We start from the raw sequence: 40,899 nt of genomic DNA, 5'->3' as shown, positions 1-40,899 counted from the left end.
AGCGGCGCGGGGGGCCTGGTCGGCGCCGCCCTGGAACACCACGGCGAAGGAGGGCGGCGGCAATTCATCCGGCGGCCGGCGGCGCGGATCGAGGTCGAGCAGGATCGCCACCACCAGCGCCACATGCAGCGCCGCGGAGATCAGCGCCGTCCAGCGCAGCGCACGGCGGGCCTTGCGCCGCGGCGCCAAGGGGCCGGGCGGTTCGGGCACCGACATGGCGGCCGGCGCGGGCGGCGGCCGGCGGTCTCGCGGGGACAGGCGCATCGGGTGGTCGGGCAACCCCTGGCAGATTGGGTGGCGGACCCGCCGAATCGAGGATCCGGACGGGTTGCCGCGTGGAAGGGCTCTGCTACACCAAGGCGGCGCGCCGGGTTAGCACAGTGGTAGTGCAGCGGTTTTGTAAACCGAAGGTCGGGGGTTCGAATCCCTCACCCGGCATGGGTGCCCCGGAAATGCTAGGCAGCGCCTCAAGTCCAGGGGAAATCTAGCTTCCAAGCCGTCCCATGGGTACACAACGGCTTGGCGACGCTCGGAATGGCTTCCCCTTGATGGAGCACAGGGAACACAAACCCCGGCCCGTCCATCGTGACCGCGCTGGTGCAGAACCCGATCGCTGAGGCGCTGTTCGGATCGCAGCGTGCCTCGGCCTCCTCCAGTTCCCTTAGTCGTTGCGCCGTCAGGGTCTTACCTCGGGGCGTCAGGTAGTAACGCTTGGCCTGAAGGACGATGAGGGCCGCAATGTACTTGCTAGGCACCACCGAGTTCGTGTGTCCTTTGGTTTCCGGGAAACGCAGAAGCGGTTGTCAATGGCGAACCCATGGCACGACCAATGGCGGCGACGTCTGGAACGACTGAACGCCGGGTTGCCACCAGAACCACTTGCAGAGACACCGACCCAACAGCCCGCCGCGCACAAATCGACAAGACCATCAGTGCTGGAAGGCCTAGGCGTCTTCTTCCTGCTGGGAATTGTGGTCATCGGACTGATCGCCGCCTTCCCGCTGGCTTGGGAGCGCAAGGCAGATCCATGCTCGGCCCTGGAAAGCGTCGTGGCCCGGCAAGTCTATGGCTGGGTTCCCGCCGCGAACAGCACCCGTCCCGCCCTCGTTCTGACACCGAATGCCGAACTTCCACGATGGTTCCGCTGCTACCTGGCCTACTGGCGGCACCTGGAGGTTCGGCCCGTCAATGTCGCCCGCATACGCGGGATGGTTGAGACGATGGAGACGTCGATTGCCGCGTACTTTATCGGTGGAGGCTTCCTTGTTGGCCTCCTGGCATTCCTCGTGATGAGGCGTCGTCGACGGCGTCTCAGTGGCAAAGAGGATGATGCCTTCGCCGTTCTTGGCATAGACCCGAAGACTGCCAAGGACCGTGCCGCACCGCCTCCCGTGGACCTGTCGAAGCCAATCACCGGGGAAGCAGCGTGGAGGGCTGTGCGGTCCTATGCGAAGGACACAGCGTATCAGAGGGCCGTGGAGACGGTGCGCCTTCGGTACCAGTTGATCGGAAACCAGATGCTCCTGCCGAACACTCTCGCAGAAGCCATGGGGCGCTCAGGCCTGGGCTTCCGTGAGGCCATGCTCCGTGTCGCAGAGGACGATGCCATCGGAGGGCGACGGTAGCCGCAGCGCCGTCCTTGCGGATCGCCGGGAGAACCTCCCGGATCACCCAAGCCTGGAACGCCCCGGCTTCGGCCTTGTCGCTGCGGAGGGCCAGTTTGTGGAGGCCCCTCTCGGAGATCAGCGTGATCGATGGGGCCTGGTTGCCCAGGAACAGGGTGGGCGGGATCCAGCCTGATGCCCTGGTCGCGGGCTCCTTCTCATTGGTGGCGAGGTGCCTGAGATACTGAGCGGTACTGCCGTGACCGTAGCCCGCCGGCATGTCCTGGCGCCGTCTGCTCCGGCCGCCACCGCGCGAACACATTGCGCGATCGCGCCGATCGCAAGGTGCAGCCTGACATTCGCGAAGGGTCGGCTTGGCCGCCATCGTATTGACCCCGGCCTCAGCACCAGCGCAGCGGTTCCCCTCGCTGCCGCAACGGCGATCAACACGATCACGAGGCGGATGGCTGGCCCGGCCTATGCCCCAGCCAGGCTTTAGCTCGGTTCGATGCCCGCCGCGCGGATCAGCGGCTGCCACTTCGCGGCATCGGCCGCCAGCTGTGCGGCCATCGCCTCCGGGGCCGTCGGCCAGGCATCGAGGCCACGCTGGCGGAAGGCCGCGATCAGGGCAGCATCCGCCAGCGCCGCACGTACGGCATCCCCGATGCGGGCGCGGATCGGGGCCGGCGTTCCGCGCGGCAGGATGATGCCGTCCCAGTTCAGCACCTCGAAATCCGGCAGGCCGGCCTCGATCATGGTCGGCACATCCGGCAGATCGGCGGTGGCGCGCGCCTTGGTCGCCACGCCGAGCGCGCGGATCGTGCCCGCCTGCACGTGAGTCAGCACCGTGCCCATGGGCGAGAAGCCGAAATCATGCTCGCCCGCGACCAGTGCCAGCATCTGTGGCCCGCCACCGCGATAGGGCACCGGCACCGTCCGCGTGCCCGCGATGTGGTCGAACAGGATCCCGCAGAGATGCCCGGGCGAGCCGACGCCGCCGGTGCCGTAGCTGATCGTCTCGGGCCGCGCCTTCGCGGCGGCGACGATGTCGGCGACGGACCGGAACGGCCTGTTGGCGGGACAGACCAGCACGTTGACGGCATTGAACAGCATCGAGACCGGCAGCAGATCCGCGACCGGGTCGAAGCCCATGTTGCGGACCAGCGCGGGGTTCACCGCCAGCGTGCCCATGTTGGCGGACCCGATCGTGTGCCCGTCCGGCGCCGCGCGCGCCACTTCCAGCGCGCCGAGGTTCCCGCCGGCGCCGGGCCGGTTGTCGATCACGACGCTCTGGCCGAGCGATTGCTGCAGCACGGGCTGGATGATGCGAACGGCGGCGTCCGAGGCTCCGCCCGGCGGGAAGCCGAGCACCAGCCGGATCGGGCGGGTGGGCGCCCAGGCCTGCGAAAAGGCCGGACGGGCGAAGGAGATGCCGGCAAGCCCGGCAAGGAGGGATCGGCGCTGCATGGCCCCATCCTAGGCAGGGTCGGCACCGGATTGTTCCAGATTGTTGGGGCCTGCTTTCGGTGGATCACCCGGGCCATCGGGTTCGTGCTTGCTCGGCCTGCCATCAGGCGCGCCTAGGCCCGGCATCGCGCGAACGAGCCGCTGCTGCATTCCGTCGCGTTCAGCGCCGCGCAGCAATCGGGCTCGCGGACACCACGCCGCGCCCGTCCCCCAATCCCAGCGGCAGCACCACCGCGAAGCATGCGCCCTCCCCGCCGGGCACAAGCTCGATGCTGCCTCCGGCGGCTTCCGCCAGACCCCGCGCGATCGCCAGCCCCAAGCCAGTCCCGCCGCTCTCGCGCGCCGTGGTGAAAAAGCGATCGAACACCCGCGCCGCATTCGCCGCCGAGATGCCGCGCCCGTCGTCTCTGACCACGATGCGCACCGCCCCCTTGGCAACACCCCAGCCGACGCGGCATCGCGCCCCCTGCCCGGCATGCTGGCGCACATTCTCGAACAGGATGGCGAGGATGCTGGACAGCGCCTCCGGCGCAATCGCCGCCGCGATGCCTTGCGGCCCTTCGAGCGTGGTCTCCGGCCCGGTCCCCGCGTGCGCCGCCGCGGCCTCCCGCGCCGTCGCCGCGACATCGGCCTCTCCGGCTCCATGCGCGCGCGGTGCCTCCGCTCGCGCGAGGTCCAGCAGTCGCCGCACCAGCAGATCGAGCCGCTGCACATCCGCCGCCGCCTGCGCCACGAAGGCGTCGCGGTCCGCCGGCGTCATCGTCGCCGCATGGTCCTGCAGCAGCTCCAGCGCCCCGCGGAGTGCTGCGATCGGCGTCTTGAACTCATGGCTCACCGCCGTCGCGAACTGGCCGATGTAATCCGCCCGCCGTTCCAGCGTCCGCGCCATGCTGCCGATCGCAGCGGCGAGTTCATCTGCCTCCCGCACCGCGCTGCGGCGGACGCGGCGCACCTCCACCCGCGCGCCGGAGGCCACCGCCCGCGCCTGGTCGGCCACCGCGCGGATCGGCCGGCTGACGGTATAGGCGGTGAAGCCCGCCAGCAGCGCCGCCACCGCCAGAAGTGCGACGGTCAGCCCCGCCAGTTCCCACCGCTTGCCATGCAGCGCCTGACGGATCGAGGACGGCGTGCGCGACAGCAGCACCGCACCGACGACGTGATCCCCCTCCCGCACCGGCAGGGCGACGAAAACGCGGAACGAGGCGGCACGGCTGATCGATGCGGAATCCGCAACCGCCACCGGCTCCCGCCGCGCCCGGACCCGCGATGCCGGCTCACCGGCCAGCGCGGCCGCGACCTCCTCCAACGCGAGAAGGGATTGTCCCCGCTCGCCCCCGGTGGTCGCGACGACGGTACCGGCCGCATCCGTCACGCGCATCGCCGCGAGGGTGACGCGTTGCGCCTCCGCCAGCACCGGCGCCAACGCCACCCCGGCGGCCTCGGCGATGGCGTCGGCCGGCCGGGGTGGCGGCGCGGCGTCGGGCGGTGGCGGCAGCACGGGATCGCGCGCGAGGTCCAGGGTCGCATAGCGCGGGGCCCAGCCCTCGGCGCGCGGCACCACCGGCAGGCGGGACAGGCGCGAAGGTGCCTCCGCCCCCGCCTCGCGCAGCCAGCCGGCGCGATAGGCCGCGCCGATCACCGCCGCCTGGGCGACCAGCTCCGTCTCGGTATGGCGGACCAGCGCGCTTTCATACAGCCGCAGCATCCACAGCCCGCCGAGCGGCAGCGCCAGCAGCACCAGGTTGACCAGCAGCAATACTGTGCGGATGCGCGGCTTGCCGCGCCGCGGCGGCGGGTCCACGCGCTCAGCCATCCTCCTGATACCGGTAGCCGAGGCCATGCACCGTGCCGATCGGGCTCGCCCCCAGTGCCGCCAGTTTCGCGCGCAGGTGTCGCACATGGCTGTCGATGGTGCGGTCGCTGACGATGCGCTGGTCGGCATGGGCGGCGGCCATCAGCACCTCCCGCGTGAAGACGCGGCCGGGGTGGGCGGCGAGCGCCTGCAGCAGGCGGAATTCCGTCACCGTCAGGGGGAGGGGCTGGTCCGACCAGCGCGCCTCGAAGCGTTCCGCATCGAGGCTGAGGGCACCGCGCCGCAGCGGCCCCGCCGCCGGTGCCGCCGCGGTCACGCGCCCGTCGCGGCGGCGCAGCAGGGCACGCACCCGGGCCACCAGCTCGCGCGGGCTGAACGGCTTGGTCATGTAGTCGTCGCCGCCGAGTTCGAGACCCAGGATGCGGTCGAATTCCTCGTCGCGCGAGGAGAGGAAGATGATCGGCACGTCGCTGTCGCGGCGGATGCGCCGGCACAGCTCCGTCCCGTCCATCTCCGGCATCATGACGTCGAGGATCAGCAGGTCCGGCGCCTCGCGGGCCAGCAGGCCGAGCGCGGCGGCGCCGTCCCCGGCCTCCACCGTGGCGTGACCGTCCCGCGCCAGGGCGAAGCGGATGACGTTGCGGATATGCGGGTCGTCGTCGGCGATCAGGATCTTCGGCACGCGGGCGCTCGGCCTTCTCTGCACGACATTTGCACCAAACATCCCCGGCCCCTGCAAGGGCGCGACATCCGGCCTGCATGTCATCGCGCCAGGCTGGCCGGACCGCACAAGAGCAGGGACCCTCCCGCATGTCCGACACGCCTGCCCCGGCAGCCCCGCCCGATCCTTCCGACACCGTCGTCGACATGACGCGCGTGCTCGGTGCCACGGGGATGAAACTGGCCGCGATCGGCGCGCTCGTGATGGGCCTGCTGATGCCGCAATACTTCGTCGCCGGGCTGATCGCCGAACGCGAATCCCGGCAGGAGGAGGTGCGCGCCGAGGTGGCCCGCGCCTGGGGGCAGGCGCAGACGGTGCTCGGCCCGCTGCTGGTGGTCCCGCTTCAACCCGGCGTCGGGCCGGATGGCAAGCCGACGCCGGCCCAGGCCGTCGCGATCCCCGCCGCGGAACTGTCGATCGCCGCGACGGTGCAGCCGGAACGCCGCCGCCGCGGCCTGTTCGAGGCCATCGTCTACACAGCGCATCTCGAGATCGCCGGCCGCTTCGGCAATGTCGCGGCCGCCCTGCCGACGGATGCCGAGCCCGATTGGGCCGGCGCCTATCTGCTGACCGGGGCGAGCGACCTGCGCCCGGCGACCGACGCCCCGGCACTGCGCTGGGGGGAACGGCCGCTGACGGTCACCGGCGATCCGGCCGGCCGCTGCGGCACGGTCGAGGCGATACGCTGGCCGCTCGGCCTCGACGGGCCGCCACCATCCGGTGCGGAGTTCGCCGGCAGCATGGAACTGCGCGGCACCGGCAGCCTCGGCTTCCTGCCGGCGGCGCGGCGCGCGCGGTTCACCGTCCGGGGGCCGTGGGAGACGCCGAGTTACACCGGTGCCGCCCTGCCGCTGCGCGCCGAGACCGACGAAAGCGGCTTCTCCGCCGAATGGAGCGCGGGCATGGCCGCCCAGGCGATCCGCATGCCCCAGGGTCATTGCGCCAATACCGCCCTGCCCGGGGCGATGGGCGTCGCGCTGCTGGAACCGGTGCCGACCTACCGCATGGTGAACCGCACCGCGAAATACGCGACGCTGTTCGTGCTGCTGGCGGTGATGACCTACTGGCTGTTCGAGACGGTCGCCCGGCTGCGCATCCACCTCGTGCAATACGGGCTGCTCGGCCTGTCGATGGTGCTGTTCCCGCTGCTGCTCCTGGCGATCGCCGAGCCGCTCGGTTTCGTCGCGGCCTATGCGATCAGCGCAGCAATGGTGATGGGCCAGGCGAGCCTGTATACGGCGGCGGTGACCGGGCGGGCCAGGCTGGTGGCGATCTTCGCCGGCGTGCTCGCCGCGCTGTTCGGCTTTCTCTACGTCGTGCTGCAGTCGGAAAGCATGGCGCTGCTGGCTGGCGCGCTCGGGCTCTTCGCGGTGCTGTCGGCCGTCATGGCGGCAACGCGCCGCATGGCGTCGCAGCAGGCGTGAAGGGCGGATGCATGCCCCCGCGCATCGCGACCGACCGGCCCCGACAACCCCAGGCTACGCGGAAGAGGGCGCTACCGCCCTTCCGCAGCCAGCCTGGCCCGAAGCCCGTCAGCGCGGCAGGGCGCGCAGCAGGCTCGAGAGGTTGCCGAGCACCCGGACCGCATCGAGCGCGCCTTGTTCATGCGCCCGGGCGAGGATGGCGTCGATCGCCCGGGCGGCGTCGGCGAGAACCGCCGTGTCGCGCTCCGGGGCGCACATCGCCTCGGAATGCGAGACAGGAACCACCAAACCGATCGGTGCCTTGATGTGACGCACGGTCTGAGACATGGGAACCTCCCGAAAACTTGAGTCCACACTGCGAACTATGGCTTTCGGGGCGCTCTCGTCCACTCAACAATGGCCTCTCGGCCCCAGAAGCGTTATCTGAGACTAACGGTACAATGATTTGAAATAACGTGATTTTGGCCTCTGGCTAACGGGCCTTTGACGACGAATTCGCACGCCGCAGCCGCCATGAAAGCAGCTTAGCGGGGTCCAACGACCCTCGCCCAGTGTCGAAAATCACGTTCACTCACAATAGACAGACCATTGACGATGCGGCGGGACAGCGCGCTTGCAGTGATCTTCATGCCGAGGAAATGATGCGCCGGGCGATCGGACCCCCCACGCCCTTGTCCATGTCCCGAGTGAGCCCGTGCTTGCCGATACCCTGCATTGTCGCGTGCTGACCACGGCCTTCGCCCAGGCGTTGCGCGACCACATCGCGGACCACGACCGGCCGCTGGCGGCGCTTGGCTCGGCGGCGCGCTCGATCGGCGAGTTGCTCGCCGAGGCCCGGGAGCAGGCGGCGGCGATCGCCGCGCCGCGCTATGACGAACTCGCCATGGCCCTGCGCGAGGCCGTCGAGGCGCTGTGGGTCGAATATGGCGGGGACCCTCGCCAGGCGCCCAAGGCTCCCCTCGCGAAGAACTAGAGCAGATCCCGATCAGGTGGAATCACGTGATCGGATGAAGATGCTCGCGAAAACAAAAGCCTAGAGACATTACCGTGAGCCTGGGCGAACGGAAACGGCCCCAGGCCGCTATCCCGGCGGAGGCAGCGCGCGGTCCGCGCGGCAGCGGGCGAGCGGCAGCGGTTCCGCCGCCAGCACCCGCACCACGCGCCTGTCCGGCGCCGTCTCCAGCGTCAGGCAGGCGCAGCCATGGCCGTAGGACCCGTTGGTCGCGACCCAGCCCCGGGTGGTCATGTCGGGCACCGAGTCCATCCCGGCCACCGGCTCGCGCCCCTGCACCGAGAGCACCCATTCGCCGTCCCGGTCGCGCAGCCACCAATTGGCCGGGGTCGGGTTGACCAGCCAACCGCAGCGGCGTTCCAGCGCCGCCTGGGCGGAGCCGGCGCCGAGCAGCGTTCCGATCGCGACGATGACGGCGGCAGCACGCATGGCGGAACCCTCCGGCGCCATCCTGCCATGTCGCGCCGGCGGCGCCAGACGGCACCCGCCTGACAGCAGCCGATGGCGGGTCTATAGCGGCCGCCTTCAGCACGGGATGCCTGCCTTGCGTCATTTCGCCCTCGCGCTTGCCCTTTCCAGCGCACTTGCCCTGCCCGCCGCCGCGCAGACGCTGCGCATCGGCATGGCCGCCGAAACGACGGCGGCGGATCCGCACAACTACGCCGCCGCGCCGAACTCCACCTTCCGCGACCATGTCTTCGAAGGCCTGACCGCGCTGGACGCAAGGCTGCGGCCGACACCGGCGCTCGCCACGGCCTGGTCGCGGCGCGACGACCTGACCTGGGTGTTCGAACTGCGCGAGGGCGTGACCTTCCACGACGGCCAGGCCTTCACGGCCGATGACGTCGTCTTCTCCTACTGCCGCGTGCTGAACAACGAGACGGAGGTGGTTGGCTCCTTCTCCCGCGAGGTCCGCCGCATCGCGGCGATGGCAGTGGAGACGCCGCACCGGCTGGTGATCCGCACGGCCGAGCCGGAACCGCTGCTGGTCTCGGACCTCGCCTCGGTTGCCATCATCCCGCGCGGGTCGCGCAGCGGCCTGACCTACACGCCCGAGGGCTGCGGCCGCCAGGGCCCCTGGCCGGGCGTCGCCGAGTTCAACGAGGGCCGGGCGGCGATCGGCACCGGCCCGTTCCGCCTGCGCTCCTACGACCGCAGCAGCGGCATCGTGCTGACGCGCAACGACACCTATTGGGGCAACAAGCCGCATTGGGCCGAGGTGCGGCTGCGCCCGGTCACGGCCGCGGGACCGCGCCTCGCGGGGCTGCTGGCGGGTGACCTTGACGTGGTGGAAGCACCGGCCACCGCGGACGTGCCGCGCATCCGGCAGAACCCGGCCTTCGCCCTGGCCGTCTCCCCCACCACGCGCTTGATCTTCCTGCAGATGGACCAGCGCGAGAACGCGCCCTTCGTGCAGGGGCCGGGCGGGGCCAACCCGCTGCGCGACGTGCGGGTGCGCCAGGCGCTGTCGCTGGCGATCGACCGCCGCGTCATCGCCGAGCGCGTGATGGACGGTCTGGCGACGCCGGCCGGGCAGCTGCTGCCCGAGGGCATGCGCGGCACCGTGCGCGACGCCGGCATGCTGCCCTATGACCCCGCCCGCGCCCGCGCGCTGCTGGCCGAGGCCGGGGTGACCAGCGGCCTGTCCTTCACGCTGCACGCCACCAACAACCGCTACGTCAACGATGCCCGCGTGGCGTAGGCGCTGGCGCAGTATTTCCAGCGCATCGGCGTGACCGTGACGGTGGATGCGATGCCGTCCAACGTCTTCTTCGCACGGCGCGGGCGGAAGGAATTCTCGGTGCCGATGGGCGGCTGGGCGGCCTCGGCCGAGGAGACGCAGCTGTTCTTCCGTGCCTGGATCACCACCACCGATCGCGAGCGGGGCTTCGGCATGAGCAACTACGGCGAATTCTCCGACCCCGAGATCGACCGGCTGGCGCGCGCCGCCTTCGCGACGATGGATGAGGGCGAGCGCGAGCGGCTGATGGAGCAGGCGAGCCGCCTCGCCATCGAGCGACTGCCCGTGCTGCCGATCCATTTCGAGAACGCCGCCTGGGCCTTCCGCCGCGGGCTGGTGTTCGAGGGACGCATGGACCAGACGACGCCCGCCCAGGCGATCCGGCCCGCGTCATGATCGACACCACCCTGATCGCCCGCGCGCTGGCCGCGCCGGGCCGCAGCGCCACGACGCTGACCGACCCGCTGCACGGCAAGCCCGTGGTTCTGCAGGCCTATCGCGCCGCAGGCGTCACGCCGGATTCGCCGGTGGTCGTCGTGCAGCACGGCATGGGCCGCAACGGCGACGAATACCGCGACTTCTGGATCGAGGCGGCGGACCGGCACGGGCTGCTGATCCTCGCCCCGACCTTCGCGGCGGAGACGCATCCCGGGGCTGAGCCCTACAACAATGGTGGCGTGCTCGATGCCGCGGGCGGCGTCACGCCGCGCGAGGGCTGGGCGTATCACCTGCCTGCGCGGATCTTCGCCGCGGTGCAGGCGGCGGGGGTGACGCGGCGGCGCCAGGCCTTCCTGTTCGGCCATTCGGCAGGGTCACAGTTCGCGCACCGCATGGCCTCGCTGACCGACCGCGCGCCCTTCTGCGCCATCGGCTGCGGCAATGCGGGGTGGTATTCGCTGCCGGTGCTGGACCGGACCTTCCCGGCGGGGCTGGGCGGGCTGGCGCTGGCGGATGCGGATGTGGAGGCGTGGCTCGCCTACCCGCTGCTGATCCTGGCCGGGGATGCGGATGTGGAGACGTCAGGACCGTCCCTGCCCGCGAATCCGGAAGCCGTGGCCCAGGGCCCGCATCGCTTCGGCCGGGCGCATAATTTCCTGCGCGTGGCGCGGGAGGAAGCCGCCCGTCGCGGCGTGCCCTGCCATTGGCGGATCGAGGTGGTGCCGGGCATCGGCCATGACGGCAACGCCATGTCGAAGGTCTGCGCGGCGATCTGGTTCGAGGGCCGGCAGCCTGACGCGGCGCGGATGGCGGCGCTGGCAGGCAAGGTGGCGCTGTAGCGCCTTGCCGCACCCGGCCGGACGGCCGGGTGCGGCGAAGTCAGGCGCATCAGCCGCGCGGCGCGCCGACCGGGACGTGAACGACGGACTGGTTCTCGCCCGAACCCACGACGATCGCGATGTAGCCCGGGGCCTGCGGAACCGGCGCATCGATATGCTGCACCGAGACGTTCTCCCCGGTGCCGGTTACGACCGCGCGGGGCTGGACGGAGCCGACCGGCACCCCGCCCTCATAGGCGACCGACTGGTTCTCGCCGGAACCGGCGACAAAGGCCTGGGGCGTGCCGACGGCCAGCGCGGTGCCGGCGTTGGCCAGGCCGATGACAACGGCCGCGACCCGGATGATGGTGCTGTTCATGGTGGTGGATCCTCTCTGAAGGGAGGCAGGACGATCCCTGCCGTGCAGGAGGAACCTCGCCCCGCCGCGCTTCATGACGATGTCGCACCGCACCAAATATGGTTTCGCCAGTGGCGCCTGCGGCATGTGTCGCGAAACGCATGACATGATCCGCGGCGCCACCGGCGGTAGCGTTTCGACCCTGACGCGCCCATCTTTGCCGCATGAACCTGATCGCCCCCGGCCCCGTCCTGTTCATCCCCGAGAAGCGCCCCGCCCCGCCGGCGGAGCGCCCGCTCAAGGTCGTCTCCCCCTTCGAGCCGAATGGCGACCAGCCCGCCGCGATCCGTGAATTGTCAGCCGGGCTCGGGCAGGGTGAGCGCGACCAGGTGCTGCTGGGCGTGACCGGCTCCGGCAAGACCTTCACCATGGCGAAGGTGATCGAGCATCTGCAGCGGCCCGCGCTGGTGCTCGCGCCCAACAAGACGCTGGCGGCGCAGCTCTATGGGGAGATGAAGTCCTTCTTCCCCGACAACGCGGTGGAGTACTTCGTTTCCTACTACGACTACTTCCAACCGGAAGCCTATGTCCCGCGCACGGACACCTATATCGAGAAGGATTCCCAGATCAACGAGCAGATCGACCGCATGCGGCATTCCGCGACGCAGGCGCTGCTCGAACGCTCGGACGTAGTGATCGTCGCCTCGGTCTCCTGCATCTACGGCATCGGCTCGGTCGAGACGTACAGCCGCATGGTGGTGAAGCTCGAACGCGGCGGGCGGATCGATCGCGACGCGCTGGTGAAGGGCCTGGTTGAGCAGCAATACCGCCGCAACGACGCCTTCTTCGCCCGCGGCACCTTCCGTGTGCGCGGGGAGAGCGTGGACATCTGGCCGTCGCACCTGGATGACCGCGCCTGGCGTGTCTCCCTGTTCGGGGACGAGATCGACGGCATCCGCGAATTCGACCCGCTGACCGGCGAGATCACCGGCGAGATGGAACGCATCGCCGTCTACGCCAACAGCCACTACGTCACGCCGCGTCCGACGCTCACCCAGGCGATCTCCCAGATCAAGGTCGAGCTGAAGGAACGCCTCGCCGAGTTGGAGGCCGAGGGCAAGTTGCTGGAACGCCAGCGGCTGGAACAGCGCACGATCTTCGACATCGAGATGATGGAGACGACCGGCTCCTGCAAAGGGATCGAGAATTACTCCCGCTACCTGACCGGCCGCCGCCCGGGCGACCCGCCGCCGACGCTGTTCGAATACCTGCCGGAAAACGCGGTGCTGATCGTCGATGAGAGCCACGTCACCGTGCCGCAGATCGGCGGCATGTATCGCGGCGACTACGCGCGCAAGGCGATCCTGTCCGAATTCGGCTTCCGCCTGCCCTCCTGCACCGACAACCGGCCCTTGAAGTTCGAGGAGTGGGAGACCTATCGCCCGCAGACCGTCTTCGTGTCCGCCACCCCCGGCCCGTGGGAGATGGAACGCACCCAGGGCGCCTTCGCCGAGCAGGTGATCCGCCCGACCGGCCTCGTCGACCCCGTCTGTGAGATCCGTCCGGTGGAAGGCCAGGTGGACGACCTGCTCGCCGAATGCCGCGACGTCGCGACCAAGGGCGGGCGCGTGCTGGTCACCACACTGACCAAGCGCATGGCCGAAGACCTCACCGAATACATGACCGAGGCCGGCATCCGCGTGCGCTACCTGCATTCGGACGTGGACACGCTGGAGCGCATCGAGATCATCCGCGACCTGCGCAAGGGCGTCTTCGACGTGCTGGTCGGCATCAACCTGCTGCGCGAGGGGCTGGACATTCCCGAATGCGCGCTGGTCGCCATCCTCGATGCGGACAAGGAAGGCTTCCTGCGGTCGGCCACCTCGCTGATCCAGACCATCGGCCGCGCCGCGCGCAACGCCGAAGGGCGCGTGCTGCTCTACGCCGACACCATGACGAACAGCCTGAAGCGCGCCTTGGAGGAAACCGAACGCCGCCGCGCCAAGCAAATCGCCTGGAACACCGAGCACGGCATCACGCCGACCTCGATCAAGCGCGAGATCGCCGATGTGCTGCGCGACGTGTCGCAGGGTGACTACATCACCGTGGACGCGGTGGAAGGCGAGGAAGACCAGAACTTCGTCGGCAAGGACCTCCAGGCGGCGATCGCCGAGCTGGAGCGCAAGATGCGCGCCGCCGCCGCCGAACTGGAATTCGAAACCGCCGCCCGGCTGCGCGACGAGATCAAGCGGCTGGAAGCCCTCGACCTCGGGCTGGAGCCAAACCTCGCCGGGCGGTCGCTGCGGGAGGCGACGCCACGCGCCGACTGGAAGCCCAAGCCGATGGGCCCGGGCGGTGGCGGCTACGACCCGAAGAAGGTGAAGGGCGGCGCACGCAAGCGTCGCGGCCCCTGACGGGATCGTGAAATCGGGGGCAGGGTCTGCCCCATTTCCGCCGGCCGGTCGCCACACGTCAGGATTGTGGTGTCCCCATCGACCACTACCGATGGAGTCCCACAGAATGACGACCTCCCGACTGCGCATGATGGCCGCAGCACTCCTCGCCCTCGGCCTCGTGGCATGTTCCGACCCAGTCGGGCAGCGCGCGCTGATCGGCGGTGGTCTTGGCGCCGCGGGCGGCGCGGGCATTGCCGCGTTGACCGGCGGGTCGCCGCTTGCCGGTGCGGCGATCGGCGGCGCCGGCGGTGCCGCGGTCGGCGCGCTGACCGCGCCGCGCCAGCGCCGCGGCTACTACTGACGCGGCAATCCCTCGCGAACCCGTTCCAGCAGATAAGCGAAGAACGGGTTCCAGGTGATGCGCGCGAAGTGGTTCGCGTCCATCACCAGCACGCCGCGTTCCCCGCGCACCGCGAGGGCGCCGAGCGCGACGCCCATCGCATCCGCCGGGTCCGGCTCCCCGCCGTAAAGCCCATCCCCGATCGGGAAGGGCAACGCGACATGAGACACCGAATAGACGCTGCGCGGCCAATCGAGCCCGAGCGGATGCACCTCCTCCGTCGTGCCGCCGGCCGGCACGCGCCGCGCCACCGCCGCCAGCGCCTCGCCGTCATTGCCCACGACCGTCACCGCATGACGCCGCACGGCGGGGGGCAGGATGCGCTCCAGCGCGCCGTCAGCGCCGGCCGAGAACAACGGCCCGAACTTCACGCTGCGGTTCAGGTCGAACAGCACTACCTCGCTGCCATTGTCCGGCAGCAGGGTATAAAGCCGGGACAGCACCGCAGGCGTAGACACCGTCGCATCCACCACGGATTGGAAGGTCAGCACCGGCGGCAACCCAGCCAACCGCCCGGCCTGCGACAGGCGATCCAGCTGCGCCTGCAAGGCCGCGGTCAGCCGGTGCGTCTGCCGCGCGGCGTTGACCGGGAAGGAATTGAACTTGAACGGGTTGAACTCCGGCAGGATGTCGAGCCAGGCGGCCTTGGCGAAGCGCGGCAGGAAGGCCGGCAGCCCCGCGAGGCCGGCGAAGCGCGCGAAGGCCGTGACGCCGACCATCGGCGACAGCAGCACCAGGCGATCGGCCTGCGGCAGGCGCGCGTCCTCGATCGCATCCAACGCATGCTTCAGTGCCAGCGCCCCGCCATTGGAATAGCCCACCAGATGCAACGGCCCGCGCGGCACCCGCGCCCGCGCGGCGCGCACGGCAAGCCGCGTCGCCGCCATCCAATCCTCCCACACCGCCTCGGTCAGCCCGCCGGGCACCATGCCGTGCCCGGGCATACGGATGGCGATGGCGAGGAAACCCTGCGCGCGATAAGCCTCCGCCAGATGCCGCAGGCTGTACGGCGCGTCGGTCAGCCCATGCAGGAACACCGCGACACCTGCGGGCGGGCCTGACGGCTCCAGCACGAAGGATCGGTTCCAGTCCCGCGCGAAGTGGGCGGGGTTCACCGGGCTGCCGGCGAACCAGCGATTGAGCGGGATACGATCGGCCGCCGCCAGCCGGTCCGTCACCGCGGCGCGCGTGGCGACGAAGGCAGCGTCCTCCGCCGCCATCCAGCGCGCCCAGTCGGCGGCGTCCAGCGCGGCGACAGACAGTTCCGGCGGCACGAATTCGTGCCAGGGGCCAAGCGGTGGGCCGCTGCGCACATCCCATGCGCGGACCACCACGATAAGCAGCACGATCGCGGCCAGCGCCAGCGCGACGCGCCGCAGGCTGCGGGACAGGAAACCGGCCATGACAACTCCGTGCAGCCCTTGCGCCCTGCATCGCCCCGATGGAGGGTGGCGCGCAACCTCCGATGCGATGCCCCCACCCGAATGATCCCTGACAGCGCACTTCGTACCCTGGCCGGGATCTGCACGGCCATCCTCGCCGCGGCGGCGTTGTCGCTGGCGCAATCGGTGCTGGCCCCGGTCGCCTTCGCGCTGTTCCTGGTCGCGCTGGCCTGGCCGCTGCAACGCGGCCTGGAGCCACGCCTCGGTGGCGCGGTCGCGATGATCGTCACCCTGCTCGTCACGCTGACGGTGGTCGCGGTGATGGTGTTCCTCGCCGCCTGGGGCTTCGGACGGGTCGGCCGCTGGGTCATCGCCAATGCCGCCATGTTGCAGGAGCTGTATCTGCGCAAGCTGGAATGGGCGGCGGCGCAGGGCGTCGAGATCGCACCCATCCTCGCCGAGCAGCTCAACATGCGGTCCCTGGTGCGCCTGGCGCAGGAGGTGCTGAGCCAGCTCCAGGGCCTGCTGACCTTCGTCGCGGTGACGCTGGTCTTCATGATCCTCGGCCTGCTCGAGACCGGCGGGACGGCGCGGCGGATGCACGCGATGGGCGGCACGGCCGAGGCATTGCTGGGCGGCCTCGCCGAGACGGCTTCGAAGCTGCGCACCTACATGGCCGTGCGCACGGTGATGAGCGCGCTGACCGGCCTTGCCGTCTTCGCCTTCGCCTATGCCATGGGACTGGAGCTCGCGGCGGAATGGGGCGTGATCGCCTTCGTGCTGAACTACATCCCCTTCATCGGGTCGTTCCTCGCCACGCTGTTTCCGACCGTCTTCGCCATCCTGCAATTCGGGTCCTGGCAGTCGGCGATTACCGTCTTCGCATCCCTGCAGGTGATCCAGTTCCTCTCGGGCAGCTACATCGAACCGCGGCTGGCGGGTGCGCGGCTGGCGATCTCGCCCTTCATGGTGCTGGTGGCGGTGTTCCTCGGCGCCTTCATCTGGGGTGTGCCGGGGGCCTTCATTGGCGTGCCGGCGCTGATCGCCGCGCTGACGATCTGCGAACGCTTCGAGGGCAGTCGCTGGGTCGCGGCCCTGCTGTCGGGCAAATAGGGAAGGAGGATGCGGCCGTGGTGACACGCCCTGCGCGGTGCCTGCCTGCCGGCCTCGTCGCGCTGCTGCTGGCGCTGTTCGCGCTCGTGGGCTGCGGCAGCATCAATCGCCTCGATCCGCCGCCGCTTGCGGCGACGCCGTCGCTGCCCATCCTCGGCATCGACAATGCGCGCTTCTGGCCCGATGCGGAAACCGCGCCGCTGCTGCGCGAGGTCAGGCAGCTGAATGAGCGCCAGGCGGCAGCGGCCGGGCCGCGCCAGGTGCCTGCGGCACGCAACTTCCTCGCCTTGTCCGGCGGCGGCGACAACGGTGCCTTCGGCGCCGGGCTGCTGGTGGGCTGGACGGCGTCCGGGCGGCGGCCCGTCTTCGATGTTGTCACCGGCATCTCGGCCGGCGCGCTGATCGCGCCCTTCGCCTTCCTCGGCCCCGACTACGACCCGCAGCTGCGCGCGGTCTTCACCGAGGTCGCGCCACACGACGTGCTGCGGATGGGCAACCTGCTTCGGGCCGTGCTGTTCGGTGAGGCGCTGGCCGATACCTCCCCGCTGTATCGCCTGATCGAACGGCACGTGAACGAAGCGATGCTGTCCGCCATCGCGACCGAATATGGCCGCGGCCGGCTGCTGCTGATCGGCACCACCAATCTCGATCTCGGCCGGCCGGTGCTGTGGAACATCGGCGCCATCGCCGCGAGCGGTCATCCGCAGGCGCTCGAACTGTTCCGCCGCATCCTGCTCGCCTCGGCCTCGATCCCCGGCGCCTTCCCACCCGTGCTGGTGGATGTGGACCTCGATGGCCGCGCCTATCAGGAAATGCATGTCGATGGTGGTGCTGCGATCCAGATGTTTCTCTACCCGCCCACGGTCAGCCTGGCGGCGTCGCGCGGCCGGCGCCCGCAGGCGGAGCGCACCGCCTGGGTGGTTCGCAACGGGCGGCTCGATACGGAGTGGTCATCGACCAACCGGTCGATCCTCGGCATCGCCTCGCGCTCGGCCTCCACGCTGCTGCATTTCAGCGCGGTGAACGACATCACGCGCATCTTCCTGACCACGCAGCGCGACGGGGTGCAGTTCCGCCTCGCCTATATCGGGCCGGAATTCGACGCGCCACGGGCGGAACCCTTCGACACGGCCTTCATGCGTGCGCTGTTCGACTATGGCTACCGGCAGGGGCTCGAAGGAAATCGCTGGCGCGATTCGCTGCGGCCCATCAGCTCGATCGACCGGACCGCGGCGACGCAGTAGCCGGCGTCATTCCAGCCGCAGCGCCGCGCGCATCTCCGCCGCCCCCGCCGGGTCCGACAAGGCAGCGAGGCGCCCGGCCGCCAGCATCGCCATGCGCTGCATCAGCGCCCGCCGGCGCGCCGGCGCGAGGCGATGGTCCGGTGCCTCGCGCAGCAGCGCCGCCTCGCGATCCTCGGCGACGACAAGCCCGACATCGGCGGGCAGCAGGTCCTGCGGGAAATCGAGATCCACGGCGAAATACAGCCTGTCGCACCAGGCGCGATAGTCCTGCCACTTGGCGTCGCACAGGAAGTCCCGCGCGCAGGACTTCACCTCCAGGATGACGAAGTCGCCATCCGGCCGCAGCGCGAGGATGTCGGCGCGACGGCCATCGGGCAGCGGCACCTGTTCGACCGGCGCCCAGCCGCGCAGGGCGCAGAAGCGCGCGGCGGCGCGAGTGACGGACAGGGTGCGGGCGGCGGGGTCCATGCCGCCGATGTTCCCTCTTCGTTCATCTCGGCGCAAGGGCGCCGGCAATGCTCCCGCGCTACCGCGCCATGCCGGAGGGCTTCGGCGTCGCGCCGACATTGCCAGCCGAGCGCCCCGCATCGACCGGCAGCGTCACGCCCGTGATCCAGCGCGCAGCGGGGGAGGCGAGGAAGCACGCTGCCTCCGCCACGTCCCAGGCCGAACCCTCGACCTTCAACATACCTGCCGTCGCGCGCTGTTCGCGCAGTTCGTCCGGCATGCCGCGCGACGCGACCATCGGCGTATAGACATAACCGGGTGCCACGGCGTTCACGCGGATCAGGTCGCCGCCATGATGCGCAGCCATGGCCCGCGTCATCTGAACGATCGCCCCTTTCGTCGTGGCATAGAGCAGCCCGGGATGCCCGCCCTGCAGCCCAGCGACGGAAGCGAGGTTCACGATCGCCCCACCGCCCTGCTTGCGCATCTCCGGCACCGCGTACTTCGCCATCAGCATCATGGACTTCACATTCACCTGCATGCCGTGGTCCCAGGCTTCCGGGTCCACCACCGTCGCATCGCCTGGCGGGCCGCTGATGCCGACATTGTTCACGAGTATGTCCACGCGGCCCCACAGCCGCACCGCTTCGGCCACCGCCGCCGCGCAGCCCGATGCCTTCGATACGTCGCAGACCGCGCTGGCGCTGATTCCGCCCTCGGCGTGGATCATGTCCCCGGTGCCCTTCAGCCAACCGAGTTCCACATCCAGCAGCAGCACCTTCGCACCGCGCCGCGCCAGCAGTGCCGAGATGGCGCGGCCATTGCCGATGGTGGTGGTGCCGGTGCCAGGGTCGCGCGACCCCGCACCGGTGACGATGGCCACACGGCCGTCGAAACGCGTGTTGTCCTGCATGCTTCGCTTCCTCCTGTTGCCGCGAAGCCTGCACCGTGACGCGCGGGCTGGAAAGGTTGCGCGCCCGCGAAAGCGGGGCCACGTGCCACGCATGATCCGCCGCGCCCTGCTTGCCCTTGCCCTCGCCGCCACGCCTGCCGTCGCGCAGGACGGGCCGATCGCCTCGCAACGCGCGACCTTTCGCGTCACGACCTTCGCGAGCGGGCTCGAACATCCCTGGGGCGCGACCTTCCTGCCGGACGGATCGCTGCTGGTCACCGAACGGCCCGGGCGCCTGCGCCGCGTGACACCGGATGGTCGCGTGTCGGCGCCGCTCGCCGGCGTGCCGCAGGTGGAGGTGGGCGGCCAGGGCGGGTTGCTGGACATCGCACTCGCGCCGGATTTCGCGCGCACGCGGGACGTCTTCTTCTGCCAGGCGGCGGCGGTCGAAGGCGGGGCGCTGACGCGCCTTGTCACCGCGCGGTTGGCGCCGGGCAATGACGGGCTGACGGGCGTGCGCCGCGTCCTCGACGCGACGCCCGCGCAATCGAGCGGCCGCCTGCACTATGGCTGCCGCATCGTCTTCGGCCGCGACGGGCATCTCTATCTCTCGACCGGAGAGAGGAACGAACGCGCCCGCGCGCAGCGCCTGGACGACCTCGCCGGCAAGGTGATCCGCCTGACGCGCGACGGCCGCGTGCCCGCCGACAATCCCTTCACCGGCCGTGCCGATGCGCGCGCCGAGATCTGGTCCTACGGCCATCGCCATCCACAGGGTCTCGCGGTGAATCCCTGGACCGGCAGCCTGTGGGAAGCCGAGTTCGGCCCGCGCGGCGGGGACGAGATCAACGTCATCCGTCGCGGAGCGAATTACGGCTGGCCGGTGGTCAGCCACGGGCGGGAATACTGGGGGCCGCGCATTTCCCGTGAAGCCTCGGCGCCGGGGATCGAGGACCCGATCCATGTCTGGGTGCCCTCGGTCAGCCCCTCCGGCATCGCCTTCTATGACGGCACGGCGTTTCCCGGCTGGCAGCGCAGCCTGTTCGTCGCGGCGCAGGCCGAACCCGGGCTGGTGCGCCTGTCCACCGAGGGCGACCGCGTGACCGGAGAGGAACGCCTGCTCTGGGGCCGGGCGCGCATCCGCCAGGTGGTGGTGGGGCCGGATGGGCGCGTCTATCTGCTGACCGATGCGTCGGACGGGGTGATCCTGCGGCTTGATCCCGCCTGACGGCCGGCGATCAGGGCAGGTTCAGCATCACGCGGTGCGCCGCACCCGGCGTGCCCTGCGGCAGTCGCACCCGCAACCGCGCGGAGAGCAGATGCACGCCGGGATGGCCCTTCGCCTCCGGCAGTTCGGCATTCGCCTCGGCGAGCGGCCCATCCTCCCCGACGAAGCCCTGCAGCCAGGCGTTCAGCGCCCGCGTTGCCGCCGCCGCGCCATGGCCGCGATGCAACTCCCGCGCCCCGCGCAAGGCGAGGGCCTGCACGAAGCGCCCGGTCCCCAGCACCCAGGGCAACCGAGCCGCCAGCGCGGCATCCGATGTCGCCGCCGGAGCATGGAAGCGTGGCGGCTTGTGCACGCTCGACGCCAGCAGCACCGCGGCGCGATCCGACCCGCGCGGGATCAGCAGTGTCAGGCCCAGCGTGGCGAGCATCGCCTCCTGACCATCGGACGGATCGCATTCGGTCGGCACGCTGCCCATCGGCGGCAGGCCGGCCTCGGTGCCGTCGTCGCGGCCTTCGATGCCAGCGGCCCAGCCGTCGCGGCGGAAGGCGGCGGCGATGCGCGCGGCGAGCACCCAGCCGCCGCCCGTCCAGCGCGGCGCCCCCTCCCCGCCGCGCGCCAGCACGCGCGGGCCGACGAGGGTGAGGAAGCGCGCCTCCTCGCTGTCGCGCAACGCGCGCCAGGCGATGTGGCGCGGGCCTTCATGGACGCGCGCCATGTCGCGCTTGCCCGGCAATGCCGCCCAATCCGGCAGGTCGAGCAGCCCCGGCGCGGCATGCACGACGACGGGCACGAAGGCACCCGCGCCGGCGGCGGCGAGCCCGCGCAGCGCCAGCACGTCCTCTGGCTCGGCGGTGAAATCATCGTCCATCAGCAGCAGGCCGAAGGGTTCCTCGGCGCCGAGGCCCTCATCCCACAGCAGCGCAGCGATCTCGCTGTCGGCGAGGTCCTGCACGCTGCGCACGTCGCGCACGATCTCGCGCTTGGTCAGCGGCATCACCTTGACGATGGCCGGCGCGTCCTGCTGTGCCTCGACCAGCCGGTGCAGGGACCGCCACGCGGCCTCAAGCGCCACGAAGCGCGGGTGGTTGCGGATCGCGGCCTGCATCAGCGCGATCATTCCCTCGACCTTCGCGATCGCGCGGTCCTGCGATCCGCCGGCGATGGCCATGGTGGGACGCGCCGCCTCGGTCGCGGCAAGCACCAGGGCGAGCGGATCCTGCGCGTCATCCGGCGTTTCGGGCATCGCAACCTCCGCATTGGCCAGGGGGCAGGGTAGCGCGGCAGGCGCGGGCTGTCCCGGCATGGCTTGACGGCTTGGCCTGTGGGTCGGATGCATGGTCGGGCTTGCGCGCCGATCTCGCCCTCCTCCCCCTTCTCGCCGCTGCCGGCTTCGCCGCCGGGGGCGGCATGCGGCTGATGGATCCGCTGCTGCCGCTGCTCGCTGCCGATTTCGGCGTGGGCGTGGCGGCGGTGGCGCCGGTCGTCGCCGGCTTCACGCTCGCCTATGGCGCGGGGCAGCTGGTGACCGGGCCGCTCGGCGACCGCTACGGCAAGGTGCGCGTCGCGACCTTCGCGCTGCTGCTCTACGGGATCGGCCTCGCCGCTTCGGCGCTGGCCTGGGACCTCGGCTCGATGATGGTGCTGCGCACCGCGACGGGGCTGGTCGCCGGCGCGGTGATCCCGCTCGCCATCGCCTGGATCGGCGATGCCGTGCCCTATGAGGACCGCCAGGCGACGATCGGGCGCTTCCTGACCGGCATGGTGATGGCGCAGCTGCTGATCGGGCCGCTATCAGGCATGGCCGCCGAGTTCCTCGGCTGGCGGGCATCCTTCCTGATGCTCGCGGTGCTCGCGCTGGTGGTGGGGGGCCTGATGGCGCGGCGGCTTGGCCCGGCGATGCTGGAAGGTGCCACGGGCCAGGCGCGCGGTTTCGGCTTCGACCAGTATCTGCGACTGTTCCGCGCGCCCGCCGGGCGGCGATTGATGGGTGCCGCCGCGATCGACGGCGCGGCGCTGTTCGGCGGCGCCTTCCCCTTCACCGGCGCCTATCTGATCGAGCATTTCGGCCTGTCCCCCGGCCAGGCCGGGCTGGTGGTGGCGGGCTTCGGCCTCGGGTCCTTCATCTACACGCGGCTGGCGAAGCGGCTGGTGGCGCTGCTCGGCGAACAGGGGCTGATCGCCACGGGCGGCACGGGGCTGGCGATCGCCCTGGCGGGCGTGGCGGCGTCGCCGAACTGGTGGGTCGTGGCGGCGCTGCAGGTGCCGATGGGCATGGCCTTCTACATGTTCCATGGCGTGCTGCAGGCTCGTGCGACCGAGGCCCTGCCGGACGCGCGGGCGACCGCCGTGTCCGCCTTCGCCATGGCGCTGTTCCTCGGGCAGAGCGTGGGCGCGCTCGCCTTCGGTGCGGTGCTGCATGCGGCCGGATATGGCGCGGTCTTCGCGGGGGCCGCGGCGGTGACGGCGGGGCTCGCCGCCTGGGTGGCGCTGACGCCCGCACGATAGGATGCGCGGCGCGGCTCCTGGCAGCGCCGCCGACGGTGGCAGTGCGTGTCGCGATAAGCGGGACACCGCGTCGATCCATCGCGTTTTCGATCCACGGATCGGGCATGCGACGCCCTGCGATGATAACCCTTCGTGCACCAACGTGTCCCGGCAGATCATCAGCATCTGGCAGCGTGCATTGCCGCTGGACAATGCCCGCATGACCCAGGCATCTGCTGCGAATACGACGTGGCGGCGCGACTAGGCCGCATTGCCGCGGACACAGCAGGGTTTCCAGCGCTGATGAGCCGTATCGTGAAGGTCGCGCATCTGACGCCGACCTATTTTTCGGACAGCTCCGTCGTGGGCGGGGGTGAGCGCTACGTCCACAATCTGGTGCGCGCCCTGTCCACAACGGAGGGCTTCGAGCAGACCGTATTGTCGGTCGGCGCCACCGAAACCACGGGCATCCATGACGGCACCACGTTGCGCATCCTGCGCAACGATTCACCCCGGCCCGAGGCGATGAACGCCTTCTCCGCCTCGCTCGCCGAGGTGATCCCCGACTACGACCTGGTCCACATCCATCAGTGCCTGACGGGTTTCGGCGCCTATTGCACGGCCGTCGCGCGGTCCACCGGCGTCGCGACGGTCGGCACCGACCTCGGCGGCGGTACCGACGAGCTGATGATGCGCCACGGCGGGATCGAATTGCTCGATCGCGTGGTGTCGATCTCGGCCTTCGCGCAGCGTCTGCTTGCCGGCGCCTACACCGGTCCCGCGGACATCCTGATCGGGCCGGTGGATACCGATGCCTTCGCACCCGCGCCGGGCCGGGCGCGCGATCCGCGCATGGTGCTCTGCGTCGGCCGCATCCTGCCGCACAAGGGCGTCGACCGGATCATCGCAGCGCTGCCGGCCGGCCTGCGCCTTGTCGTGGTCGGCCGCATCTACGATCAGCGCTACCACGTCCTGCTGCTCGACATGGCGCAGGGCAAGGACGTGGACTTCATCCATGACGCCGACGATGCGCGGCTCATCGATCTCTATCGCAGCGCAGCCGTGCTGGTGCAGGCCTCCACGGCACGCGACATCTTCGGCAACGTCATCGAGAAGCCGGAACTGATGGGCCTGACGACGCTCGAGGCGATGGCCTGCGGGCTGCCGGCGCTGGTTTCGGACGCCGGGTCGCTTCCGGAACTCGTTCCCGATGCGCGCTTCGGACGTGTCTTCTCGACGCATGACGATCTCGCCGCCCTGCTGGCGGAGGTCGCGTCCGGTCGCTGGCCCGGGCCGGAAGCCGCGCAGCAGGCGCGCGAGCACGTCGTCGCGACGCATGGCATGGCAGCGATCGGCCAGCGGCTCGCCGCTGCATACCGCGCCGCATGTGTCGAACGGCGGTGGAGGGGCTGATGCGCATCCTCCTGGTCAGCAATCTGTTCCCGCCGATCCATCTCGGTGGCTACGAGCTCGCCTGCGCGAATGTCGCGGAAGGGCTGCGCAACCGCGGCCATGACATCCGCATCCTGACGAGCTGGAACCCGTTGCCCTGCGTGGCGCCCGACCCGCCCGAAGTGGCACGCCGGCTCGACATGGCCTGGTACCTGCCGCACCTGCCGGCGGAAGCGGGCGCGCGCGCCGCCGGCACCCATGCGGCGCTGTGCTCCAGCTTCAACAACACGATGGCCCTGCTGCAGGAAATCCAGGGCTTCCGGCCCGACATCGTCTATCTGTGGAACCTGATCGGCGTCGGCGGTGCGGCGCTCATCGACCTGCTGAACGCCGCACGGCAGCCCTGGGTGCAGCACCTGATGGACCGCGGGCCGGCGGATATCGTCACGAACCTGCCGCCGGGGGTGCTCGGCCTCTACGGGACCGGCACCGCCGCCTATCGCCAGGGCCGCCTGATCGCGATGAGCGAGCATCTGGTGCAGGAGATCGAATCGCAGATCGGCGAGGGGTTCGCGCAGCCGCCCGATATCGTGCCGGGCTGGGCGGATGTCGGCGCGACGCTGCCGCACCAGCCCTATCTGCGCGGCGGCGTGGCGCGCTTCGTCGCGGCGGGCACCGTCGCCGCCGCCAAGGGCACCGACCTGATCCTCGAGGCGAGCGCCCTGCTGAAGGCGGAAGGACTCGATTTCACCGTGGACATCTACGGTGCGGGGGAGGTACCGCGCTGCGTCGGGCGGACGCACGCGCTGCAGCTCGACGACCGCGTCCGCTTCCTCGGCCCGCGTATGCAGGCGGAGCTGATCGCGCTCTATGCCGGCTACGACGCCTTCCTGTTCCCGACCATCGAGCGCGAGCCCTTCGGCTTCGCGCCCATCGAGGCGGCGGCCTGCGCGACGCCGCCGATCATGACGGCGAATTGCGGCGCGAGCGAACGCCTGGTCGATGAGGTCCACTGCCTCAAGATCTTCCGCGCGACCGAGGATCTTGCCTCGGCCATGCGACGCGCGGCGACCGAACCCGTGGCGCTTGCACGCATTGGGCGTGCCGCGCAGCGCCTGGTCTCCACCGACCTGACCTTCACGCGATGCCTGGGGCGCATCGAGGCGATCCTGCTGGCGGCGGCGGCGCGGACGGGTCCCCCGCCTCCGGACGATCGCGGACTCGCGGCTTTGGCCTTTTTGAAACATAACATTTCTGTGCGCCTTCAATTCGGCTGAAGGCGCGAGGGGCGCTCAATGGACAAGCACGAACTGCGCGCGCGCGGGCTTTCCCCGACGCTTCGCGGAAGGATCACCAATCCGCTGCGCCGGCTGCTCTGGCCCCTGCACGCGCCCTATTTCGACGGTGTGCTGGAGGAGATGGCCGAACTCCGGCGCAGCGTCGAGCAGGCGTCGGCGGCAAACGCCAGCAGCACCGCGGTGCCCGACAGTGACTTGGAGGCGGAAGCGAAGGCCGGCGCCCAACGCCGCTACGACGCGCTGAGGAATGACCTCACCGCGATCAGTGCCACGGAGGCCAAGGCGAGAGCGGAAGCGAAGGCCGACGCCCAACGCCGCTACGACGCGCTGAAGAAGGACCTGACCGCGATCGCGCACCGGCTGGCCTCGCTGGAGGATCAGGCGGAGGCCTCCGGCCGGCCGGCCGAAGTGGCCACCGCCAGCGTCCCGGCCGGCGCCGAGCCGCCGCGCCCATCCTTCTCGCAATGCGGCGAGGACCGGATCGTGGACTACCTGCTGCGCATCTGCGGCGGGCCGGCGACGATCCGGTATCTCGACATCGGCGCCGCATTTCCATCGGGTGACAGCAACACCTTCCTCTTCTACCAGCAGGGCGGCTCCGGCGTGCTGGTCGAGGCCGATCCCGGATACCTTCCCGCCTATCGCGCCGTGCGCCCGCGCGATGCCGTCGAATCAGCCGCTCTCGTGCCTGCCGCCATGAAGCCGGCCAGCGGCATGATGGAACTGCTGGTCGGGGAGAATCCGGGCTGGACCACGATCCTGCCGGAACGCGCGGCGGAAGCGGCACGGCTCGGCAAGGGTGGCGTGCGGCAGCGGCTCAGCGTCCCGACCATAACGATCGGCGAGGTGCTGGAACGCCATTTCGCGACCGGCGAGCTGCACCTGATCTCGATCGATGCGGAAGGCATCGATGACGCCGTCGTCCGCGACATCGACTTCGAACGCTTCAGGCCGTGGGTGCTGGTGGTCGAGACCATGGGCGCGGAGGGGCCGGCCGATCTGCTCGCGCAGCGCGGCTACGCCACCTATGCGAGCACCCATGTCAACCGGATCTTCGTCCGGCAGGACGTGCTGGCACGCGCGGTGTTCTAGGTGCTTGATCCCAGGGATTGACGGCGCAATCCGTTCGCTGGGATGGAAGGACGCCGTATGGGTCAGGTCCGTCACGGGAACGGCCTTGCGGCAGGGGCGGCACATGTCGCGATCCGGCATGGTCGAGCGATCCGCTGGTTCGCCCGCCATTGAGGAGTACCCGATGTCCTCGTCCGTCGTGGCGCCTGAGTGGCGCATCAGCGAGTGGTTCAACACCGCGGCACCGATCACCTTGGCTGCGCTGCGGGGCCGAACGGTGATGGTTTGCGCGTTCCAGATGCTCTGCCCGGGCTGCGTCAGCCATGGATTGCCGCAGGCCCAGCGTGTCGCGGATTTGTTCAAGCCGACGGACGTCGCGGTCATCGGCCTGCATTGCGTCTTCGAGCATCACGACGCCATGGGGCCGAATGCGCTGCGGGCTTTCCTGCACGAGTATCGCATCCGCTTCCCCGTCGGTATCGATGAGCCGGACGGCCTGGGGCAGCCCCACACGATGCGCAGCTACGGGTTGGAGGGAACGCCCACCACGCTTCTGATTGATCGCGAGGGGCGCTTGCGGCGCCAAACCCTTGGGCATATTCCGGACTTGCAACTCGGCGCCGAGATCATGGCGCTGGTCGGCGAAGGACGCGTGGCGGCGGTCGTGAGGCAGCCTGATCCCATGGCGGTCTGCAGGCCCGGCGAATGCACCTGAAGGCACGGGAGCCGAGGATGGACCTTGCGGCTGGCACCGAAACCGCCCTGTCGGACGCGGATATCGAGCGCTTCGGTCCCGATCCGCAAGGCGCGTTCCAGGCCAATCTCGCGGCGGTCGAGGACCGGATCGTGACCGCCTGTGCCCGCGCGGGCCGCGAGCGGGCCTCGGTCCGCCTGCTGCCGATCACCAAGACCGTCCCCGCCCACATCCTGCGCCTGGCCTACGCGGCCGGCATCCATGCCTTCGGCGAGAACAAGATCCAGGAAGCGTCCTCGAAGCGAGAGAGTCTTGCCGACCTTCCCATCGACTGGAGCATCGTGGGCCACCTGCAGACCAACAAGGTGAAGTACCTGGCCCGCTTCGCCCGCGAGTTCCACGCGCTCGACAGCCTGCGCCTGGCGGAGCTTCTCAACACGCGCCTCGAGCAGGAGGAGCGGGATCTCGACGTCTATGTCCAGGTGAACACCTCGAAGGAGGAGAGCAAGTACGGCCTGGAACCGGACGCGCTGTTGCCCTTCATCAAGGAGCTGCCGCGCTTCCCTCGGCTGAAGCCGCGGGGCCTGATGACGCTGGCCGTCTTCAGCACCGACATGGCGAAGGTCCGCCCCTGCTTCGCGCTGCTGCGGCGCCTGCGGGATGAGGCGATGGTGATCGACCCTGCCGTGACCGAGCTCTCCATGGGCATGTCGGGAGATTTCGAGGAAGCGATCGCCGAAGGCGCCGACGTCGTCCGCGTCGGCCAGGCCATCTTCGGCAAGCGGCCGACGCCAGATGGCCATTACTGGCCGGGCTTCGCCGGACCGCCGGTCCAGGGATAGGCCGCGCCGCCTGCATGAGGCGCGCAGCGTTCGCGGCGCCTCGCGGCGCCGACTCCAGGCTCAGGAAAGCCCCTCACGCCCTTGCCTGAGGGCGCATCGTCACCCGGTCAGGCCGGCACCGCCTCCCGTAGCATCAGCGCCAACGGCCGGACGTGCTCGGCATAGCGAATCGTCCGCCCATAGACGCCACGCGCGGCCCGTTCGGCGCCGATCCGCTCATAGGCCGGCACGGCCGAGGCCGGCCAGCCATGGGCGTCAGGCAGGATGCGTTCCTCGGCCAGCGCGTCCGGCTGCGCGCGCAGCATGGTCGCGGCTTCCTCGGCCAGGGGCGTATAGGCCAGGACGGCCTCGCGCTTGCGCGCCAGGCAGGCCGCATTGAGGCGCAGCACCTCCCCGCCGTCCCGCGCGGCCATCAACGGATAGGTCAGTCGTACCCCGCCGGTGCGCGCCGCCACGGCATCCGCCACGGCCGCGGCAAGGTCGTGCATCGGGTTGTAGCCCTCGACCGGGTCGGCGATCACCGGTGCGCCAGGGGTGGCGGCCGCGGCAATCGCCGCGACCGCCGCGACGAAGGGCGCGGCGTCGCCATTGAGGATCGCCGCATACCAGGCGCGGTCGGGCATGACGCCGAAGGCAGGCCCGCATGCGGCGCCGCAGGCGCGCGCCAGCGCCGCGGAATACCGGGTGCGGGCGGGGGCGACGCTGCCCGAGCCGTCGGTCAGGATGCACAGCAGCGGCCGTTCCCGTTCCATCCATGCGAACAGGCGCAACTCGTGGCCGGGATGCGCGACGATCAGCAACGGGCGTGTCATACGGGCAGGGTAATGCCCCCGTCGATTCCGGACAAAACGCGCGCCCCGCGCGCGATCCTGCTGACCAACATCATGCTGACCCGGCGCAGCGGCACCGAGGTGGTGACGGATCAGCTGGCCGACGGGCTGCGCCGGCGCGGCCATGACGTGATGGTCTTCACATCGCAAGCTGGGGCGCTTGCGACGCGCATGCGCGCGCGCGGGCACGTGGTGGTGACCGATCCCGGCGCGCTACCGCGACGTCCTGACATCATCCACGCGCATCATACCGGCCCCGCCATGGCCGCCCTCGCGGCGCATCCCGGCGTGCCGGGCATCTTCGTCAGCCACGATGCCACCGCGCCGTTCGACGCGGCGCCACCACATCCGGCGATCCGGCGCATCTTCGGGGTCGATGAACGGTGCCGCGCGCGCCTGATCGCCGACGGCGTGCCAGCGGAGGCGGTCGGGCTGCTGCCAAATGCCGTGGACCTGTCGCGCATCCCGCCGCGCACCATGGCGCTGCCCGCGCGGCCCAGCCGGGCCGTCGTGCTGACCAAGCAGGGCGCGCACCTGCCCGCCATCCGCGCCGCCTGCGCGGCGGCGGGCATCGCGATCGAGGAATTCGGCCTCGGGCCCGGCCGCATGACGGACACACCCGAGGCGCTGTTTGCCACCACCGACCTGGTCTTCGCCACCGCGCGCACGGCGCTGGAGGCCGCCGCCGCCGGGGCCGGCGTCGTGGTCTGCGATGCGCGCGGCTGCGCCGGCTTCCTGACCCGTGCGCGGGCGGAGGCTTGGCTGCCCTGGAACCTCGGCGCCGGCGTGCTGACCAGCCCGGCCGCCCCCGGCCCGATCGCCGCGGCCATCGCCGAATGGTCCGCCACGGAAGCCGCGGCGGCATCGGCGCTGGTGCGGTCGGAACGCGACTTCGAAGCGCTGCTCGACCACATCGAGGCGATCCACGCCGAGGTGCTGGCCGAGGATGAGGTCGCGGACCCGGCACAGGCCGCCGCGGCGGTCGGCGCCTTCATTGCCGGCTGGGTGCCGAGCTTCGACCTTCAGGCGCCGTGGCGGCCGCTTTCCATCTCGGTCGGCGCGGGCTGGCCCCCAGCGCCATCCCCTATCGAGATTCTGCCGGGGCAGGTCGCCACCCTGCGCGAACAGGTCACCCAGCTCGCCGATCTCCAGGCAGCGATCACGCCGGCGCTGGAGGCGCTGCGCGGCGAGGCGTCGGCCATCGCGGCGCGTGGCGAGGCGATGGAGGCGCTGCTGCAGCACGACCCGCTGCGGCGGCTGCACCGTGGCGTGGCGGCGATATGGCGGGCGGTGGTGCCGCTGTCGATCCGCGCGCCATTGCATCGCTGGCGCCGCGGGGCGTCGCCGCCGACGCCCTAGGGCAGATCCCGATCAGGTGGAATCACTGATCGGATGAAGATGCTCGCAAAGGCACAAGGGCTGGAGTCGCTACCGTGCGCCAGGGCGAACGGCACCGCCTCTAGGCCGGGCGGGCCGGCTCAGCCGGCCGCGTCCTCCTCGCCTTCGATCATCGCGGCGTGCAGCTGCTCGGTCGTGATCAGCAGGATGCGGCGGGCGTCGAGGATCTGCGGCGCCTGGTGCTGCAGGTCCTCCCACCGCTCCTCCACCGCGTCGAGAGCGGCATCGAGATCGGCGAAGGTCTCGGTTTCCGGCGCGGCACCGGCGGAACGCCAGCGCAGGTGGACAGGGCCTTGGGTGGTCATGGGGCAGCACCGCGGATCATGGTGGAGGCTGCGCCGGCCGGCGCCGGCGATCGCAGCACATAGGCGCGAACCGGGCGGCTTGGCCAGGGGGCGGCACCTCGCCGGGTGAAGCGGGGCACGGTAAGCAGGCCGGACCATTGGCGAGGATTCACGACATGACCCAGCAGCGCAGGACGGCCCTCATCACCGGGGCGGGACGCAGTATCGGGCGCGCGGTCGCACTCGGCCTGGCCGAGGACGGCTTCAACGTGGTGGTGAACGGGTCGTCCGACCGCGCGGCCTGCGAGGCGGTGGCGACGGCGGCGCGCGGCTTCGGGGTCGAGGCCGTGGTGGTGATGGGCGATGTCGGCAGCGCGGCGGAATGCGCCCGCATCGCCGCCGAGGCCATCGCCCGCTTCGGCGCCGTGGACGTGCTGGTGAACAACGCCGCGCTCCGCCCCGCCAAGCCGTTCCTGGAGATGGAGGATGCCGAATGGCGACGGGTCATCGCGGTGGACATGGATGCCGCGGTGTGGCTGTCGCGCGCCTGCCTGCCGGGCATGCTGGCGCGCGGCTGGGGGCGCATCGTCAACTTCACCGGCATGAATGCAATGCACGGCTATGCCGGACGGCCTGCGGTCAGCGTGGCCAAGCATGGCGTCTGGGGCCTGACCAAGGCGCTCGGCAAGGAATTCGGGCCGAAGGGGATCACGGTGAACGCCATCTCGCCCGGCCCGATCGCCGCCGATGGCGAGGGCGACGCACCGATGACGGCCTATCGCGCAGCGGCAGTGGCGAAGGTGCCGCTGGGGCGGGAGGGCACGCCGGCGGAAGTCGCCGCGGTGGCGCGGATGCTGGTCTCGGATGGCGGCGCCTATGTCAACGCGCAAATGCTGCAGGTGAATGGCGGGGCGCAGACCTAGAGCAGATCCCGACCGCCCGGGGCCGCGCGATCCACCGCGGTCCGGGCGGCAGCGCAGCCGTATATGCCGATTTCGAAACGAAATCTCGTATCTGCGTGACGAGATGCGATAGCGTCCGGCCGCCGGGACACAACACGGGAGGAAACTCATGTTGCGTCGCACCCTCGCGCTGGCGATTCCCGGCGGAATCTTCGGCCATATCGCCTTGGCGCAAGCCCAGACAGGCGACCATCGACAGGCCATCGACACCCTCTTCCGGAACTTCACCGAAGCCTATGGCCGCAACGACGCCGACGGAATCGGGGCCTGCTTCACCGAGGACGCCATCCTCATCGGCCCGGCGCCGATCGTCATCGGCCGGCAGGCGATCGCCGAGAACTACAAGGGGCGGTTCAACCAGGGTTTCGGCAACATCCGCTTCCAGTTTCAGCACTTCGATCCGGGCGGGGCCTGGGCGGCCGGAACCTATACTGTCAGCCTCCCGCAGGGGGCAGGCGACCGCCAGGGCAACGTCACCAGCATCTTCCGCCAGCAGGCGAACACGCTGCTGATCCACGTCCACACCTTCAACTTCCGCGGATAGCCACATGGGCGGCGCATGAGGGGATGCGCCGCCCAATGCATCCTCACGCCGCGCCGCTGAGCTCCTCGGGCGTCACCATCCTGTCGCTGACCTCGGCACGCGCGATCAGCAGATCGACCACCTTCTCCTCCAGCAACGGGGCGCGCAGCCCGTCCAGCGCCTCGGCGTTGCCGCGGTAGAAGTCGAGCACCTGGCGTTCCTGCCCCGGATAGCGCGCCGCATCCTGGCGGATGGCACGCGCCATCTCCTCCTCCGAGACCGCCACATCATGGGCGCGCGCGAGTTCGGCCAGCATCAGGCGCAGGCGAATGCGTCGCGCGGCGACGGCGCGGTACTCGCCGCGCAGCGCCGCGTCATCCTTGCCGGCATCGGCGGCGTCGCTACGGCCAGCCTGCCGTTCCGCCTGCCGGCGCTGCCAGATCTGCTCGAACTCGGCATCCAGCAGGCAATCCGGGATCGGGAAGTCGGCGGTCGCGGCCAGGGCATCCAGCAGCGCGGCCTTCAGCCGCAGGCGGGACCGCGCATCGTATTCGCGCTGGAGCGATCGCATCATCGCGGCTTCCAGCGCGACGGAATCGGCCTGCCCGACCGCGCGCGCCAGCGCATCGCCCTGCGCCAACGGCCGGCGCCGCTTCAGCGCCCGCGCGGCCACGACATAACGCGCGCGGCGGTTCGCCAATTCGCTCACCGCGTGATCGGCGGACAGCAACACCTCGACCATCCGCGTCTGCCCGGGGGAGAGACCTTCCAGTTGCGCCGACAGGCCCGGCGCGCCGACCTCCATCGCCTGGCCGGTCAGGTCGCCGCCATTGAACAGCATGGCTTCGGGTTCCTCGGTCCCGGCGAAGACGCGGGCCGGGCCGATGCGCAGCGTCAGGTCCAGCTCGGCGCCGCGGCGGAAGGTGATCTCCAGCACCGGCCGCGCGAAGGCCAGCGCCGGATCGCCGACCATCGCGAGGGAGGCGCGCATCTCCTCCGCCCCGAGCACGGCGCGCTGTCGCTGGCTGCGCAGGAAGTCATCCTCTGAGCGTGCGTTGAAGCCGAGATGCGCCTCGCTGCCCTCCGGCAGGGTCCCGCCGATGAGGCGCGCGCGCATGCACAGGGTCAGCACCTGCCCGGCCACCGCGGGGAGTCCCTTGGGCCTCGCGGGGAAGACGCGCAGGAAGGCCCCCGCCGCGGCGCTGCCGCGCAGCCGGAGATCGAAGCAGGGCAGGCCATTCTCGATGTCCGTCGCGACGATCTCGGCGCGCAGCCCCGGCGAGGGGTCGATGGACCAATTGGCTGGCGGCAGCCCCGGGCTGCCCGCCCGCGCGCCGAGGCCGGTCCCGTTGGCCAGCAGGTCCGCCGGCAGCCCGCCCATGAGGTCGCAGACCAGGATGTCGCCGCGCTCGGCGGGCCGCGCCTCGACCTCCTCCACGGTGCCGTGGCGCGCCGCAAGCCGCGCCAGCGCCCGGCGCAGCTGCGCCTCCCCCGGATGTGCGCGCAGCCGCTCCAGCCGGAGGCCGGTGGCGTCGGGCAGCGGCACCTCGGGCAGGTCCTCGAGCGTGACGCGGATGACGAGGTCGCTGTCCTCGGCGAAGCTGGCCACCTCGACGGCCGGCGGCCGGGCGGGACGCAGGGCGCGGTCGGCGACGAGCCGGCGCACCGCCTCGGCGACCTCCTGTTCCAGCACCTCGCCAAGCACCGAGGCGCCGAAGCGCTGCAGGATGACGGCCCGGGGCGCCTCCCCCCGGCGGTATCCAGCCACCGGCACCGCGCGCGCGATCTCGTCGAGCCGGTTGTCGCGCAGGCCGGTCAGATGCGCCGCCGGCAGGGTGATGACGTAGCCGCGCTTCAGGCCGTCACGGAGCGTCTCGCTGACCTGCATCGGGCGGTATCCGTCGGTGGGCCTGGGGCATCCGGCCGGGCCTGGCGGATGGGCGCAATCATCGGCCGGTGTAGCGGAGGCATCGCGGCCTTCCAAGCAGGCGGCGGGGCGCAGGTCCGTGCCGACGGGCAGCCCGCGATGTCACGCCGCCAGCAGCGCCGCCCCGATCAGCAAGGCGCCGCAACGCCGCAGCGTCTCCGCGGCGCGTGCCTCGCCGAGGTAGCTCCGCGCGGCGATCGCGCCTTCGATGATCACCGAAAGCTGGTCGGCGAGCCCGGGCGCATCATGGGCGCCCGCCTGCTCGGCAAGGCTGCGGATGCGCTCATGACACCCGCGCTTGAAATCGGCGACGACCTGGTAGGTCGGGTGCTCCGGGTCGCGGAACTCGGCCTGGGCCAACAGCATCGGACAGCCACAGACGCCAGGCTCCGCCACCTCGGCCGCGGTCGCCTCGATCAGCGCGCGCAAACGGCCTGCGGCGTCCTTCTCCTGCGCCAGCGATTCCTCGACCCAGGCGTCGTGCTCGGCGGCATCCTCGGCCAGGATCGCCGCCACCAACGCATCCTTGCTGGGATAGGCGCGGTAGAGGCTCATCTTCGTGGCACCCGCGACGCGGCAGACCTCCTCGACGCCTGTGGCGCGGATGCCCTGGCGCTCGAACAGCTCGCGCGCGGCGTCCTGGATCCGCTCGGCGGCCTTGGGCCTGGCGGCGACATCGCCCTGCATGGTGACCAACCTCCTCTGTGCAACCGTTGCGATGCACAAAAAAATGCCTTGATGATACCGACCGGTAACTCTACTTAGCGCCGAGACGAACCGGTCGGTAACATCACTCTGGAGATAGGCCATGCCCTCCCCCTCGCGCAAGGCTCCTGAACAGGCGGAAAGCCTTTGGATGTCATGGCTGGCCCGCTTCCAGGGCGCGGCCGTCGGCGCCGCCCTGACCGCCACCGCGCCCGTCGCCCTGGCCCAGCCCGCGCCGCCGCCAGTCACTGTCGCCGCGCCGCTCGCCCGGCCGGTGACCGAGTGGCAGGAACACACCGGGCGCGTCGAACCCTCTGCCCGCGTCGAGATCCGCGCCCGGGTTTCCGGCCAGGTGGATGCGGTGCATTTCACCGATGGTGCGATCGTGCGGGCGGGCGACCCGCTTTTCACGATCGACCAGCGCCCCTTCCGCATCGCGCTCGACACCGCGCGGGCCGAGGTGGCGCGCAACGAGGCGCGGCTGCTGCTCGCCGAACAGCAGGTCGCCCGTTATGAGCCGCTCGCGGCCAGCCGCATCGCGCCGCAGGCGGAACTCGATTCCCGCCGCTCCGCGCTGCGCGAGGCGCAGGCCGGCCTCGCCTCCGCCCGGGCCGCCGAGCAGCAGGCGGCACTCGACCTCGACTTCACCGAGGTCCGCGCCCCGCGTTCAGGGCGGGTCAGCGACCGCCGCGTCGATGCCGGCAATCTCGTGCAGGCCGGGCAGACGCTGCTGACGACGCTGGTCGCGCTCGACCCCGTCTATGTCACCTTCGATGCCAGCGAGGCCGAGTACCTCCGCCAGGCGCGCGCCGCACGCGGCGGGCTGCGCGACGGCAGCCTGTCGGTGCAGCTCCGCCTGCTGGATGAGGCGGAATTCTCCCGCGAGGGCCAGATCGACTTCGTGGATAGCGTCTTCGACGCGCGCAGCGGCACCATCCGCGCCCGCGCCGTGGTGCCCAACGCCGATCTGTTCCTGACCCCGGGCAGCTTCGCGCGCCTGCGGCTTTCGACCGGCGAGGCACCGGCGCTTCTGGTGCCCGACGCATCGGTCATGGCTGACCAGACCGGGCGGATGGTGCTGACGGTCGGTGCCGACGGCACGGTCACGCCGCGCCAGGTCCGCCTCGGTCCCCTCACCGAGGGGCTGCGCGTCGTGCGCAGCGGCCTCGCGCCGGAGGACCGCGTCATCATCGGTGGGCTGCACCGCGCCCGTCCCGGTGCGCGCGTGACCCCCGAACAGGGCCGCATCGGCCCGAGCCCGATCGCCTCGGCCGAGTAAGGCCGGCCGCCACCCCCGCCACCCAGGCTGCGCGCATCGCACGCGGCCACGCCGAAGGCTCGCCCCGATGCGCCTCGCCCGCTTCTTCATCGACCGCCCGGTCTTCGCCGCGGTGATCTCGATCGCCATCACGCTGGTTGGCGCGATCGCCGCATTCCGGCTGCCGATCTCGGAATATCCGCAGATCGCCCCGCCCAGCGTCACCATCACCGCGCTCTATCCTGGTGCCTCCTCGGAAACCATCGCCGAGACGGTGGCCGGCCCGATCGAGCAGGAGGTGAACGGCGTGGAGGGGATGCTCTACGTCTCCTCCCAATCCACGGGCGATGGCCGCCTGGTGGTGACGGTGGTGTTCCGCCAGGGCATCGACGCCGACCAGGCGCAGGTGCTGGTGCAGAACCGCGTCGCGGTGGCCGAGCCGCGCCTGCCCGAGGAGGTCCGCCGCCTCGGCATCACCGTGCGCAAGGCGAGCCCGGACTTCCTGATGGTGGTGCATGTCACCTCCCCGGATGGCAGCCGCGACCATGAATACATCTCCAACTACGCGACGCTGAACATCAAGGACCGCATCGCCCGCATCGACGGCGTGGGCGATGCGCAGGTCTTCGGCGCGCGCGACTATGCGATGCGCGTCTGGCTCGACCCCGACCGCATCGCCGCGCGCGGTCTGACGGCCGGCGAGGTGGTGGACGCGCTGCGCCGTGCCAACGTCCAGGTCGCCGCCGGCGCGCTCGGCCAGGCGCCGCGCACCGAGGCGGCCGGTGCCTTCGAGTTCTCCGTGCTGACGCAGGGCCGCCTTGCGACGCCGGAGCAGTTCGGCGAGCAGATCATCGCGACCGGCGAGCATGGCGCGCCGCTGCGGCTGCGCGACGTGGCGCGGATCGAGATCGGCGCGGCCGACTATTCGGTGAATGCGCTGCTGAACAACCAGCTCGCCACCGCGATCGGCGTGTTCCAGCGCCCGGGCAGCAATGCGCTCGAGACCGCCGCGGCCGTGCGCGCGACCATGGCCGATGCCGCGCGATCCTTCCCGCCAGGCATCGGCTACAGCATCGTCTACGACCCCACGCGCTTCATCGCCGAGAGCATGGAAGCGGTGCTGGAGACCTTCCTCGAAGCCATCGTGCTGGTGGTGCTCGTCGTCGTCCTGTTCCTGCAGAACTGGCGCGCGGCGGTGATCCCGCTGCTGGCCATCCCGGTCTCCATCATCGGCACTTTCGCGATCCTGCTCGCACTCGGCTTCACGCTGAACACGCTGACCATGTTCGGCCTGATCCTCGCCATCGGCATCGTGGTGGACGACGCGATCGTGGTGGTGGAGAACGCCGAGCGGCACATGGCGGACGGGTTGTCGCCGCTGGAAGCCGCACGCAGGACGATGGACGAGGTCGGCTTCGCGCTGATCGCCATCGCCCTGGTGCTGGTCGCGGTCTTCGTGCCGACCGCCTTCATCCCCGGCATCTCCGGCGCCTTCTACCAGCAATTCGCGGTGACGATCTCGGTGGCGACACTGCTGTCCGCGCTGGTGTCGCTGACGCTGTCGCCGGCACTCGCCGCCATCCTGCTGAAGCCGCATGGGCATCACGACGGTCCGCGCCCGCTGCTACTGCGGCCCTTCGGTGCCTTCGCGCGCGGCTTCAACTGGCTGTTCGACCGGCTGTCCATCGGCTATGGCGGGCTGACGCGGCGGCTGATCCGCATCCCGGTGCTGCTGATGCTGATCTATGGCGGGCTGCTCGCGGCAACCGGCTGGACCGTGACCTCGACGCCGACCGGGCTGATCCCGCCGCTCGACCGCGGCTATGTCATCGCGGCCTTCCAGCTGCCGCCGGGGGCGAATCTCAGCCGCACGGACGCGGTGATCCGCCGCGCCTCGGACTCCATCCTGGCGACGCCGGGCGTCGAGAGCGCGGTCGCCTTCGTCGGCTTCGACGGCGCGACCTTCACCAATGCGCCGAATGCCGGCGTGGTCTTCGCGACGCTGAAGTCCTTCGAGGACCGCGCGGCGCATGGCCTGACGCTCGCAGGCATCCTCGGCGACCTGCAGGGCCGGCTGATGGGTGATCCGGACGCGATGGTCTTCGTGCTGGCGCCGCCCTCCGTGCCCGGCATCGGCACGGGCGGCGGCTTCAAGCTGATGATCCAGGACCGCGCCGGGCGCGGCCCGCGGGAGATGGAGCGCGCCATGCAATCCGTCATGATCGCGGCCAACCAGACGCCCGGCATCGCCTTCGCCTTCAGCCTGTTCAACACGGCCACGCCGCAGATCCGTACCGAGATCGACCGCTCGCGCGCCGAGATGCTCGGCGTGCCGGTCAGCCGGGTGCATGAGGCCATGGGCGTGTATCTCGGCTCGGCCTTCGTGAACGACTTCAACCTGCTGGGCCGCACCTGGCGCGTCACGGCGCAGGCCGACGCGCCCTACCGCACCGGCGTCGAGGACATCGCGCGGCTGCGCACCCGATCCGACGCGGGGGCGATGGTGCCGCTCGGCAGCATCGCGACCTTCCACGAAACCTCGGGGCCGTACCGCATGCCGCGCTACAACCTGTTCCCCGCGGTGGAACTGCAGGGCGCCGCACTTCCGGGAGTCTCCACCGGCCAGGCCATCGCCATCATGGAGCGCGTGCTCGCCGAGAACCTGCCCGAGGGCTTCGGCTATGAGTGGACCGAGATCGCCTTGCAGGAGAAGCTGGTCGGCAACACCGCGCCGATCGCCTTCGGCCTCGCGGTGGTCTTCGTCTTCCTCGTGCTGGCGGCGATGTATGAAAGTTGGCTGTTGCCGCTCGCCATCGTGCTGATCGCGCCGATGTCGGTGCTGGCCGCGCTGCTGGGCGTGCGCCATGCCGGGCTCGACAACAACGTGCTGGTGCAGGTCGGGCTGGTGGTCCTTGTCGGCCTTGCCGCGAAGAACGCGATCCTGATCGTGGAGTTCGCCCGCGCCGCGGAGGAGGACGGGGCATCGCGCTGGGACGCCGCGGTCGCAGCCGCGCGCACCCGGCTGCGCCCGATCCTGATGACCAGCCTCGCCTTCATCCTGGGCGTGCTGCCACTGACCATCGCCACCGGCGCGGGGGCGGAAATGCGCCAGAGCCTCGGCGTGGCGGTGTTCTACGGCATGCTTGGGGTGACGCTGTTCGGCTTGCTGTTCACGCCGGTCTTCTACGTCATCGCCCGGGCCTTCGGGCGGCGGGCTGCGCCGGCAGCGACCCACGGCGCGGATGAGGCCGTCGCTTCGCGGTGATCGGACGGACACAGGGGCGTTGCCGCGCGCCGAGGCGCGGGAACGACCCTAGTGGATCACCGCGCCATGCTTGGCGAGGACGGTTCGCACAAGGGAACGCAGGACCGGCGAGCGCGCCCAGGCAAGGGGAAGAAGGTCGGCCACGCCCGTGGCGACTTCGCCGTGACGGATCGCGGCGCACGCCTTCCAGTAGATACCGACTTCGACCTCATGGTTCGCGTGCGATGAGGTGCGCTCGAGCATCGTTTCCATGATGACCGCCTCCGTTGCCTTCGACGCCAACGCAACGCGCCGAAGCAGGTTGCATGTGCGGCACAGCCTGCAACAGTGCCGCCGGCTTGGCGCTGCAACGTTTCGCATCGCAGCTTCGGTCGCGCAGGCCCGCGCGCGGGGCCGTCAGCGCGCCGCCATGCCGAATTCCGGCAGCAGCCCGCCGCCCGGCACGGGGCGGAACGGCACGCCATAGGCGGCCTGCAGCCGCGCCGGATCAAGCGCATCCGCCACACTCCCCACCGCCGCCAGCCGTCCATCGACCAGCAGCGCCACGCGGTCGGCGACGAAGGCGGCCTCGTTCAGGTCGTGCAGCACCGCCAGCACCGCCACGCCCTGCCGCGCCAGGCGGCGCAGCAGCCGCAGCAGCTGCCCGCGATGCCCGGCATCGAGGCTTGCGGTCGGTTCGTCCAGCAGCAGGGCGGCGGGTGCGGCGGCACCGTCGATCTGCGCAAGCGCGCGCGCGACCTGCACGCGCTGGCGCTCGCCGCCCGACAGCGTGCCGTAGGCGCGGGCGGCGAGATGCGCGACGCCCGCCTGCTCCATCGCCATCGCGACCGCAGCCTCATCGCGTGCTGCCTGCACCGTCGCGTGCCAGGGCAGGCGGCCGAGTGCTGCGACCTCGATCGCCCGCATCGGGAAGCCCAGCGCGACATGCTGGCTGACCACCGCGCGCCGTCGCGCCAGGTCGAGCGGCCGCCAGGCGCGCAACAGGCGCCCTTCCGCCCGCACCGCGCCACCCGCCACGGCCAGGTCGCCGGCCAGGGCACGCAGCAGAGTCGATTTGCCCGCGCCGTTCGGTCCGACCACGGCGAGCACCTCACCTGGATGCAGCGCCAGCGTGACATCCTGCAGCAGCGCCCGCCCGCCAGCGCGCACGGTGATGGCCTCAGCCGCGATCATGCCATCCCTGCCCGGCTGCGCAGCAGCCACAGGAAGAAGGGCGCGCCGAGCAAGGCCGTCACGACGCCGACCGGAAGTTCCGCCGGCGCGGCCAGGCTGCGCGCCAGCAGATCCGCCAGCACCAGCAGCGTGCCGCCGAGCAGCGCCGCGCCGGGCAGCGCCAGCCGGTGATCCGCCCCAAAACCAAGCCGCACGAGATGCGGCACCACCAGACCGACGAAGCCGATCAGCCCCGTGAAGGCGACGCCGGCCGCCACCGCCACCGCCGCCAGCGCCAACGCCAGACGCTTCACCG

General features: G+C 70.8%; 40 protein-coding genes, 1 tRNA gene and 1 pseudogene (1 of these 42 cut by a window edge). 23 read left to right on the top strand and 19 right to left on the bottom strand.

Translation table 11 applies throughout. The features are described from left to right. A partial coding sequence (locus tag AC2YHJ_RS01765) for a hypothetical protein (protein WP_487393581.1) occupies positions 1 to 216 on the bottom strand: 216 nt, incomplete at its 3' end. A gap of 150 nt (positions 217 to 366) precedes the next feature. Here AC2YHJ_RS01765 and AC2YHJ_RS01760 point away from each other — a divergent pair. After that, a tRNA-Thr gene (locus AC2YHJ_RS01760) sits at positions 367 to 438 on the top strand. A 368-nt stretch (positions 439 to 806) separates the two neighbouring features. Beyond that, the gene (locus AC2YHJ_RS01755) at positions 807 to 1,625 is read left to right on the top strand and encodes a hypothetical protein (protein ID WP_487393586.1); all 819 of its coding nucleotides are present in this window, start codon (positions 807 to 809) and stop codon (positions 1,623 to 1,625) included. 37 nt (positions 1,626 to 1,662) lie between these two features. Here the strand turns inward: AC2YHJ_RS01755 and AC2YHJ_RS01750 are convergent. From AC2YHJ_RS01750 to AC2YHJ_RS01735, 4 genes and pseudogenes are all read right to left on the bottom strand, one after another. Beyond that, a pseudogene (locus AC2YHJ_RS01750) lies at positions 1,663 to 1,884 on the bottom strand (BRO family protein); the annotation flags it as partial. Between the two features lie 215 nt (positions 1,885 to 2,099). Then, positions 2,100 to 3,071: a Bug family tripartite tricarboxylate transporter substrate binding protein gene (locus AC2YHJ_RS01745; RefSeq protein WP_487393580.1), complete on the bottom strand. Its 972-nt coding sequence runs from the start codon at positions 3,069 to 3,071 to the stop codon at positions 2,100 to 2,102. Between the two features lie 160 nt (positions 3,072 to 3,231). Further along, positions 3,232 to 4,872, bottom strand: coding sequence for a sensor histidine kinase (locus tag AC2YHJ_RS01740; RefSeq protein ID WP_487393579.1), 1,641 nt, complete (start codon positions 4,870 to 4,872; stop codon positions 3,232 to 3,234). 4 nt (positions 4,873 to 4,876) lie between these two features. After that, complete coding sequence (locus tag AC2YHJ_RS01735) at positions 4,877 to 5,566, bottom strand: response regulator (protein ID WP_487393578.1); 690 nt, start codon at positions 5,564 to 5,566, stop codon at positions 4,877 to 4,879. A 128-nt stretch (positions 5,567 to 5,694) separates the two neighbouring features. Between AC2YHJ_RS01735 and creD the strand changes: the two genes are divergently transcribed. Further along, positions 5,695 to 7,029: a cell envelope integrity protein CreD gene (gene creD, locus AC2YHJ_RS01730; RefSeq protein WP_487393577.1), complete on the top strand. Its 1,335-nt coding sequence runs from the start codon at positions 5,695 to 5,697 to the stop codon at positions 7,027 to 7,029. 108 nt (positions 7,030 to 7,137) lie between these two features. Here creD and AC2YHJ_RS01725 read toward each other — a convergent pair whose 3' ends face one another. Continuing rightward, positions 7,138 to 7,356 (bottom strand): hypothetical protein, encoded by a 219-nt coding sequence (locus AC2YHJ_RS01725; protein WP_487393576.1) that lies wholly within the window; start codon positions 7,354 to 7,356, stop codon positions 7,138 to 7,140. Between the two features lie 367 nt (positions 7,357 to 7,723). On the opposite strand from AC2YHJ_RS01725, the gene AC2YHJ_RS01720 reads away from it, so the two are divergent. After that, positions 7,724 to 8,002 (top strand): hypothetical protein, encoded by a 279-nt coding sequence (locus AC2YHJ_RS01720; protein WP_487393575.1) that lies wholly within the window; start codon positions 7,724 to 7,726, stop codon positions 8,000 to 8,002. A gap of 108 nt (positions 8,003 to 8,110) precedes the next feature. Here the strand turns inward: AC2YHJ_RS01720 and AC2YHJ_RS01715 are convergent, their stop codons facing one another. Further along, positions 8,111 to 8,470, bottom strand: coding sequence for a DUF4087 domain-containing protein (locus AC2YHJ_RS01715; protein WP_487393574.1), 360 nt, complete (start codon positions 8,468 to 8,470; stop codon positions 8,111 to 8,113). Positions 8,471 to 8,585: 115 nt separating this feature from the next. Here AC2YHJ_RS01715 and AC2YHJ_RS01710 point away from each other — a divergent pair, with 115 nt between their 5' ends. From AC2YHJ_RS01710 to AC2YHJ_RS01700, 3 genes are read left to right on the top strand one after another with little or no spacing between them, the layout of a single operon-like run. Further along, positions 8,586 to 9,743: an ABC transporter substrate-binding protein gene (locus AC2YHJ_RS01710; RefSeq protein ID WP_487393573.1), complete on the top strand. Its 1,158-nt coding sequence runs from the start codon at positions 8,586 to 8,588 to the stop codon at positions 9,741 to 9,743. Between the two features lie 30 nt (positions 9,744 to 9,773). Beyond that, entirely contained in the window at positions 9,774 to 10,178 is a 405-nt protein-coding gene (locus AC2YHJ_RS01705) for a hypothetical protein (protein WP_487393572.1), read from the top strand. Beyond that, positions 10,175 to 11,059 (top strand): alpha/beta hydrolase family protein, encoded by an 885-nt coding sequence (locus AC2YHJ_RS01700; RefSeq protein ID WP_487393571.1) that lies wholly within the window; start codon positions 10,175 to 10,177, stop codon positions 11,057 to 11,059. The genes AC2YHJ_RS01705 and AC2YHJ_RS01700 overlap by 4 nt, the downstream gene beginning before the upstream one ends. Positions 11,060 to 11,108: 49 nt before the next feature. Here AC2YHJ_RS01700 and AC2YHJ_RS01695 read toward each other — a convergent pair whose 3' ends face one another. Further along, a complete protein-coding gene (locus AC2YHJ_RS01695; RefSeq protein WP_487393570.1) occupies positions 11,109 to 11,417 on the bottom strand; it encodes a hypothetical protein in 309 nt (102 codons plus the stop codon). Positions 11,418 to 11,620: 203 nt separating this feature from the next. On the opposite strand from AC2YHJ_RS01695, the gene uvrB reads away from it, so the two are divergent. Both uvrB and AC2YHJ_RS01685 read left to right on the top strand, forming a co-directional pair. Next, on the top strand, positions 11,621 to 13,810 hold the full coding sequence (gene uvrB, locus AC2YHJ_RS01690) for an excinuclease ABC subunit UvrB (protein WP_487393569.1): 2,190 nt from the start codon (positions 11,621 to 11,623) through the stop codon (positions 13,808 to 13,810). 106 nt (positions 13,811 to 13,916) lie between these two features. Then, positions 13,917 to 14,153 (top strand): YMGG-like glycine zipper-containing protein, encoded by a 237-nt coding sequence (locus AC2YHJ_RS01685; RefSeq protein WP_487393568.1) that lies wholly within the window; start codon positions 13,917 to 13,919, stop codon positions 14,151 to 14,153. Here AC2YHJ_RS01685 and AC2YHJ_RS01680 read toward each other — a convergent pair. Beyond that, a complete protein-coding gene (locus AC2YHJ_RS01680; RefSeq protein ID WP_487393567.1) occupies positions 14,147 to 15,595 on the bottom strand; it encodes an alpha/beta hydrolase in 1,449 nt (482 codons plus the stop codon). The genes AC2YHJ_RS01685 and AC2YHJ_RS01680 overlap by 7 nt on opposite strands. An 81-nt stretch (positions 15,596 to 15,676) precedes the next feature. Between AC2YHJ_RS01680 and AC2YHJ_RS01675 the strand changes: the two genes are divergently transcribed. Both AC2YHJ_RS01675 and AC2YHJ_RS01670 read left to right on the top strand, forming a co-directional pair. Continuing rightward, entirely contained in the window at positions 15,677 to 16,687 is a 1,011-nt protein-coding gene (locus tag AC2YHJ_RS01675; protein WP_487393566.1) for an AI-2E family transporter, read from the top strand. Positions 16,688 to 16,704: 17 nt separating this feature from the next. Further along, positions 16,705 to 17,931: a patatin-like phospholipase family protein gene (locus tag AC2YHJ_RS01670; protein ID WP_487393565.1), complete on the top strand. Its 1,227-nt coding sequence runs from the start codon at positions 16,705 to 16,707 to the stop codon at positions 17,929 to 17,931. Between the two features lie 6 nt (positions 17,932 to 17,937). Here AC2YHJ_RS01670 and AC2YHJ_RS01665 read toward each other — a convergent pair whose 3' ends face one another. Next, the gene (locus tag AC2YHJ_RS01665; RefSeq protein ID WP_487393564.1) at positions 17,938 to 18,399 is read right to left on the bottom strand and encodes an MmcB family DNA repair protein; all 462 of its coding nucleotides are present in this window, start codon (positions 18,397 to 18,399) and stop codon (positions 17,938 to 17,940) included. A gap of 58 nt (positions 18,400 to 18,457) precedes the next feature. Further along, positions 18,458 to 19,291: an SDR family NAD(P)-dependent oxidoreductase gene (locus AC2YHJ_RS01660; protein WP_487393563.1), complete on the bottom strand. Its 834-nt coding sequence runs from the start codon at positions 19,289 to 19,291 to the stop codon at positions 18,458 to 18,460. A gap of 91 nt (positions 19,292 to 19,382) precedes the next feature. On the opposite strand from AC2YHJ_RS01660, the gene AC2YHJ_RS01655 reads away from it, so the two are divergent. Beyond that, positions 19,383 to 20,498 carry a PQQ-dependent sugar dehydrogenase gene (locus AC2YHJ_RS01655; protein ID WP_487393562.1) on the top strand — a complete coding sequence of 372 codons (1,116 nt, stop codon included), beginning with the start codon at positions 19,383 to 19,385 and terminating at the stop codon, positions 20,496 to 20,498. A 10-nt stretch (positions 20,499 to 20,508) separates the two neighbouring features. On the opposite strand, the gene AC2YHJ_RS01650 is transcribed toward AC2YHJ_RS01655, so the two are convergent. Then, the gene (locus tag AC2YHJ_RS01650; RefSeq protein ID WP_487393561.1) at positions 20,509 to 21,741 is read right to left on the bottom strand and encodes a type VI secretion system contractile sheath domain-containing protein; all 1,233 of its coding nucleotides are present in this window, start codon (positions 21,739 to 21,741) and stop codon (positions 20,509 to 20,511) included. Positions 21,742 to 21,842: 101 nt separating this feature from the next. Here AC2YHJ_RS01650 and AC2YHJ_RS01645 point away from each other — a divergent pair, with 101 nt between their 5' ends. The 6 genes from AC2YHJ_RS01645 (at position 21,843) to AC2YHJ_RS01620 (ending at position 28,279) form a co-directional block, all read left to right on the top strand. Further along, a complete protein-coding gene (locus AC2YHJ_RS01645; RefSeq protein WP_487393560.1) occupies positions 21,843 to 23,003 on the top strand; it encodes an MFS transporter in 1,161 nt (386 codons plus the stop codon). 282 nt (positions 23,004 to 23,285) lie between these two features. Continuing rightward, positions 23,286 to 24,395 carry a glycosyltransferase family 4 protein gene (locus AC2YHJ_RS01640; protein ID WP_487393559.1) on the top strand — a complete coding sequence of 370 codons (1,110 nt, stop codon included), beginning with the start codon at positions 23,286 to 23,288 and terminating at the stop codon, positions 24,393 to 24,395. Further along, positions 24,395 to 25,651, top strand: coding sequence for a glycosyltransferase family 4 protein (locus AC2YHJ_RS01635; protein WP_487393558.1), 1,257 nt, complete (start codon positions 24,395 to 24,397; stop codon positions 25,649 to 25,651). Before AC2YHJ_RS01640 ends, AC2YHJ_RS01635 begins: the two co-directional genes overlap by 1 nt. Before the next feature lie 18 nt (positions 25,652 to 25,669). Beyond that, positions 25,670 to 26,764, top strand: coding sequence for an FkbM family methyltransferase (locus tag AC2YHJ_RS01630; RefSeq protein ID WP_487393557.1), 1,095 nt, complete (start codon positions 25,670 to 25,672; stop codon positions 26,762 to 26,764). 103 nt (positions 26,765 to 26,867) lie between these two features. Then, positions 26,868 to 27,458: a peroxiredoxin family protein gene (locus tag AC2YHJ_RS01625; RefSeq protein ID WP_487393556.1), complete on the top strand. Its 591-nt coding sequence runs from the start codon at positions 26,868 to 26,870 to the stop codon at positions 27,456 to 27,458. 17 nt (positions 27,459 to 27,475) lie between these two features. After that, positions 27,476 to 28,279 carry a YggS family pyridoxal phosphate-dependent enzyme gene (locus AC2YHJ_RS01620; protein WP_487393555.1) on the top strand — a complete coding sequence of 268 codons (804 nt, stop codon included), beginning with the start codon at positions 27,476 to 27,478 and terminating at the stop codon, positions 28,277 to 28,279. A 107-nt stretch (positions 28,280 to 28,386) separates the two neighbouring features. Here the strand turns inward: AC2YHJ_RS01620 and AC2YHJ_RS01615 are convergent, their stop codons facing one another. Next, the gene (locus AC2YHJ_RS01615) at positions 28,387 to 29,091 is read right to left on the bottom strand and encodes a hypothetical protein (RefSeq protein ID WP_487393554.1); all 705 of its coding nucleotides are present in this window, start codon (positions 29,089 to 29,091) and stop codon (positions 28,387 to 28,389) included. Positions 29,092 to 29,103: 12 nt separating this feature from the next. Between AC2YHJ_RS01615 and AC2YHJ_RS01610 the strand changes: the two genes are divergently transcribed. Beyond that, positions 29,104 to 30,468 carry a glycosyltransferase family 4 protein gene (locus tag AC2YHJ_RS01610; protein ID WP_487393553.1) on the top strand — a complete coding sequence of 455 codons (1,365 nt, stop codon included), beginning with the start codon at positions 29,104 to 29,106 and terminating at the stop codon, positions 30,466 to 30,468. 119 nt (positions 30,469 to 30,587) lie between these two features. Here the strand turns inward: AC2YHJ_RS01610 and AC2YHJ_RS01605 are convergent, their stop codons facing one another. Continuing rightward, positions 30,588 to 30,812, bottom strand: a complete 225-nt coding sequence (locus AC2YHJ_RS01605) for a hypothetical protein (RefSeq protein WP_487393552.1) — start codon at positions 30,810 to 30,812, stop codon at positions 30,588 to 30,590. 155 nt (positions 30,813 to 30,967) lie between these two features. Here AC2YHJ_RS01605 and AC2YHJ_RS01600 point away from each other — a divergent pair, with 155 nt between their 5' ends. After that, a complete protein-coding gene (locus AC2YHJ_RS01600; RefSeq protein ID WP_487393551.1) occupies positions 30,968 to 31,714 on the top strand; it encodes an SDR family NAD(P)-dependent oxidoreductase in 747 nt (248 codons plus the stop codon). 148 nt (positions 31,715 to 31,862) lie between these two features. Further along, entirely contained in the window at positions 31,863 to 32,297 is a 435-nt protein-coding gene (locus AC2YHJ_RS01595; protein ID WP_487393550.1) for a YybH family protein, read from the top strand. 43 nt (positions 32,298 to 32,340) lie between these two features. Here the strand turns inward: AC2YHJ_RS01595 and AC2YHJ_RS01590 are convergent, their stop codons facing one another. After that, entirely contained in the window at positions 32,341 to 34,164 is a 1,824-nt protein-coding gene (locus tag AC2YHJ_RS01590) for a trigger factor (protein ID WP_487393549.1), read from the bottom strand. 141 nt (positions 34,165 to 34,305) lie between these two features. Further along, the gene (locus tag AC2YHJ_RS01585; protein WP_487393548.1) at positions 34,306 to 35,013 is read right to left on the bottom strand and encodes a TetR/AcrR family transcriptional regulator; all 708 of its coding nucleotides are present in this window, start codon (positions 35,011 to 35,013) and stop codon (positions 34,306 to 34,308) included. Positions 35,014 to 35,059: 46 nt separating this feature from the next. On the opposite strand from AC2YHJ_RS01585, the gene AC2YHJ_RS01580 reads away from it, so the two are divergent. Together AC2YHJ_RS01580 and AC2YHJ_RS01575 are read left to right on the top strand one after the other, a co-directional pair. Further along, the gene (locus AC2YHJ_RS01580; RefSeq protein WP_487393547.1) at positions 35,060 to 36,187 is read left to right on the top strand and encodes an efflux RND transporter periplasmic adaptor subunit; all 1,128 of its coding nucleotides are present in this window, start codon (positions 35,060 to 35,062) and stop codon (positions 36,185 to 36,187) included. A 67-nt stretch (positions 36,188 to 36,254) separates the two neighbouring features. Beyond that, on the top strand, positions 36,255 to 39,431 hold the full coding sequence (locus AC2YHJ_RS01575) for an efflux RND transporter permease subunit (RefSeq protein WP_487393546.1): 3,177 nt from the start codon (positions 36,255 to 36,257) through the stop codon (positions 39,429 to 39,431). A gap of 48 nt (positions 39,432 to 39,479) precedes the next feature. Here the strand turns inward: AC2YHJ_RS01575 and AC2YHJ_RS01570 are convergent, their stop codons facing one another. The 3 genes from AC2YHJ_RS01570 to AC2YHJ_RS01560 all read right to left on the bottom strand — a co-directional run. Further along, a complete protein-coding gene (locus AC2YHJ_RS01570; protein WP_487393545.1) occupies positions 39,480 to 39,683 on the bottom strand; it encodes a hypothetical protein in 204 nt (67 codons plus the stop codon). A gap of 144 nt (positions 39,684 to 39,827) precedes the next feature. Further along, positions 39,828 to 40,604 carry a heme ABC transporter ATP-binding protein gene (locus AC2YHJ_RS01565; protein WP_487393544.1) on the bottom strand — a complete coding sequence of 259 codons (777 nt, stop codon included), beginning with the start codon at positions 40,602 to 40,604 and terminating at the stop codon, positions 39,828 to 39,830. Continuing rightward, positions 40,601 to 40,899: the end of a FecCD family ABC transporter permease gene (locus tag AC2YHJ_RS01560; protein WP_487393543.1), read on the bottom strand. The gene runs 772 nt beyond the window's last position; the window shows 299 of its 1,071 coding nt (coding positions 773-1,071); the start codon falls outside the window, past its right edge; its stop codon occupies positions 40,601 to 40,603. Before AC2YHJ_RS01560 ends, AC2YHJ_RS01565 begins: the two co-directional genes overlap by 4 nt.

The organism is Roseomonas sp. SRI_022, assembly GCF_057586215.1.
The sequence above is the reverse complement of the archived record's forward strand: the minus strand, read 5'-3'. Positions and strand labels throughout refer to the sequence as shown.

Coding starts and splice junctions, on each gene's coding strand:
- AC2YHJ_RS01595 (WP_487393550.1), top strand. CDS start 31,863: ATGTTGCGTCGCACCCTCGCGCTGGCGATTCCCGGCGGAATCTTCGGC.
- AC2YHJ_RS01630 (WP_487393557.1), top strand. CDS start 25,670: ATGGACAAGCACGAACTGCGCGCGCGCGGGCTTTCCCCGACGCTTCGC.
- AC2YHJ_RS01580 (WP_487393547.1), top strand. CDS start 35,060: ATGTCATGGCTGGCCCGCTTCCAGGGCGCGGCCGTCGGCGCCGCCCTG.
- AC2YHJ_RS01675 (WP_487393566.1), top strand. CDS start 15,677: ATGATCCCTGACAGCGCACTTCGTACCCTGGCCGGGATCTGCACGGCC.
- AC2YHJ_RS01585 (WP_487393548.1), bottom strand. CDS start 35,013: ATGGCCTATCTCCAGAGTGATGTTACCGACCGGTTCGTCTCGGCGCTA.
- AC2YHJ_RS01695 (WP_487393570.1), bottom strand. CDS start 11,417: ATGAACAGCACCATCATCCGGGTCGCGGCCGTTGTCATCGGCCTGGCC.
- AC2YHJ_RS01650 (WP_487393561.1), bottom strand. CDS start 21,741: ATGCCCGAAACGCCGGATGACGCGCAGGATCCGCTCGCCCTGGTGCTT.
- AC2YHJ_RS01755 (WP_487393586.1), top strand. CDS start 807: ATGGCGAACCCATGGCACGACCAATGGCGGCGACGTCTGGAACGACTG.
- creD (WP_487393577.1), top strand. CDS start 5,695: ATGTCCGACACGCCTGCCCCGGCAGCCCCGCCCGATCCTTCCGACACC.
- AC2YHJ_RS01625 (WP_487393556.1), top strand. CDS start 26,868: ATGTCGCGATCCGGCATGGTCGAGCGATCCGCTGGTTCGCCCGCCATT.
- AC2YHJ_RS01685 (WP_487393568.1), top strand. CDS start 13,917: ATGACGACCTCCCGACTGCGCATGATGGCCGCAGCACTCCTCGCCCTC.
- AC2YHJ_RS01640 (WP_487393559.1), top strand. CDS start 23,286: ATGAGCCGTATCGTGAAGGTCGCGCATCTGACGCCGACCTATTTTTCG.
- AC2YHJ_RS01570 (WP_487393545.1), bottom strand. CDS start 39,683: ATGGAAACGATGCTCGAGCGCACCTCATCGCACGCGAACCATGAGGTC.
- AC2YHJ_RS01715 (WP_487393574.1), bottom strand. CDS start 8,470: ATGCGTGCTGCCGCCGTCATCGTCGCGATCGGAACGCTGCTCGGCGCC.
- AC2YHJ_RS01665 (WP_487393564.1), bottom strand. CDS start 18,399: ATGGACCCCGCCGCCCGCACCCTGTCCGTCACTCGCGCCGCCGCGCGC.
- AC2YHJ_RS01615 (WP_487393554.1), bottom strand. CDS start 29,091: ATGACACGCCCGTTGCTGATCGTCGCGCATCCCGGCCACGAGTTGCGC.
- AC2YHJ_RS01660 (WP_487393563.1), bottom strand. CDS start 19,291: ATGCAGGACAACACGCGTTTCGACGGCCGTGTGGCCATCGTCACCGGT.
- AC2YHJ_RS01700 (WP_487393571.1), top strand. CDS start 10,175: ATGATCGACACCACCCTGATCGCCCGCGCGCTGGCCGCGCCGGGCCGC.
- AC2YHJ_RS01620 (WP_487393555.1), top strand. CDS start 27,476: ATGGACCTTGCGGCTGGCACCGAAACCGCCCTGTCGGACGCGGATATC.
- AC2YHJ_RS01590 (WP_487393549.1), bottom strand. CDS start 34,164: ATGCAGGTCAGCGAGACGCTCCGTGACGGCCTGAAGCGCGGCTACGTC.
- AC2YHJ_RS01725 (WP_487393576.1), bottom strand. CDS start 7,356: ATGTCTCAGACCGTGCGTCACATCAAGGCACCGATCGGTTTGGTGGTT.
- AC2YHJ_RS01655 (WP_487393562.1), top strand. CDS start 19,383: ATGATCCGCCGCGCCCTGCTTGCCCTTGCCCTCGCCGCCACGCCTGCC.
- AC2YHJ_RS01635 (WP_487393558.1), top strand. CDS start 24,395: ATGCGCATCCTCCTGGTCAGCAATCTGTTCCCGCCGATCCATCTCGGT.
- uvrB (WP_487393569.1), top strand. CDS start 11,621: ATGAACCTGATCGCCCCCGGCCCCGTCCTGTTCATCCCCGAGAAGCGC.
- AC2YHJ_RS01605 (WP_487393552.1), bottom strand. CDS start 30,812: ATGACCACCCAAGGCCCTGTCCACCTGCGCTGGCGTTCCGCCGGTGCC.
- AC2YHJ_RS01745 (WP_487393580.1), bottom strand. CDS start 3,071: ATGCAGCGCCGATCCCTCCTTGCCGGGCTTGCCGGCATCTCCTTCGCC.
- AC2YHJ_RS01575 (WP_487393546.1), top strand. CDS start 36,255: ATGCGCCTCGCCCGCTTCTTCATCGACCGCCCGGTCTTCGCCGCGGTG.
- AC2YHJ_RS01565 (WP_487393544.1), bottom strand. CDS start 40,604: ATGATCGCGGCTGAGGCCATCACCGTGCGCGCTGGCGGGCGGGCGCTG.
- AC2YHJ_RS01600 (WP_487393551.1), top strand. CDS start 30,968: ATGACCCAGCAGCGCAGGACGGCCCTCATCACCGGGGCGGGACGCAGT.
- AC2YHJ_RS01610 (WP_487393553.1), top strand. CDS start 29,104: ATGCCCCCGTCGATTCCGGACAAAACGCGCGCCCCGCGCGCGATCCTG.
- AC2YHJ_RS01680 (WP_487393567.1), bottom strand. CDS start 15,595: ATGGCCGGTTTCCTGTCCCGCAGCCTGCGGCGCGTCGCGCTGGCGCTG.